This is a genomic window from Agrobacterium sp. lyk4-40-TYG-31 (assembly GCF_030209855.1).
Taxonomy (GTDB): domain Bacteria; phylum Pseudomonadota; class Alphaproteobacteria; order Rhizobiales; family Rhizobiaceae; genus Agrobacterium; species Agrobacterium vaccinii.
The window spans coordinates 230,687-288,357 of the sequence record NZ_JARVRE010000002.1 but is presented as its reverse complement, the minus strand read 5'-3'; the positions used below and the strand labels follow the sequence as shown (position 1 = coordinate 288,357).

General features: G+C 58.4%; 51 protein-coding genes (2 of these 51 running past the window's edge). 14 read left to right on the top strand and 37 right to left on the bottom strand.

What is annotated here, in order from left to right; all coding sequences use genetic code 11:
• Window positions 1-635, top strand: the 3' portion of a protein-coding gene (locus QRN55_RS02055) for a GntR family transcriptional regulator (protein ID WP_233123746.1). The gene continues 133 nt to the left of window position 1, outside the view; the window shows 635 of its 768 coding nt (coding positions 134-768); the start codon falls outside the window, past its left edge; the stop codon is at window positions 633-635.
• Here QRN55_RS02055 and QRN55_RS02050 read toward each other — a convergent pair.
• The 15 genes from QRN55_RS02050 to QRN55_RS01980 form a co-directional block, all read right to left on the bottom strand.
• Window positions 621-2,039 (bottom strand): MmgE/PrpD family protein, encoded by a 1,419-nt coding sequence (locus tag QRN55_RS02050; protein WP_284774387.1) that lies wholly within the window; start codon window positions 2,037-2,039, stop codon window positions 621-623. The genes QRN55_RS02055 and QRN55_RS02050 overlap by 15 nt on opposite strands.
• Window positions 2,039-2,815, bottom strand: a complete 777-nt coding sequence (locus QRN55_RS02045; protein WP_284774385.1) for an aspartate/glutamate racemase family protein — start codon at window positions 2,813-2,815, stop codon at window positions 2,039-2,041. Before QRN55_RS02045 ends, QRN55_RS02050 begins: the two co-directional genes overlap by 1 nt.
• Entirely contained in the window at window positions 2,812-3,585 is a 774-nt protein-coding gene (locus QRN55_RS02040) for an aspartate/glutamate racemase family protein (RefSeq protein WP_284774382.1), read from the bottom strand. Before QRN55_RS02040 ends, QRN55_RS02045 begins: the two co-directional genes overlap by 4 nt.
• Window positions 3,586-3,603: 18 nt before the next feature.
• Window positions 3,604-5,004: an FAD-dependent oxidoreductase gene (locus QRN55_RS02035; protein ID WP_284774380.1), complete on the bottom strand. Its 1,401-nt coding sequence runs from the start codon at window positions 5,002-5,004 to the stop codon at window positions 3,604-3,606.
• 16 nt (window positions 5,005-5,020) lie between these two features.
• A complete protein-coding gene (locus tag QRN55_RS02030; RefSeq protein ID WP_284774378.1) occupies window positions 5,021-5,914 on the bottom strand; it encodes an isocitrate lyase/PEP mutase family protein in 894 nt (297 codons plus the stop codon).
• A 56-nt stretch (window positions 5,915-5,970) separates the two neighbouring features.
• Window positions 5,971-6,672 (bottom strand): ABC transporter ATP-binding protein, encoded by a 702-nt coding sequence (locus QRN55_RS02025; protein ID WP_233123752.1) that lies wholly within the window; start codon window positions 6,670-6,672, stop codon window positions 5,971-5,973.
• On the bottom strand, window positions 6,665-7,405 hold the full coding sequence (locus QRN55_RS02020; RefSeq protein ID WP_103659653.1) for an ABC transporter ATP-binding protein: 741 nt from the start codon (window positions 7,403-7,405) through the stop codon (window positions 6,665-6,667). Before QRN55_RS02020 ends, QRN55_RS02025 begins: the two co-directional genes overlap by 8 nt.
• Complete coding sequence (locus QRN55_RS02015) at window positions 7,398-8,375, bottom strand: branched-chain amino acid ABC transporter permease (protein WP_284774375.1); 978 nt, start codon at window positions 8,373-8,375, stop codon at window positions 7,398-7,400. The genes QRN55_RS02020 and QRN55_RS02015 overlap by 8 nt, the downstream gene beginning before the upstream one ends.
• Entirely contained in the window at window positions 8,372-9,241 is an 870-nt protein-coding gene (locus QRN55_RS02010) for a branched-chain amino acid ABC transporter permease (protein WP_284774373.1), read from the bottom strand. The genes QRN55_RS02015 and QRN55_RS02010 overlap by 4 nt, the downstream gene beginning before the upstream one ends.
• Before the next feature lie 69 nt (window positions 9,242-9,310).
• On the bottom strand, window positions 9,311-10,528 hold the full coding sequence (locus tag QRN55_RS02005; protein WP_284774371.1) for an ABC transporter substrate-binding protein: 1,218 nt from the start codon (window positions 10,526-10,528) through the stop codon (window positions 9,311-9,313).
• A 55-nt stretch (window positions 10,529-10,583) separates the two neighbouring features.
• Complete coding sequence (gene leuD / locus QRN55_RS02000; RefSeq protein ID WP_284774369.1) at window positions 10,584-11,201, bottom strand: 3-isopropylmalate dehydratase small subunit; 618 nt, start codon at window positions 11,199-11,201, stop codon at window positions 10,584-10,586.
• Between the two features lie 7 nt (window positions 11,202-11,208).
• Window positions 11,209-12,615 carry a 3-isopropylmalate dehydratase large subunit gene (gene leuC, locus QRN55_RS01995; protein WP_284774367.1) on the bottom strand — a complete coding sequence of 469 codons (1,407 nt, stop codon included), beginning with the start codon at window positions 12,613-12,615 and terminating at the stop codon, window positions 11,209-11,211.
• A 37-nt stretch (window positions 12,616-12,652) separates the two neighbouring features.
• Window positions 12,653-13,576, bottom strand: coding sequence for a polysaccharide deacetylase family protein (locus QRN55_RS01990; RefSeq protein WP_111839454.1), 924 nt, complete (start codon window positions 13,574-13,576; stop codon window positions 12,653-12,655).
• Window positions 13,576-14,523: a polysaccharide deacetylase family protein gene (locus QRN55_RS01985; RefSeq protein ID WP_284774365.1), complete on the bottom strand. Its 948-nt coding sequence runs from the start codon at window positions 14,521-14,523 to the stop codon at window positions 13,576-13,578. Before QRN55_RS01985 ends, QRN55_RS01990 begins: the two co-directional genes overlap by 1 nt.
• A 1-nt stretch (window position 14,524) precedes the next feature.
• Entirely contained in the window at window positions 14,525-15,247 is a 723-nt protein-coding gene (locus QRN55_RS01980) for an isochorismatase family protein (protein WP_284774363.1), read from the bottom strand.
• Between the two features lie 188 nt (window positions 15,248-15,435).
• Here QRN55_RS01980 and QRN55_RS01975 point away from each other — a divergent pair, with 188 nt between their 5' ends.
• The gene (locus QRN55_RS01975) at window positions 15,436-16,032 is read left to right on the top strand and encodes a carboxymuconolactone decarboxylase family protein (protein WP_284774361.1); all 597 of its coding nucleotides are present in this window, start codon (window positions 15,436-15,438) and stop codon (window positions 16,030-16,032) included.
• Here the strand turns inward: QRN55_RS01975 and QRN55_RS01970 are convergent.
• From QRN55_RS01970 to QRN55_RS01930, 9 genes are all read right to left on the bottom strand, one after another.
• Entirely contained in the window at window positions 16,029-16,973 is a 945-nt protein-coding gene (locus QRN55_RS01970; RefSeq protein ID WP_284774358.1) for an isoaspartyl peptidase/L-asparaginase family protein, read from the bottom strand. The genes QRN55_RS01975 and QRN55_RS01970 overlap by 4 nt on opposite strands.
• Window positions 16,974-17,043: 70 nt before the next feature.
• Complete coding sequence (locus QRN55_RS01965; RefSeq protein ID WP_284774356.1) at window positions 17,044-18,582, bottom strand: hydantoinase/oxoprolinase N-terminal domain-containing protein; 1,539 nt, start codon at window positions 18,580-18,582, stop codon at window positions 17,044-17,046.
• Window positions 18,579-19,655, bottom strand: a complete 1,077-nt coding sequence (locus QRN55_RS01960; protein WP_284774354.1) for an S-methyl thiohydantoin desulfurase family protein — start codon at window positions 19,653-19,655, stop codon at window positions 18,579-18,581. The genes QRN55_RS01965 and QRN55_RS01960 overlap by 4 nt, the downstream gene beginning before the upstream one ends.
• A gap of 75 nt (window positions 19,656-19,730) precedes the next feature.
• Window positions 19,731-21,329 (bottom strand): ABC transporter substrate-binding protein, encoded by a 1,599-nt coding sequence (locus QRN55_RS01955; RefSeq protein WP_284774352.1) that lies wholly within the window; start codon window positions 21,327-21,329, stop codon window positions 19,731-19,733.
• 38 nt (window positions 21,330-21,367) lie between these two features.
• The gene (locus QRN55_RS01950) at window positions 21,368-22,501 is read right to left on the bottom strand and encodes an S-methyl thiohydantoin desulfurase family protein (RefSeq protein WP_284774350.1); all 1,134 of its coding nucleotides are present in this window, start codon (window positions 22,499-22,501) and stop codon (window positions 21,368-21,370) included.
• A complete protein-coding gene (locus QRN55_RS01945) occupies window positions 22,494-24,050 on the bottom strand; it encodes a hydantoinase/oxoprolinase N-terminal domain-containing protein (protein ID WP_284774348.1) in 1,557 nt (518 codons plus the stop codon). Before QRN55_RS01945 ends, QRN55_RS01950 begins: the two co-directional genes overlap by 8 nt.
• Before the next feature lie 12 nt (window positions 24,051-24,062).
• On the bottom strand, window positions 24,063-25,709 hold the full coding sequence (locus QRN55_RS01940; RefSeq protein WP_284774346.1) for an ATP-binding cassette domain-containing protein: 1,647 nt from the start codon (window positions 25,707-25,709) through the stop codon (window positions 24,063-24,065).
• 3 nt (window positions 25,710-25,712) lie between these two features.
• Complete coding sequence (locus tag QRN55_RS01935) at window positions 25,713-26,594, bottom strand: ABC transporter permease (protein WP_284774344.1); 882 nt, start codon at window positions 26,592-26,594, stop codon at window positions 25,713-25,715.
• On the bottom strand, window positions 26,594-27,622 hold the full coding sequence (locus tag QRN55_RS01930) for an ABC transporter permease (RefSeq protein ID WP_284774342.1): 1,029 nt from the start codon (window positions 27,620-27,622) through the stop codon (window positions 26,594-26,596). Before QRN55_RS01930 ends, QRN55_RS01935 begins: the two co-directional genes overlap by 1 nt.
• Before the next feature lie 135 nt (window positions 27,623-27,757).
• Between QRN55_RS01930 and QRN55_RS01925 the strand changes: the two genes are divergently transcribed.
• On the top strand, window positions 27,758-30,112 hold the full coding sequence (locus QRN55_RS01925) for a helix-turn-helix transcriptional regulator (RefSeq protein ID WP_284774747.1): 2,355 nt from the start codon (window positions 27,758-27,760) through the stop codon (window positions 30,110-30,112).
• A 559-nt stretch (window positions 30,113-30,671) separates the two neighbouring features.
• Here QRN55_RS01925 and QRN55_RS01920 read toward each other — a convergent pair.
• The 10 genes from QRN55_RS01920 to QRN55_RS01875 all read right to left on the bottom strand — a co-directional run bounded on the left by QRN55_RS01920 (window position 30,672) and on the right by QRN55_RS01875 (window position 42,497).
• Window positions 30,672-31,367: an ROK family protein gene (locus QRN55_RS01920; RefSeq protein ID WP_284774340.1), complete on the bottom strand. Its 696-nt coding sequence runs from the start codon at window positions 31,365-31,367 to the stop codon at window positions 30,672-30,674.
• Between the two features lie 99 nt (window positions 31,368-31,466).
• Window positions 31,467-32,471: a phosphogluconate dehydrogenase (NAD(+)-dependent, decarboxylating) gene (gene gnd / locus QRN55_RS01915; protein ID WP_284774338.1), complete on the bottom strand. Its 1,005-nt coding sequence runs from the start codon at window positions 32,469-32,471 to the stop codon at window positions 31,467-31,469.
• A gap of 37 nt (window positions 32,472-32,508) precedes the next feature.
• Entirely contained in the window at window positions 32,509-34,902 is a 2,394-nt protein-coding gene (locus tag QRN55_RS01910) for a glucan 1,4-alpha-glucosidase (RefSeq protein WP_284774337.1), read from the bottom strand.
• A 381-nt stretch (window positions 34,903-35,283) separates the two neighbouring features.
• Window positions 35,284-36,195 (bottom strand): TIM barrel protein, encoded by a 912-nt coding sequence (locus QRN55_RS01905; RefSeq protein WP_284774335.1) that lies wholly within the window; start codon window positions 36,193-36,195, stop codon window positions 35,284-35,286.
• Between the two features lie 14 nt (window positions 36,196-36,209).
• Entirely contained in the window at window positions 36,210-36,968 is a 759-nt protein-coding gene (locus QRN55_RS01900; RefSeq protein ID WP_284774333.1) for a glycerophosphodiester phosphodiesterase family protein, read from the bottom strand.
• Between the two features lie 12 nt (window positions 36,969-36,980).
• The gene (locus QRN55_RS01895; RefSeq protein ID WP_284774331.1) at window positions 36,981-37,862 is read right to left on the bottom strand and encodes an ABC transporter permease; all 882 of its coding nucleotides are present in this window, start codon (window positions 37,860-37,862) and stop codon (window positions 36,981-36,983) included.
• A gap of 11 nt (window positions 37,863-37,873) precedes the next feature.
• On the bottom strand, window positions 37,874-38,800 hold the full coding sequence (locus QRN55_RS01890) for an ABC transporter permease (RefSeq protein ID WP_045229690.1): 927 nt from the start codon (window positions 38,798-38,800) through the stop codon (window positions 37,874-37,876).
• Window positions 38,801-38,810: 10 nt separating this feature from the next.
• Window positions 38,811-39,737: an ABC transporter ATP-binding protein gene (locus QRN55_RS01885; protein ID WP_502871280.1), complete on the bottom strand. Its 927-nt coding sequence runs from the start codon at window positions 39,735-39,737 to the stop codon at window positions 38,811-38,813.
• Window positions 39,738-39,793: 56 nt separating this feature from the next.
• Window positions 39,794-40,789 (bottom strand): ABC transporter ATP-binding protein, encoded by a 996-nt coding sequence (locus QRN55_RS01880; RefSeq protein ID WP_284774326.1) that lies wholly within the window; start codon window positions 40,787-40,789, stop codon window positions 39,794-39,796.
• A 73-nt stretch (window positions 40,790-40,862) separates the two neighbouring features.
• Entirely contained in the window at window positions 40,863-42,497 is a 1,635-nt protein-coding gene (locus tag QRN55_RS01875) for an ABC transporter substrate-binding protein (protein WP_284774324.1), read from the bottom strand.
• 204 nt (window positions 42,498-42,701) lie between these two features.
• On the opposite strand from QRN55_RS01875, the gene QRN55_RS01870 reads away from it, so the two are divergent.
• The 6 genes from QRN55_RS01870 to QRN55_RS01845 all read left to right on the top strand — a co-directional run bounded on the left by QRN55_RS01870 (window position 42,702) and on the right by QRN55_RS01845 (window position 48,924).
• Window positions 42,702-43,637: a sugar-binding transcriptional regulator gene (locus tag QRN55_RS01870; RefSeq protein WP_284774322.1), complete on the top strand. Its 936-nt coding sequence runs from the start codon at window positions 42,702-42,704 to the stop codon at window positions 43,635-43,637.
• 208 nt (window positions 43,638-43,845) lie between these two features.
• Entirely contained in the window at window positions 43,846-44,676 is an 831-nt protein-coding gene (locus QRN55_RS01865) for a metallophosphoesterase family protein (RefSeq protein WP_284774320.1), read from the top strand.
• Window positions 44,673-45,833, top strand: coding sequence for an ABC transporter ATP-binding protein (locus QRN55_RS01860; RefSeq protein WP_284774319.1), 1,161 nt, complete (start codon window positions 44,673-44,675; stop codon window positions 45,831-45,833). The genes QRN55_RS01865 and QRN55_RS01860 overlap by 4 nt, the downstream gene beginning before the upstream one ends.
• Complete coding sequence (locus tag QRN55_RS01855) at window positions 45,826-46,758, top strand: carbohydrate ABC transporter permease (protein ID WP_284774317.1); 933 nt, start codon at window positions 45,826-45,828, stop codon at window positions 46,756-46,758. The genes QRN55_RS01860 and QRN55_RS01855 overlap by 8 nt, the downstream gene beginning before the upstream one ends.
• Window positions 46,755-47,606 carry a carbohydrate ABC transporter permease gene (locus QRN55_RS01850; RefSeq protein WP_502871272.1) on the top strand — a complete coding sequence of 284 codons (852 nt, stop codon included), beginning with the start codon at window positions 46,755-46,757 and terminating at the stop codon, window positions 47,604-47,606. Before QRN55_RS01855 ends, QRN55_RS01850 begins: the two co-directional genes overlap by 4 nt.
• A 46-nt stretch (window positions 47,607-47,652) precedes the next feature.
• Window positions 47,653-48,924, top strand: a complete 1,272-nt coding sequence (locus tag QRN55_RS01845; protein WP_284774315.1) for an ABC transporter substrate-binding protein — start codon at window positions 47,653-47,655, stop codon at window positions 48,922-48,924.
• Window positions 48,925-49,003: 79 nt separating this feature from the next.
• Here QRN55_RS01845 and QRN55_RS01840 read toward each other — a convergent pair whose 3' ends face one another.
• Window positions 49,004-50,002 (bottom strand): substrate-binding domain-containing protein, encoded by a 999-nt coding sequence (locus QRN55_RS01840; RefSeq protein WP_284774312.1) that lies wholly within the window; start codon window positions 50,000-50,002, stop codon window positions 49,004-49,006.
• A gap of 260 nt (window positions 50,003-50,262) precedes the next feature.
• Between QRN55_RS01840 and QRN55_RS01835 the strand changes: the two genes are divergently transcribed.
• Window positions 50,263-51,252: an AraC family transcriptional regulator gene (locus tag QRN55_RS01835; protein WP_284774310.1), complete on the top strand. Its 990-nt coding sequence runs from the start codon at window positions 50,263-50,265 to the stop codon at window positions 51,250-51,252.
• Window positions 51,253-51,314: 62 nt separating this feature from the next.
• The gene (locus QRN55_RS01830; protein ID WP_284774309.1) at window positions 51,315-52,523 is read left to right on the top strand and encodes an MFS transporter; all 1,209 of its coding nucleotides are present in this window, start codon (window positions 51,315-51,317) and stop codon (window positions 52,521-52,523) included.
• Window positions 52,524-52,717: 194 nt separating this feature from the next.
• Here QRN55_RS01830 and QRN55_RS01825 read toward each other — a convergent pair whose 3' ends face one another.
• Both QRN55_RS01825 and QRN55_RS01820 read right to left on the bottom strand, forming a co-directional pair.
• Window positions 52,718-53,446, bottom strand: coding sequence for a response regulator transcription factor (locus tag QRN55_RS01825; RefSeq protein WP_284774307.1), 729 nt, complete (start codon window positions 53,444-53,446; stop codon window positions 52,718-52,720).
• Window positions 53,434-54,681 carry a GAF domain-containing sensor histidine kinase gene (locus QRN55_RS01820; RefSeq protein ID WP_284774305.1) on the bottom strand — a complete coding sequence of 416 codons (1,248 nt, stop codon included), beginning with the start codon at window positions 54,679-54,681 and terminating at the stop codon, window positions 53,434-53,436. The genes QRN55_RS01825 and QRN55_RS01820 overlap by 13 nt, the downstream gene beginning before the upstream one ends.
• Window positions 54,682-54,972: 291 nt before the next feature.
• Between QRN55_RS01820 and QRN55_RS01815 the strand changes: the two genes are divergently transcribed.
• The 3 genes from QRN55_RS01815 to QRN55_RS01805 all read left to right on the top strand — a co-directional run.
• Entirely contained in the window at window positions 54,973-55,989 is a 1,017-nt protein-coding gene (locus QRN55_RS01815; protein WP_112501343.1) for an ABC transporter substrate-binding protein, read from the top strand.
• Between the two features lie 101 nt (window positions 55,990-56,090).
• Window positions 56,091-57,554 (top strand): sugar ABC transporter ATP-binding protein, encoded by a 1,464-nt coding sequence (locus tag QRN55_RS01810; protein WP_284774303.1) that lies wholly within the window; start codon window positions 56,091-56,093, stop codon window positions 57,552-57,554.
• A protein-coding gene (locus tag QRN55_RS01805) for an ABC transporter permease (RefSeq protein WP_284774301.1) crosses the window boundary here: on the top strand, window positions 57,551-57,671 show its start. 821 nt of this gene lie beyond the right edge of the window; 121 of the gene's 942 nt are visible here — the first part of the coding sequence; its start codon is at window positions 57,551-57,553; the stop codon falls past the right edge of the window. Before QRN55_RS01810 ends, QRN55_RS01805 begins: the two co-directional genes overlap by 4 nt.

Sequence of the window (57,671 nt, the reverse complement as noted above, 5' to 3'; positions counted from 1 at the left end):
TCAGCCGCATTACCATCCGCAAAGCTATGGAGATGTTGACGGCCGAGGGGCTGGTGACGCGGACGCGCGGACGCGGAACCTATGTTACCGACCGCACTAAGGACAACAAGCTCAACCGCGTTGTCGTTTCCAACATCAACAGCCTGTTCAGCTACCTCAATGTCGTGGGAAAAAGCACCCGGTTGAAGGTCGTCAGCCTCGATCTCGGCGAAGCGCCGCCACGCATCTGCGAGCAGATGGGTGTGTCTCCAACCACCGAACTGGTGCGGGCCGTGCGTGTCCGCTCTCTCGACCGCCGTCCCTATTCGCTCTCCACCGCCTATCTCCTGCCGGAAATTGGGAACACACTGGAGCGGCAGGATCTGGCAACGACCAACATGATCGATCTCGTCCAAAAAACCGGCGCCGTCGTGGAGCAGGTCGAACAGACGCTGACCGCGACACTGGCGGACGACTACGCCGCAAAGCACCTCGAAATACCCATCGGCGCGCCGCTGATGCTGGTGAACCGGCTGTTCTTCAATGCAGAGATGAAGCCGTTTTACGCGGCGGAAATCTTCTACCGCGCCGACCGCTACGAATATCGCGTCTCGCTCAAGCGAGAGGACGGCAAAGACTTCTCACTCGGCAATTGACGTTTCACGTCGCAAGGGGCGCCTGAGCAATTGGCCCAACTCAACCACGAAATCGGCTGGGGCACCGCCTTCAATACGGTCTATCAAAGTAACCAAGAGATTGCTGTGCCCCTCTCCCCACGCAGAATCGATCAAGCGTTTTGCTTTCAGATCAACATCGGCACGTGATAATGCGCGTTCGCCATCGCCCTTTGGCACCATCACCTCTACACTTTCGACTTTCCCGTCCGAAAGGAACAGGGTCACACGCGTCGGTCGGTTGGCCGGATAAAGTGCATCAAATCGCTCGTCCGCGCAGAGGGTGATTTTTTCGATCATTTGCAGCACATCGGCATGCTCCAGTCGCTGCGTGCCGAAACCATCATGACGCAACGGGCCGAAGCATAGAGCCAGCGCGGCGGCATGGCGAAAACTGAAGCGTGCGGCCAGATCGCTTTTGGGCGATGGAGAATCGTATTGCGAAGCGGTCGAATAGACATCTATTCGGACCTCCACCAAGCGTGCGGGATCAAAGGCATCCACGCGCTCACGAAGAAGCTCGATGCAATCCAGCATCGGGCCGAGATGCGCGCAGACAGGATGCCATTTCAGATAAGCATTGGTTATTTCAGAGTGCGACCAGCGACCATCTTCGCCAATGCCTTCGACCATGACAGAGGGAGAAAAGGCTTCGCCTGCACGCGGACCGAAGAACCGTTCGAGCGTGGCAACAGAGGGCAATAGGCCTGCCTTGGCGCTGCGAGCAGCGACGATACCATTTTGGACTCCGAGCCCAACGAACAAATGGTGAGCGCCTGCGCCTTCCATGCAAGTGTCGCGGAAAGGAAAGAGCGCCACGGCTGCGGCATTGCCAATGGCAGCCTCGATCAACGAGGTGCGAGCCTGCTCATCCAAATCCTGTCCGAAAAGATAGGCCGCTGCCACTGCCGCGCCGATACAGCCGAATGTCCCGGTATCGTGAAGCAGCGGCTGCATTCCGCCCAGGGCCGAACCAACCCGTGCGCAAACCTCATATCCCGCCATGACGGCATTGAGAAATGCCGCTGACGACGCCTGCGTCTCCTCGGCAACGGCCAGCGCAGCGGGAAGCACATGGCTCATGGGATGGCCGCGTGCGCGACGATGACCATCCTGCAATTGCAACACCGTCATGGCCATGCCGTTGATGAGACCGGCGGTTCCTGCCGTGCAAGGCTCAGCGAATCCTAGACACGAGGAGCCGCCACCGGTTTCGGCAAGAGCATGCCGGGCGTCCCGGATCGATGGATGCGCCGCTCCCGCCGCCATCACCGCAATCGTGTCCAGAATGAAATTGCGGTAGGCCTCGCGTACAGCAGGAGCAGCCTCGGCGAAATGGCTTGAGGCGGCGGCTACCGCAAGGGGTCTGGCGGCGCTTTGCATCATCAGCCTTTCACCTTGCCTTCAGCTTCCGCTCCCGCCTTCATCATGGCGTGCAGCATATCCAGCCGCGGCTCGACCGGAGGCGGATAGACGTCCCTGCCGTGGGTAAGGCCGAGCGCCAGAAATGTCTCGACCAGCTTGTAGGTCAGTGGACCGGGATTGACGACGGGCACGGGCAGGTTCGCAGCGAGATATTCGCCAGCTTGGTGCATGGTCGTCGACCCAAGGCAGATGACCTCCGCGCCATCTTCGTCGATGCAGCGCATGGCAACATCGCGCATACGTGGGAAGACGCTATCCTCCTTGCCGCCCAGCAGGTTGGAGAAATCCGGCGGCTGATCGAAGCTGCGCACCGAGGCGCATTGGCGGTCGAAACCATATTCGCGGATGGCCTTGCGGTATCGCGGCAGCGCCGGTTCCCATTGTGCGAGCACCGAGAATTTGCCGCCGAGCGTGAGCGCGTAGAGCATAGAGGCCTTGCCTGCGCCAATGACGGGAATGGAGAGGACGGAGCGGAGCATGACCATGCCGCTATCCGACATCGTGTCGATGCAGACGGCATCAAAGCCTTCGTCCTGCGCCCTACATCCGGCCTCGAAAATGGCGAGGTCCATCAGGCCCCAGTCATGCGGAGACATGAAGGATGTCGGGCCGCAGGTGACGGGGCGATAGGTCAGTTCCCAATCCGCAGGCAGCGGTACATATTGCGACTGCGCCTCACGATTGCGCACGCCCTCAGCATCCAGCGCGAAGGGAACGATGACGAGAATGCGGGTCATTGGTTGCCCTCCAGATAGGCCGCACCGGCAGCGCCGATGGCGCGGATCATGTCATGCTTGGGCGACAGCGGTGTCGGCCAAGTCGCCTTGCTGTGGGTGTGGTTCAGATCGAGTGCGATGGACGCCAGCTTGTAGGTAAGAGGACCGGGATTGATGACGGGAACGCCGATGCGGGCGGAGAGCCAGGAATGTGCCTCGTGCATGGTCGTGGAGCCCAGGATCAGCACCTGCGCGCCATCCTCCTCAACGCATTTTTGGGCGGCTTCCAGCAGAAGCGGGAAGACCTCGTCTTCCTTGCCGGCCAGCAGGCTCTTATTGTCGGGCGTGACGCCAATCGAGCGCATCGAGGCACATTTATGCTCCATGCCAAGCTCGCCCAGCGTTTTGGTATAAAGCATTTTCCAGCGATCCCACATCATCAGGATCGAGAACTTGTCGCCCAGCATCTGAGCCATCAGCATGGAATGGCGACCCGGCGCGATGACAGGGATTGTCAGAACGGAACGCAGCATCGACATGCCGCTATCGGACATGGTGTCGATGCAGACGGCGTCGAAGCCCTCCTTCTCGGCATCGAGCCCGGCGTCGAGGATCGAGAAATCGGCGAGCGCCATATCGTGCTGGCTGGAATAATTCTTCGGCCCAACCCGCACCGAGCGATAGTGAAACTCGATGCCTGGCCCGAGATCGACCGCCTTCATCTGCGCTTGCCTGCGGGCAAGATCGTCCTGCCCCATGGGAAACGGTACGATGACCATGACCTTTTTCATGATGTCCTCCTCTTGTTTTCAGCTTTCGGAAGCAATCCGGGCGGCGGTGATGCCAGCCAAGCGGCCAAAGGCGGTCGCCGTCAAAAGACCATTGCCGGAGAGATAGCCGTAATTGGAATCGCCAGACACGCCACGCGCAGCCCCACCACCCGCCATAAGGTTCGGCAAAACAGTGCCATCTTCGCGCAGCACCCGCGCCTCGGCATCGATGACCAGCCCACCTTGCGTGTGGAACAGTGCGCCGTTGACCTTGACCGCATAATAAGGCGCGATCAGCACCTGATCTGGCGGAAAGCTTCGACCAAACCGATCGGGCTCGCCGGCCCTCGCGCAGCTCTCGATGGCCTCGAACTCTTCGCGGATGGCGGCAAGCGAAAGACCCGTGACGGAGGCAAGTTCTTCCAGACTGTTTGCGGTTTTGACGGCACCCAGTTTGCGGATTTCACGGTAGTCGTAAAAGCCCATCCCAGCCACATCGCCCCTGGCATCATAGATGTCCCAAGCGATGTGGTCAGGTTGCGCAGCGACTTCAGCGGCGTGTTCGGAATAGCCGCGCATCTCATTGGAAAAGCGTTGACCTTTCACATTGAGAAGAATGCCGCCCTTGGTGATGACGGCCCATGTTAACGGCAAGGCATGGGGGTGCGCGACCGACCCATGTCCCTGATAGGAGCCCATATCGGCAAGCGCGGCACCGATTGCCTGCCCCCATTTCACCGCATCGCCTGTGTTGGAGAGGTGACCACAGCACTCGGCATCGGCAATTTCAGGGATGTATTGCTGCACAAGCGCGACATCTCCTGCAAAGCCGCAAGAGGCAAGAACGAGTGTCTTGCAGCCCAGCATTTCCAGCGCGCCATCGGGACGGCGGAAGCGGACGCCCGTCACGCGGCCCGTCGCATCCACATAGAGGTCTTCGACCGAAGCATGTGTCACAATATCGATATCGGCGTTGGACACAGCAGAGAGAAGCGACTGTTCCAGATCGGCACCGGTTCGGCTTTTGGGGCCATGCATGCGGAGGCGCGAGTGGCCGGGATAGGTGAACCCCGTGACCAGTTCGAACTCCACCTTATGCGTGTCCATCAACCAGTCGATCATCGGGCCTGCGGTTTGTGCCGCGACCAGCGCTATATCGTGGGGCGTGTGGTCATGGGTCTTGGCGACGAGGTCTTGTGCGAAAAGTTCAGGACTGTCCTCAATGCCCGCTTCCTTCTGCAAGCGGGTACAGGGCGCGGGAATGAGACCTGCAGACAGGGAGGTGGAGCCGGTGGGGTTCTCGTCCCGCTCCAGCACCATGACCTCTTGCCCCGCATCATGGGCCGCTAGGGCTGCGACCAGACCGCAGGCCCCTGCCCCGACGACGACCACCGGCATCTCAAAATCGAACGTCACGCCTTCCGCAGATAGCACTGCCATGGCTCAAATCTCCTGTTCAATAGCTGGTGCGGTTTGCTTCCGGGGTGCCGTAGCGGGCCTCCAGTTCCTGAATTTCAGGCATCCGCGCCATATCGAAGAACTCCTTGAAGTTCATGACGTTGGGCGCGACCGAAGCGATTGTCTCTTCCGTCTTCAGAACCTGAAGCGTCCTGCGCGCCGCTTCGCAGGCCGAAAGCAGCAGCCAGTTGGGGTAGATGATGAGCTTGAAGCCCAGCGCCTCGATTTCCGAGCGCGTCAGGAACGGCGTCTTGCCCGAAGTCGCCATGTTGTAGAGCAGCGGAATGCCGGGGAAGCGCGGTGCGATATGCGCCAGGTCATCCGGGCCGGGGCTTTCGATGAAGATGACGTCGGCACCGGCCTCGCGGTACATTTCCGCACGGTCGAATGCGGCGTTGCGGCCATGCAGCGCCAGTGCATCCGTACGGGCGATGACAACGAAATTCTCATCGATACGCGCATCCACGGCAGCCTTGACCTTCGCTACCATGTCTTCGGCGGAAACGATCTGCTTACCTGCGAGGTGACCGCAGCGTTTCGGCAAGACCTGATCTTCCAGATGAACGGCAGCCACACCGCCGCGCTCATAGAGCTGAATGGCGCGCCGCACATTGAGCGGACCGCCAAAACCATTATCGGCATCGGCAATCAGCGGAATATCGGATGCATCGGCAATGCGGGTGGCATTATCGACCATCTCCGTCATCGTCAGCAAACCCACATCGGGATAGCCGAGGCGCGTGGCAGAGGTGCCGGCACCCGTCATATACATGGCGTCAAAACCGGCTTCGGTCACGAGGCGGGCATACATGGCATCGACCACACCGGGAGCCATGAGGGCTCGTTCGCCTGCGAGCAGCTGCCGCAGACGTTGGGTACGTGTTAGGGACATTTAATTCTCCATTTCTCCGTAAATTGGCCCCGGCTCACTCCATCCGGGGCCGCGTCTCACATTCCGAGATAGGCCTGGCGCAACTGCGGATCGGCCAGCAGGGTTGCGGCCTCTCCCTGCATAACGAAACGGCCCTGCTCGATGACATAAGCGCGCTTTGCGACACTCAGTGATTGCATGACGTTCTGCTCGACCAACAGCACGGCAACACCGTCAGCATTGATCTTGGTGATCAACCCGAACATCTCTTCGACCATGATGGGGGAAAGACCGAGCGACGGTTCATCCAGAATGAGCAGCTCCGGCTCCGACATCATGCCCCGACCGATGGCCAGCATTTGCTGTTCACCGCCCGACAACGTGCCCGCAAGCTGGTTCATTCTTTCGCGAAGCCTCGGGAAGATTTCGCAGATGCGCTCGAAATTCTGCTTTGTGTTTTTGCTGGCCCGGCGAAACGCGCCAAGTTTGAGATTTTCTCCAACCGACAGATTGGGAAAGACCTTTCGTCCTTCCGGCACATGGGCGATGCCAAGCGCCACGATGTCACGCGCATTCTTGCCTGTTATCGTCACGCCCTTGAAGGAGATGGACCCGGCGCTGGGCTTGATGAAGCCGGATATGACATTGTTGAGCGTGGTCTTACCGACACCATTCGAGCCCAGCAGCGCGACGATTTCGCCGTTCTCGACGCTCATATCGATGCCTTGCAGCACGCTCATCGAGCCGTAGCCTGCGCGGATACCCTTGATATCAAGCATGGTTTTCCTCCTGCAGCCGCGCTGCGGCACCGTGGCCGAGATAGGCTTCCACCACGGACGGGTCCTTGACGAGTTCGCGGGGTGTGCCGTGGGCAATCATCTTGCCCTGGTTGAGCACATAGGCCGTTTCCGCCAGCTGCATCACCGCCTGCATGACGTGTTCGATCATCAGGAAGGTATGCCCTTCCTCGCGGATTTTTCTGATGATGCCGACGATCTCTGTGATTTCGGAGGGGATAAGCCCTGCCATGACCTCGTCGAGCAGCAGCAATTTCGCGCCCGTTGCCAGCGCACGCGCCAACTCCAGCCGTTTGCGCCCGGCAATCGTCAGCGACGAAGCGGGGCGATCAAGCATCGCGCCCATGCCCAGCCGCTTGCCCACATCCCGCGCAACCGACATGGCTTCGCGACGGTCGTGATGGTGAAGATAGGCACCAACGGCGATATTTTCTTGAACCGTGAGCCCCGCAAAGGGCTGGACAATCTGGAAGGTGCGGATCATGCCCAGCGCGCAGATGCTGTGCGGCGCAAGGCCGGTGATGTCCTTGCCCTGAAAGCGCACCGTGCCTTCGTCGGCCTTGGTAAAACCGGCAATCATCGTAAAGCAGGTCGTCTTGCCTGCGCCGTTCGGGCCGAGAAGTCCGACAATGGAGCCTTCGGGCACATCGAGCGAAGCGTCGGTGACGGCCTTCAAGCCGCCGAAGCTTTTGGAAAGATTACGGACTTCAAGCATTGTCGTCCTCCTTCTTCTTGAATGTGCCGAGCTTGCCGGCAAGGCCAACAAGACCGTTGGGCAGGAAGCGCAGCGCGCAGATCAGCACAATCGCGTAGAGCACGAAATTCAAACCGGGCGCATTGGGCAGCAGATGTTTCGCGCCTTCACCGAGGAGATGCAGGCCGAGTGTGCCGAGCAGCGGACCCCAGATGGTTCCGGCACCGCCGATAATTGGGCCAATCAGTGCTTCGATGGAGACGGCGCTGCCATAGACCACGTTGCTGTCGATGAAGAGCCAGAGCTGGAGATAGAGAACGCCAGCCAAACCACCGAAGGCACCGGAGATGGCCATCGCCTGCACCTTGATCTTGTAGGTGTCGATGCCGAGCGCGCGGGCTGCATCCTCATTTTCCCTGACGGCGATGAGATAGGCACCGAAGCGGGAATATTTGATGAGAGCCGTCAGCGCCATGACCAAGGCCACCACGACCAGAAGAGCAGTGTAGGCAATGGTGCGATCATTGAATTGCAGGTTGGCCACGCCTGGTGCCAGCTTCAATTGCAGCCCGCTGCCGCCGCCGGAGAAATCGAAGGAAGACGCGCAGATGCGCAGCACTTCGGCAAAGGCCAGGGTGACGAGCGCGAAGTAGGAGCCCTTCAAGCCATAGCGGAACGCCAGAGCGCCAATGAAGGCACCCATGACGGCACCAGCGAGAATGCCCGCACCGAAGCCGACCCAGGCGTTGACGCCATATTGCACCTGAAGGATGGCCGAGGCATAGGCACCCGTTCCATAAAGTGCGGCGTGACCGAAGGACGACAGGCCGCCGAAACCACCTGTGATGTTCCACGAGAGGGCGACGACCGCGACGATCAGCGCATTGATGGTAAAGCCCATCCACACCGGCGATGAGGCGAAATAGACCCCGAAGAGATAGGCGAGAGCCGCCGCGATGAGGGCAATCTGCCCGATGGATTGAGGTCTCATGTCTTTGCCCTCCCAAGAAGCCCTGACGGTTTGAAGAGAAGGATGAGGATGAAGGCGAGGAAGATACCGATCTGGCCCAGGCTTTCGCCAAGGAAGAGACCGCAGAGCGACTCGATGACACCAAGCAGCAGACCGGCAACCAAGGCACCCAGCAGGCTGCCCATTCCACCCAGAACCACCGTCGTGAAGGCGACGAGGACGAAGGTGTAGCCGACCTGCGGGGTGATGTAGAAGGTGGGCAACAGCAGGCAGGCGGCCAGTGCGACACAGGCGGTGCCGATGCCGAAACAGATGGCATAGGTGTGGTTGACGTCGATGCCGACGAGTTCTGCACCGCGCTTTTCAATCGCTACAGCGCGAATGGCCGAGCCCGTGCGCGTATAGGCCATGAAGCACCAGAGCAGCGGTGAGACGGCGAGGGCTGCACCGAAAGCGATGACACGACCAAGCGGCAGATACGCACCCAACACTTCGACAGTGTCATAGGCATAAGCGATATCCGCCGTGCGCGTATTCGACGTCCAGAAGTAGAGCGCCAGATTGTCGATGATCATCGACACTGCGAGGGTGATGAGAAGAACATTCTGCTCCGAGCCGCTGCTCATCGGCGCAATCAGGAAACGCTGCAACACGTAACCGAGCGCGAAGAAGGCCGGAAGAACGAGCGGGATGGCGAGATAGGGATCGACGCCAAAATAGAAGTAGAGGAAATAGACGGCGTAGAGCGCCAGCATCAACAGGCTGCCATGCGCAAAGTTGATGATGTGGAGCACGCCGTAAATCAGGGTGAGGCCCAGCGCCACAAGCGCATAGACGGCTCCCATCATCAGGCCGCTCAACACGGCAGGTAAGATCAGACTTGACATCAGGGCTCGCCTCTCTGTCGTTTGAAGAGCGCCCCCAGGGACATCCGCGTCCATGGGGGCGAGACCGTGTCAGTTTTTGGCTGGGATCGGGAAGACCGCTTCGGCGGTGGCAAATTCCTTCGGGAAGACCAGTTCGATCTTCTCACCACGGATCTGCGTGTTCACCGGCTGCGAGTTGACATTGTCACCATTGACGAACTTCGTCGGACCATAGGGCATGATCGACTGGCCGAAGGTCGATGCGGCCAAAGCCTCGATCATCTTCTGGCGATCAGCCGAAGCGCCGCGTTCCAGAGCATCAGCAATGACCTGGATCGTGGCATAGGACACCATGACGTCGTAGGTCAGGTCCAGCTTGGCAGCGGCAACGCTGGCGGCGAGTGCCTTGGACAGATCCTTGGACGGATCGTACCAGTGATTGCAGTCCATCACATATTGCGCGACTTCCTTGTTCTCGCGAACGAACTTGATGTTGGATGCCGCGCCGCCAAGGATGGAATAGATGGCCTTGAGTTCGACGCGCTGCTGGTTCAGCGCACGCGCCATCAAGGTGTATTCGTTGATGTAGTTCGAAGGGATAAGAATATCGGCCTTCGATGCCTTGACGCGCAACGCAATGTTGGAAAAATCGCGCTGAGGTGTCGGGTGCGAGATGGTCTCGACGACTTCGATGCCCTGCTTCGGCAGTTGCTCAGCAAGAATTTTCGCCATGTTGGAGCCGAACGGACCGTCTTCATGGACGATGGCCGCCGTCTTGATGGAATTGCCAGCGCCTGCATTGAGCAGCTTGAGGTTTTCAAGCGCGACGCTGGTGCATTTGTTGACGCCCGGCGTGAAGCGGAAAACGTTGGGCAGGCCGCGCGTTACGACAGTTTCGGCGGTGCCGATAGAGAAGACCTGCGCGAGATTGTACTTTGCCGCGGCCTGCGAAGACGCAAGGCCGAGTGCGGATGCTGTTGCGCCGGTGAAGGCACAGGCATCGGCCTGGATCAGCGTATCGACAGCGGAGGCCGCAGCTTCCGGGCGGCTCTGTGCATCGACGATGACGAGCTCGATTTTCGCGCCGCCCATACTCTTGATGCCGCCTGCGGCATTGATCGCTTCTGCGGCGAACTTTGCTCCAGCAGCACTTTGAGTACCGTTATAGGCAAGATTACCCGTGAGCGGTTCGATGACGCCAACCTTCACGGTGGCGGCCTGCGCGCGCAGGATGGATGGTGCAGCCAGGCTGACCGCAAGGGCACCAGAGACTTTTAAAAGGTCGCGTCGTTCGATTTTGAATGTCATTTTTATGCTCCCAGTTTTTTTATGAGACGGCAAAAGAAACTCGCTGGTCCGCCCGTCAACGGCCCAGCCAGGAATGCGACGCCATTCGATCCGTCTCGAAGGCGGTGATCTGCTCCATGTATGTGAATGTCATCTCGATCTCGTCCAGACCGCGTAAGATGCAGTCCCGCGCGAAGGGATCGATGGTGATGGGGTGCGTGCCGAGATTACCGGGCAAGACAAGCTCGCCAGCCTCAAGATCAACCGTAACCTCCGCGTCGGGAAAGCGGGCGAGATGTTCAGCCAGCGCATCACAGTGCTCAGCGGCCAGGCGAACAGGCACGAGCCCGTTTTTCAGCGCATTGTTGAAGAAGATGTCACCGAAGCTGGGCCCGATAACAGCCCGAATGCCGTGATCCACCAGCGCATAAACCGCACCTTCGCGGGACGATCCGCAACCAAAGTTATCCTCGACAAGAAGAATGGTCGCGGCATCGGCACCCGGCTTGTTCAGCGGGAAGGCAGGGTCGATTTCCCCATGCTCGTCGCGCCTGATGTCGTGGAACAGGAACTGGCCATAGCCCTGTGCGCGGTCGGCCTTCAAAAAGCGACCAGGAATGATCTGGTCCGTGTCGCAGTTGACGCTTGGGATGGCGACTGCCGTTGATGTCTCGCGAATGAATGCTTTCATCATTGTGCCCTCACATCCTGCGCACGTCGGTCAGACAGCCGCTGATGGCAGCGGCAGCCGCCATGGCGGGGCTGACCAGATGGGTGCGCGCGCCGGGGCCCTGACGGCCGACGAAATTGCGGTTGGAGGTGGAGGCGCAGCGTTCACCGGGACCAACCACGTCACCGTTCATCGCAGCGCACATCGAACAGCCCGACTCGCGCCATTCAAAGCCTGCCTCACGGAAGGTGCGGGCAATGCCCTCGGCTTCCGCCTGCTCTTTCACCTGTGTCGATCCCGGCACGACGATGGCCGGGATCATCGCCTTGCGACCTTTGAGAATGGAGGCCGCAGCCCGCAGATCCTCGATCCGGCTGTTGGTGCAGGAGCCGATGAACACCTTATCCAGCTTCAGGCCATCCAGCGGCGTGCCGGGCGCAAGCTCCATATACTCCAGCGATTTCGTCGCCGCCTTGCGCTTGTCGGAACTATCGAAAGTCGTCGGATCGGGGACGCGCCCGTTGATCGAAACGGCATCTTCCGGGCTTGTTCCCCACGTCACCATCGGCGCAATATCCGCACCGGCCATTCTCACTTCCGTGTCGAAGAAAGCGTCTGAGTCGCTGGAAAGCGTGCGCCAATGGGCAACCGCGCCGTCCCATTCCTGCTCTGATGGCGCAAAATGTCGACCTCGCACATAGGCAAACGTCGTGTCATCCGCCGCGACCATGCCGAAGCGGGCAGCGGCCTCGATCGACATATTGCAAAGCGTTAAACGTCCCTCGATGGAGAGATCGCGAACCACCTGACCGGCGAATTCAATGGCATGACCGCCGGCCCCCGCAGCCCCGATCTTCGCAATCAGCGCCAGCATGACATCCTTTGCCGTGACACCCTGCCCCAGCACGCCGTCAATGGTGACGCGCATCGTCTTGGGGCGAGACTGCCACAACGTCTGGGTGGCCAGAACATGCGCGTTTTCGGATTGGCCGATACCGAAGGCGATGGCACCGAGCGCCCCTTGCGTCGAGGTATGGCTGTCAGAACACACGATGGTGAGACCCGGCAGCGTGATGCCCTGTTCCGGCGCCACAACATGGACGATGCCCTGCTCACGGCTCGACAGTCCGAAATGGCGCATACCGCCCCATTCCATGTTTTCATCGAAGGTGTCGATCATGTGGGCAATAGCCGGGCTTGCCGCATCGCGCGACGTTCGCCCCAGTGTCGGCACATAATGGTCGGCAACACCGAAAATCTGCTGCGGACGCCGTGGCTTCAAGCCACGCCGCTTGAGATCGGCAAAGGCATGGAAGCTGCCCTCGTGGATCATATCGCGGTCGATATAAAGCAGCGACGGCCCTGCTGGATGCCGCAATATTTCGTGCTCATCCCAGATTTTGCCCAACATTGTGCGCGGTGCGGCTGCTTGCGCCATGACCTTGTCTTCCTGTTAGTCGGCTCGACGTTCGGTTTCAGCCAGCGGCACGGAACGCCGCGCAGATGTCACCCGCGGGTGCGTTCCACACCCCCTCATGCGACAGGATGTAATCCAGTGCTTCACGCAGATATTCGACACGATACGGCATGCCAGACACCCAGCTGTGCAGCGGCAGGCTCATGACGCGACCGCCATATTGCGCGCTTTCGCGGTAGAGCACGTCGAAGCGGTCCTTGACCTGCTGCACCCACTCGGCTTCCGACTGGAAATATTCGTCGGCCACCACCCGGTCATCGGTCTCGTAAGCCATGGGCATGGCAAGCAGCGAACCGTTCTTTGTCTGCATCTCGTAGGGAAGATCGTCATTTGCCCAATCAAGGCTGTAGGCGATCCCGTTGCGCGCCAGAAGATCGGGCGTGTTGAACCCCTGCGCACGGCCCGGTGACAACCAGCCCTCGACCTTCTGTCCACTTGCTTTGCGAAGCAGGCTCAAAGCCTCGGCAATGATTGCGTTTTCCTCGTCTTCGCCAAGACCGGAGTGATGGACCTTGCCCATATCCAGACCATGCGCGATGATCTCATGCCCGCCTCTGACGACAGCTTCGATCAGTGCCGGATAACGCGAGGCAATCACGCCGTTGATGGCGAAGCTGACTTCCAGCTCTTTTTCGGCAAGCAGCTTGAGAATGCGGAAAATGCCGATGCGATTACCGTAATCGCGGTTCGTGTAATAGCGAAAATCCGGGTAAGGCATTGACAATGCGCCCGGTGCCTTGAAGGGCTTGGACGGCATGTCGAGCGGAAAATGCTGCACATGGGTAACGATGGACAGCGCAATACGCGCACCATCGGGCCAGGCAATCGGCTTACGGGTGAACAAGTCGCTCCACGCATAGCGGTCATGATCCATGCCGTAATGACGAGCGGGGTATTTGAGATAGTCTTCAGGCATAGACATCAGCGCGCTCCCTTCCCGGAATTATGGGCGACCATGGCAGCACTCATGGCGTCATAGGCACCGCTGGCGTGATAGGCGGCAGCGATTTCGCGGCCTGTCGTTTGCCAGACGCCGTCATGTCCCGCGATATATTCGATGGCTTCGGCAAAGGCGTCGATGCGATGCGGCTGGCCTACGAGATAGGGATGCAGCGGAACGCACATGACCGTGCCGCTCTCATCGCCTTCCTTGTAAAGCTGATCGAACTGCCGCTTGATGATTTCGCCGTAGTGGCGCGGCGTGACCTTCTGGCTGTTGTAAACGATGACATCGTTCATCTCGAGCGAGTACGGCATGGAAATCAACTTGCCTGTGTTGACCTTGACCGGCATTGGCTGGTCGTCATGGAACATGTCGCAGGTGTATTGAATGCCCGCTTCCGACAGAATATCCATCGTCCAGAAATTGTTGGACAGTGCGGGCGACAGCCATCCAGCCAGTTCCTGACCGGTGTGCTTGCGCACCGTATCGAAGGCATCGCGGATAACAGCGCGTTCCTGCTCGATATCGAGATTATAGACATAGCGCGTGTTGTAGATGCCGTGGGAGAAGAACTCCCAGCCACGATCCGCACAGGCCTTGATGATTTCAGGGTGGTGATCGCAGAGCGCGACATTGAGCGATACAGAGCCGCGAAAGCCCGCCTTGTCCATCGCCGCCATCATCCGCTGCCAACCGGCGCGGTTGCCGTAATCGCGATGGGAATATTGCAGAACATCCGGGTTCGGCCGCGCCCAGGGTGTACGGGTCGGGTTGTTCGGCGGGTTGTATTCGTAGAATTCGATGTTTGGCGCAATCCAGACGGCAATCTTCTTGTTGCCGGGCCAGACGATCTTCGGGCGGTTGGGCCAGGGGAGGTAATCGTAGAGCCCCAGATCCGACTTCATGGCGATGTCTTCAGCGGCCATCTCAGCGAACCTCCGGCTGATAGGCCTCGTACCAGGCAATGGCATCCGCCACCGGGATGACGTCGCCATACTTCACGGAGATATCGTAGAGATTGGCGAAATGCGGGCTCTCATGCTTGTCCGCCACACACTCCTCGGGAACGATGACCCGGTATCCGCGCGAAATCGAATCCACCACGCAGGCGCGAACGCAGCCAGATGTTGAACCACCCGTCAAAACAACCGTGTCGCACTGGTGCCAGACCATCAACGACTGAAGATTGGTCTCATGAAACGGCGACGCCATGCGCTTATTCATGACAATGTCTTTGACATGGTCGATCTGCAAACGCGGGTCGAACTCGGCCCTGCGGGAGCCGACCTTGATGTTCTGCAGGGAGTCCGGCGTGTTGGTGCGCGTGCCCCAGACACCGCAATCTTCGCCCGATTCCATGTAGGCCACATAGGTCCAGGTCACGGGCAGACCCTTGTCGCGGGCGAGATTTGACAGCGTGTTGACGTATTCGAGTTGCCGGGGGTCGGTTTCGTAAGCGGAGACGAATTCACCCAACGACGTGTAGGCACATTGCAGATCGATGTTGATCAGCATCGGCTTGCGACCGAACCCAAAACGCTTGCGCGTCGGATTTGCCTTGGCGTTTTCGTAAAGTTGGCGTGCGGTAAGCGATGACATTTCCATGACGACCTCCAGTGCATTGCGACCCTTCACACGACCGAAATACAAGTCGCTTCCTCAGCAAAGGCGCCGTTTTATTATTTCTATTGTTATCACTTTATATCATTTGTAAAGTCCCTTTTGAAAAGCGCGCCGCTCTTTTTAGAAGACGCTTTTTGTCTGAGCAGTTGCCTCGCAAATGACAGCGTCCATGCTGATTAAGTGAGCAACCAAAGCCCTTTTGACGGAGAGAAACGATGCCGCTTTCACCCTGCCCACCGATCTCCGATGCTGACTGGCCAGAAAGCATTCGTGATCTGCGCGATGGATTCGCCGGTCAGCTCAATGTCTATAGCACCATGGCGCACCACCCTGCTCTCTTGCGAAGCTGGGCGCCTCTTCGACAACATCTGGTCAAAAACAGCGCGCTGGGCGCCGACCGTTCGGAAGTTGTGATTTTGCGCACCGGCTACCGCCTCGGCTCGCATTATGAGTGGGCACACCATGTCAGCAGGGCGCGCGCTCTGGGCTTTACCGACCAACGCATAAGCGCCATCGCAGCGATGCCGGATGGTGAGGATGGCTTGATCGTCAGAGCGGTCGACGCCCTTATGGACTTGCACTGCATTCCCGCAAATTTGGAAGCCGAACTTGCTGAGACGATTGGCCGTGAAGCCGTGTTCGATCTGATCGCAACGGTTGGTTTTTACACGGTCCTCGGCGGTATTCTGATGACGTATGATACGCCTCTGGACGACAATGTCGCGTCCGAGCTCTCACTGAACCCAATATCGCCAGTGACCGGAAATGGCATAAGGGGATGCAGCCACCCCATGCAGGACGGTCAGAATTAAAGCGCGTAAACCTCTTCATGGGTCGCGACAAAGAAGCGGCCCTCCGTCGTTACCCAGCCACGAAACATGCCCGCTGTATTGTAAGGCGCCGCGATTGATCCGTCAGCGCCGACGGCCACAAGTCCTGCGCCTATATTGTGCGAACCAAGCTCTTCCATAATGACCTTGACTGAGGATTGTTCAACAGTTTCATCAAGGTATCGAATTCTGCTCGCGACCTCGTGGCCGACGGTATAACGAATGAAGAACTCGCCCTTGCCGGTTCCAGATACTGCACAAGCACCGTCACGTGCGTATGTTCCCGCGCCTGCAATCGGCGTATCTCCAATACGACCTGCAGGCTTGTTGTTGTAGCCACCCGTCGATGTTGCAGCCGCTAGATGGCCCGCGGCATCCAGCGCAACGGCACCCACGGTTCCATGCTTTTCGGATTCGCTCGCTTCCACGACCGTACCGGCTGAGGCATGTGCCTTCATAGCGGCCAGAGCGTTGACCCGCTTATCAGTGCGGAAATAACTCTGATCAACGATATTGATGCCTTCGACTCTCGCGAAATCATCGGCAGCGCTGCCGCCGAGCAGAACCGCGTCGCCCTTTTCCATGACCCTGCGGGCAGCATTCACGGGATTGCGGATGCACTTTGCCAACGTCACGGCTCCTGTTTCAAGCGTTCGACCGTCCATGATAGAGGCCTCGAGTTCGTGTTCACCATCGGTGTTGAGAGCTGCTCCGTGGCCGGCGTTGAAGTGCGGACTGTCCTCCATGACCACGACCGCCGCCTGGACAGCGTCCAGAGCTGAGCCGCCCGACTGCAAAACCGCCCAGCCAGCCAGCAGCGAGCGGTACAGATCGACGCGTGCCGCTGCCCAGTCTGCTTCACTTAGATCCTGCTTGGCCATCACGCCGCAACCGCCGTGTATCGCGAGAGCGGTTTTTGTCATTGGTTTTCCTTCCTATCAACCTCGATTGTCATACACCCCGCGCCAGCTTGCGGGATGACAGCCCCTGATCTCAGACCAGTTCGATATCCCCGATGACACGAACGCGAACGCGCCGCGCACCGCCCGACAGATAGGCTATCGGTATATCCTCAACTTCAAGCGTCTTCAGACTTCCGCGGCTTGCGCCGGAAGCGATTGCCGCTGCTTGCGCCTCGGCTTCTGCCGTTGCCAGAGCTTCGTCGCGGCTGATGCCGGAAAATACCTGATCCACCTCGCCTGAAACCTGCGCCATTGCGGCGCCAAGCGCATTGGCGACACCGGCGTTTTCGACGCGAAGCACTTCGCTCGCGCCTATTACCGTTTCCGGGATAAGAAACGCGCCGCCGCCAACAGCAATCAGGGGCACATCTTCGGCAGACGTCTTCATCTGGTCGAAGCTGTCGGTCACCATGTCGCGAATGCGGTGAAGGCTGGCTTCGACAAAAGCTGGATCAAGGCGCTTTACGCGGTCCCTGTCACCCATTTCGATCAAACCGGCAGCAACGGCAACGTCCGAGGTCGTCAAGGTATTCCCACCGAACACCAGCGCCTCGCTTAGAATACGGTAACCGACCGAGCGCGGGCCCACCTTGCCAGTACTAGGATCGATTATTGTGCCCCCGCCAAGGGCAACGGGCAAAAGATCGGGCATACGAAACAGGGTTCGTACGCCGCCGACATGCACGATATTATTGGCCTCGCGCGGAAAGCCGCCAATGAGGCAACCAATGTCGGACGTAGTACCGCCGACATCGACAACCATCGCATCGGTCAGGCTCGTCAAGAAGGCCGCGCCGCGCATGGAATTCGTCGGCCCGGATGCAAAGCTGTGAACGGGGTTGGCGGCCGCTATATCCGCCAGCGCAACCGTCCCATCGTTCTGCGTGAGGTAGAAGGGAGCCGCGATCGAGGCTTCGCGAAGAGCGTCCGAAAATGCCTGCACGGTCGTATTACCAAGTGATTGCAGCGCCGCATTCAAAAGCGCGACGTTTTCGCGCTCCAGAAGGCCGATACGGCCAAGGGTGTGTGATAACGTTATTCGGACGTCAGGAATGATGGAGCGAACGATCTCGGCAGCGGCAACCTCGCATTCCGTGGTCAGCGGTGAGAATGTCGCCGAAATCGCGACCGAGGAGATGCCAGCGTCGCGGATCTTCATCGCTGCTTCGCGGATTTCGTCAGGGATCATCGGCACGATGGGGCTGCCATCGTATTCATGACCGCCATGGACCATGAACACCAGTGGATCGACGGCTGCGCGCAGATCATCAGGCCAGTCGCACATCGGTGCAAGCGAAGAGCCACTCGGCAGTGCGATACGGATTGCCGCGACACGCTCCAGCCGGGCGCGTTCCACAACGGCATTGGTGAAGTGCGTGGTGCCTATCATCACGGCATCGAGTGGGCGACCGCTTGATCCGATCAAACCCGATACATGCGCAAGCGCCGCCTTGACGCCCGACATCACATCTTGTGTTGTCGGAACCTTAATGGAGGATAGGATTGTGGCGCCGTCGATCAGGACGGCATCCGTGTTAGTGCCGCCAACGTCAATGCCGATGCGTTTCATGGGAATACCGATTTGAATTCGAGGTCATAACCGAAGGCACGGGGCCCGACGGCGGCGATACCCGCAGGCGTAGTCAACAGTTCAGGGGCTGGGAGCGCTATGACCGTGACGCGTTGGCCATACCTGACGGATTCGGTGCCGATGGCACCACCTGACACCGTGTCTAGCAGGCACAGCAAATCCGGCGTCATGGCAACAGCCTGGTCATCGCGAAAAGCGACGGCCCATTCGTTCTGGAACGCCAGTTCCAGGCGTGATCCCTTGTCTGCATCAATACCTTCAATCGTCGTTTGACCACGTAAAAAGCCACCGGTGGTTTCGCGAACGACATCAACCACTTTGCCTCGGAACAGTTGCTTTCCGCCTTCATGGTCGAGAACCGCTTTCACCGCATCATCATGACGCGCACGTGCTTCGATGACGACACGGCCAAGTTCGGTCGCCTTGGTTACGGTGTAGTGGATGCCCCAATCCTTGACCTCGCGGCCCGTGCGCGGCGCCTTGCAGGTGGCCGCCGTCGAGCCGACTTCGGTGCAGACCTTGCGAGAGATACGCTCCATCCACTTCCACGACGCAGCGCGGGTGACGATCACCTCGTTGTCGCGAATATCGACCAGCGATAACGGGAACATCGGCAGGTTACCAATTGCAAATGAGGTCATCTGCGCTTCGGGATACGCCCGGCCCATCGCATCTGCGTTGACGACAGGGCGGTCGAGTATGGCACCCGCGAGGAAAGACGACAGTGCATTCGAGCCGCCGATCTCCACGCTCATAATGGCGCGGAACGGTTTTCCGAGATAATCCTCCATTACCTCGACAGCACGAGCGAGATGGACGGGGTCGCTCAATCTCTCTTGACCAACCAGCGGGGCACCCATCTTGGAGACGACTGCGACCATGTCGTCGTCGGCCAGATCCATCGGGTCCATGATCTGAACACGGCGGCCTTCCGCATAAAGGCGACGCAAATTAAGTGTAGAGATATAGGGGTTGCCGCCGCCACCAGTGCCCAGAATCCAGGCGCCCGTGGCGAGCGGTTCGATGTTTTCCTCGGGGAATTCCTGAAGCATGTGTCACCTATGGCAGTCGCGGGCATGCCCGGCCCGCACCCGTGCGAGCCGGAATTTTGTCACGGCGCGGCGAAATCAGTTCGCTTTGCAGTCCCAATAGAAGTTGGAGAAATTCAGATCCCAGCTCTGCATTGGAATGAAAGCATAACCTTGCAGGCACTTGTTGGCGCCGTAACGGCGGTTTGGTGCCACGGCCCAGACGTCGGGTTGCAGTTCAACGATTTTGGTCTGAAGTTCCTTGTAGGCTGCGTTCTGGGCGGCCACGTCGGTCTCGCCTCGCGCCTTGTCTATCAGCGCGTCGATCTCGGAGTTCTGCAACCATTCCATCGCCCACCACGTTCCGGCGGCCTTGGAATGATACTGGTTGTAGAACATCGCATCCGGTGAAGGATAGCTCGGCGAGACGTTCACCTGAGTGGAGGCAGGCGTCGTTTCCGGCTTGGCGGAGAGTTCAACGATGCGGTTCCAAGGCTCCGGCTTGATATCGAGCGTAATGCCGATCTGCTCCAGGTTGGCTTGCAACAGGAGCGCTACTTCCGCCTCGAAGGCAAGCGAGGCGACATAGCTGTTCACCAGCGTGATTTTCTGACCGGCATATTTCGATTTGGCGAGTTCTTCCTTGGCCTTTTCGAGGTCGAACACACCCGGCTCGATGTTGTCATTATGGGCGTCCTTGAACGCATCCGACAGCGGTCCTTTCATGTCGAAGCCTGGATAGATCACATCCTGAATGGTCTTATAGTCCGTTGCGTAGGCAATAGCGCGGCGTACATGGACATCGTCGGTGGGATAGACCTTCGTGTTGAGCTTGATAACGAAGCCACCAGCTGTCCGCGTCTGGATCAGCTTATAGCCATCCATCTTGCCAATTGCTTCATAGGTGTCGTTGCCGAGACCATGCGAGGTGAGGCCGAGTTCGCCTTTTTCAGCAAGCGCCTTAACGGTGGCATCATCGCTGGTTTGTACGAAACGGACTTCGTCGATTGGCTTGCCTTTGGTCCAGCCAAGGAAATAATCGGCATTGCGGGCAATGACCATGTCGGCGGAGCGGTTGTAGCTGACAAGTTTGTAAGGACCGGAACCGGCAGAGTGTTCGCCGACATAGGCCTCGCCCCATTTGTCTTCAGCCTTGGTATTGGCCTCGATCAGCTTCCGGTTCATGGCCATGAATATCGGCGTTACCGACATGAAGGGCGAAAACTGGCGTTCCAGCTTGAAGGCGACGGTCTTCTCATCCGGTGTGGTGATGTTTTCCGGTTTTATAAGGCCAACGACAAGGTTGGACGGGCCCTTGTTGATGCCGATCAGGCGCTGTACCGACCATGCGATATCAGAGGCTTTGACAGCGGTGCCGTCCTGAAACTTCGCATCATCGCGCAGGTGGAACGTATAGGTCAGACCGTCCTCGGACACATCCCAGGATTTCGCAAGATGCGGCACAATCTCGCCTGACGGGCTGACGGTGGTCAGGCCATCATACATGTTCACGATCGCCATATAGCCGGTGTAATCGGTTACCTTGGCCGGATCGAGAGAGCTGAAAATCTGCATCGTGTTGACGGCGATGGACACCTTTTCATCGGCAGCGGATGCCGACGCGGAATGCATCATCATGGCAAGGCTGGTGCCAAGCGCGAGCGCGGCAAGGCGAGATGTTCTGGACGTAGCTTTCATGCTGGTTCCTCTCTTAGATGCGGTAAATCCGCTTATGGTTAGGCAGCTTGACGGGCGAGTGCCGGCAGGGGTGAAAACGTCAATTCGGGGTAGCCGAAGGCCTTTGGTCCAACGACCTCGAGTGCCTGAGCGCTGCGCAACAGGTCGTGGCAGGGTATGGCCAAGACCGCGACACGTTGTCCGTAGCGCAGCAACTCAGTGGTGATGGGATAACCGGTATCCACATCGAGCAGCACGATCAGGTCCGGGACGGTAACTTCGACCTGGCCGTTGCGACGGAAGATCAGAAATTCGTTCTGGATGGCAACGCCAGCGGTCTGGCCCGCACAATCGTCAAAACCGGCCAACTCCATTTCACCAACGGCGAAACCACCGCGCAGGTGGCGTTTGAGATCTGTGATCTTGCCGTTGAAGATGCGGCGCCCTCCTTCGAGTTTGCAAACGGCAGCAATCGGGTCCTCCTGCGCTTTGCGGGCATCAATGACCGCTTGGCCGAGGGAGATGGACTTGGTGTAGCTTTTGGGAATGCCGTAGCGATTGACAAAATGCGCCTGCATCGGAGCGGTTGCCAGCATAGCACCGCCGCCCTGCGCCACCACGCAGGCGCGCGCCATACGTTCGTGCCAGACTTCGGTTACCGCGTGGCTGAAGATAACGGCATTGCCGTGCAGGTCGCACATCACCGAGGGGGTTGAGCTGTGGCCATAGATCGAAAACGTCGTCATCTGCATTTCGGGGAACGCACGCCCCATGCCGTCACAATCAAGGATCGGCAAGCCGCCAAGTGCCGCCGTCACCAGCGGATTGATGGCATTGGCGCCGCCGATTTCCTCGCAGACGATTGCGTCGATGGGTTGGCGGATCAGGTCTTCCATGGCGCGCAGGCAACGCAGACCCTCGCGCCCTTCACGCAGGCGCTCAGTTCCGACAACAGGCGCACCGATGCCACCAATCGACATGCAAAGAGCGTCCGGCTCGATCTGGTCGGTACCGAGGATTTTAAGCTCGTAACCGGCCTTCATCGCTTCCAGCGCCAGCAGCTTGCCCTGATAAGGATTGCCACCACCGCCGGTGCCGAGAATGCCCGCACCGATTTCCAGCGCGTCGAGATCCTCGACGGTGAGCTTGCGCAGATTGGCTTCATCGTATTTCAGCTTGCGCGCTTCAGCCATCATAGCCTCCCATTTCTCCAACGACCTTGACGTGAATGCGCGTGGCATTGCCGGGCAGGTAGGCCAGCGGCGTGTCCTCGCGTTCGATGACTTCCAGAGTTTCTGCTATCGCCCCGGCGGCAATCGCCTTGTCACGAGCTTCGGCTTCGGCCTCAACCAACGCGCTTTCACGCGTGCGACCGTCGATCAACGAGAAAACGCGATCTGTCTCACCGCTGATTTGCGCGATCGCTGCGCCAACGGCATTGGCAACCGCAAAATTATTCGGGCGGATGACCTGAAGGTCACCGATCGTCTCTGGCATCAGGATCGAGCCGCCGCCAACGGCGATGACGGGCACAGGCGTGGAGGAAATGCGGCTGCGCTCCACACAGGCTTCCAGCATGGCGTGAATCTTCTCGGCGGCTGCTTTGATCAAGGACGCTTCGAGACCTCCCAGCAACGCAGCGTCGCCAATATCTGCCTTGCCCGAGGCAATGGCGATATCCGTCGCTGTCAGGATTGAACCGCCGAAACACAAAGCATCCTCACGGACGCGATAACCAACCGATTTGGGACCGATGGTCACGCCCTTCTCACCCTCAACGACGAGCGAGCCGCCACCGAGGCCTATCGAGAACACGTCAGGCATGCGGAAATTCGTACGCACACCGCCGATATCGACCGTGGTCGATGCCTGCCGAGGAAACCCGTGAGAAAGCGAACCGACATCCGACGTCGTACCGCCGACATCGACCACGACGGCATCCTTGATGCCAGTCAGGAAGGCAGCACCGCGCATGGAGTTAGTGGGGCCGGATGCGAAAGTGAGAACAGGAAAGCTGCGCACGACATCGGCTGCCATCAGTGTTCCGTCGTTCTGTGTGATGTAAAAAGGCGCGGTAATACCGGCTGTTTCCAGCGCCTTGCCGAAGGCAGCGACGGTGCGGTCAGCCAGCGAGAGCAGGCTGGCATTCATGATCGCCGCACTTTCGCGCGCCAGAAGACCATGGCGCCCGATATTCTTGGACATCACAACCGGCAGACCTGGGCAATGCTGCTGTAGGATTTCCTTTGTGCGCAACTCCATCGCGTCGTTTATGCCACTGAATACGCAAGTGACTGCCGCAGCCTTGAGGCCCTTGGCGCGTATGTCGCCCGCTATACGGACGATTTCATCTTCGTCCAGCGGCGAGATCTCGCGCCCGTCGAATTCGTAACCGCCGCGAACCTGGTAACTGTGATTTCCGACGATCTCGCGAACGTCATCCGGCCAGTCGACCATCGGCGGCAGCCCGGCACCGGAGGGCAAGCCGAGGCGAATGGCCGCAACCTCCTCCATATGTCGGCGCTCAATCACTGCATTGGTAAAATGCGTCGTCCCGATCATCACAGCAGAGATGCGCGGCCGGTCGATGCCGGATGCCTCGATAACCTTTTCCAGCGCCTCGATGACGCCAGACGTCACATCTTCCGTGGTGGAGGCCTTGACGCCCGCCAGAACCGTTTTGTCTTCCAAAACGACAGCATCGGTATTCGTGCCGCCGACATCAATTCCAACGCGATACACGTCAGGCTCCTCTCAATCGGTTGTCTTGACGAGGAAGCGCATGCGCTCTTCCTCCGTCACGACAGGTTTCAGGCGCTCCTCCTCATCGCCGACGACCGGGATCGCCGCGATTAGCGCGCGGGTATAAGGGTGCTTGGGTTCGGCAAAGACCTGCGGGGTAGCACCCTCCTCGATAATTTCGCCGCGCAACATGATGGCTATGCGCGAGCAGAAATTGCGCATTAGCGACAGGTCATGGCTGATCATCAGATAGGTAAGTCCGAGTTCTTCACGCAGTTGCAGCAAGAGTTCGATCACTGTTTTCTGCACAGACACATCAAGCGCGGCTGTCGGTTCGTCCAGAATGAGAATTTTCGGTTCGGCGGCCAACGCACGGGCGATTGCCACACGCTGCTTCTGCCCACCTGAAAGTTCATGGGGATATTTGCCTAGATAGGATTGCGGCAATCTCACGAGGCCCAACAACTCACTCATGCGCGCCTCGCGGGCAGCGCCATCGAGACCGATGAATTTCAGTGGCAGGCTGAGTGTCTGCTTGACGGTTCGTTTCGGGTTGAGCGAGGTGCCAGGGTTTTGATAGACGATCTGCGTCAGGCGCTTGCCTCTGGGTGGCGCTGGCGCGTCGATAGACACCTTGCCGCTGGTCGGCTCGATGAGGTCCATTATAATCCGGGCGACCGTCGTCTTGCCTGAACCGCTCTCTCCAGCCAACCCAAAAACTTCGCCTTCGCGCAACGTCAGATTGAGGTCGCGAACGGCATGATACCCGGGACGGCGACCGTATATCTTGTTAAGTCCGCTGGCCGTCACGATAGGCGGGCGTTCGCTGCCGGGCTGATCGATGACGCGCGAGCCATAAAGCGGTGGCACGGCATCGAGCAAAGAAATCGTATAGGGCTGCCTAGGGGTCGACAGCATTTCTCTGCAAGGACCGGTCTCCACGATATCGCCATGGTGCATAACGACGACGCGATCTGCGGCCTTGCGCACGACACCGAGATTGTGCGTGATCATCAAGAGAGCCATGTTCTCCTGAATAACCAACTGATTGATGAGATTGAGGATTTCGTCCTGCGTTGTGACGTCGAGGGCTGTGCCCGGTTCGTCTGCTATCAGCAGTTTCGGCTGGTGCAGAAGCGCAAGACCGATCAGCACACGCTGGCGCATGCCGCCGGACAACTCCGACGGATAGGCATTCATGACGCGGTCGGTATCGCCTAGTTGCACCCGGCGCAGCACTGCAGCGATGCGGCTATAACGCTCAGAATGCGACGACGATTTTCCCTCACGCTTGTCGGCAAAACGCATGACATCATCGAGGTGGGTACCGATCTTGAAGACCGGGTTGAACGAAGACAACGGGTCCTGCATGATCAGCGAAAAAGCGCTGCCCTTCATGCTTTCGCGCTCGCTGCGCGAGATATCCAGAACGTTGCGGCCACTGAACGAGATGGCGCCCGAGCAAATGGAAGCGTTTTTAGGCAGGGTGCCGATGATCGCCTTGGCCGTTACCGACTTGCCGGAGCCCGTTTCGCCAATCAGCGCCACGCGTTCGCCTGCGAAAACGCTGAATGCGACATCGTTGAGGACTTGCCGCGTACGGCCATAGGTGGTGAACGAAACCGTCAGGTTCTCGACATTCAAAAGCGGCTGGCTCATCGCTTAGTTCTCCACATCGAACATATCGCGCAGGCCATCACCCAGCAGGTTGAAACCGAGGGTTACGTAGAAGACGGCAGCACCCGGGCAGACCACCTCCCACCAGAAATCCGGCATGAACTGGCGGCCATCTGCCACCATCGACCCCAGATCTGGTGTCGGTGGCTTGACGCCAAAGCCGAGGAAGCTGAGCGTCGCACCGAAAAGGATAACGAAAGCCGCATCGAGTGTCGTCTTGACAGAGATGACCGGCACGCAATTTGGCAGGATTTCACGAAAGAGAATATGCATCGGGCTTGCGCCCGCCAGTCGCGCCGCTTCGATGTAATCCTCCGACGCAATCTGCTTCGAAACGGCATAGATGAGGCGCGCATGCCAGGTCCACCACAAGAGGGTGATGGCGATCATGGCATTCATCAGCGTCGGCTCAAGCAGGTTAGAGACCGCGAGCGCCATGACAAGCGGCGGCATGGCGAGCATAACGTTGGTAAGACCAGAGATGAGCTTTTCTGTCCAGCCACCGAAATAGCCAGCCATCAAACCCAACACTGCACCCACCGGCACAGATATGCCAAGGACGCCGATCACCAGAAGAAGCGAGATACGCAGGCCGAAAATAGTCCGCGAGAAGATGTCACGACCAGCCTTGTCGGTACCGAACCAGTGCGCAGCGTCCGGCGGCAGATGACGGGCACGAAAATCCACAACTGCGCCGACATGTTTTGGATAGGGTGTCAGAAACGGGGCGAAGATCGCCAGAAAAATCACGGAAAAGATGATCAGCGCACCGATGACCGCAGCCGGATTGCGGCTGAACCGATACCACATCATGTAACCGGCGCTCAGGCCCCGATCGCTGGCATCGAGCATTTTGATATCGGCCATCAGCGGACCTCCTTGCGACGAAGGCGCGGGTCTATCATCGTGATGAGAATATCGACGATGAGGTTCGCGACGATGAAGAACAGCCCGGCGACCAGCACGACGGCGGTAACGGCGTTGAGATCCTTCTGTAAAATCGAAGTGAGGCCGTAGGATGCAAAACCACCCCAAGCAAAAATCATCTCGATGACGAAGGCGTTGCCGATCAGCGAGGCGAATTCCAACCCCATGATTGTCAGAGGTGCGATGGATGACAGCTTCAGTAGGTATTTCAAGATGATCACACGTTCCGGCACCCCAAAGCTTTTGAGTGTGAGCACATGGTCCTTGCGCTGGTTTTCGATCATCGCAGAACGGGTGATCCGGGTGATCTGACCGATACCGGCCATAGATAATGCAAAGGCTGGAAGGATGAGATGTTGCAGAGCGTTGATCGATATGTCCGGGCGACCCGTCAGCAGACCATCGAGAAGCAGTAGTCCGGTCGGGCCACCAGCCCAGTCCAGCCCGTGGTCAAGCCTGCCGATGATGGGCCAGCCTGAGAGAAAACGGGCTGCGATCAGCTGAAGGGTGATGGCGAAAAGGAAGCTGGGGATAGTGACGCCGGTCAAAGACAGCAACCGACCGACATGGTCGAGAGCACGATCTCGGTAATGAGCCATGATGACACCGAGCGGGATCGCCACCACGAACATGAAGATCACCGAGACCAGAACCAGTTCGAGCGTAGCAGGGACTGTCTGCGCAAGATCAGTGATGACAGGACGTTGCGACACTAGCGACATGCCGAGATCACCGCGCAATGCCTTGGCAATGTAATCCACATATTGAAATGCGAGCGGCTGATCGAGCCCCATCTGCAAGCGCAGGGCTTCGATCTGTTCAGATGTTGCCGCGGGCCCCAACGCCATGCGGGCAGGATCGCCCGGCACGACGCGCGCCAGCACAAATATCATGATCGAGAGAGCAACCATCACCAACACGAATGTGCCGAGCCTGGTGAGGATGGCGATCAAGGGATGTTGCTGCATCGTGGTAGTGGTCCTCGTGCGTCGCTGAATTGTCTCCAGCATTCCCGAGCAAGCACATGTCAGCAACCGGTCATAAGTATAGTTTTTTTCTGTCATGGTATAGGTTAGAAGATCGATGTGAGATATTGGATTCAGATGCCCAATTCGTTGCCACGCCCTCAGATTGTCCGAAGAATCACGACTGAAGCCAGCGCGATCATATTTCTGCGCGCACCGGCAGGAGCTGGAAAATCTGTTGTTTTGCACCTGTGCGCTAATGACATCGGAATACAGGTGTGTTCCGCACATCAGCCCCGCATGGACGATGTCAAAGATGGCGTTCTGATATGGGACGTGCCTGTTACAGCACGCTCCGCACGGCTTTCGGCACAGGTGTTGGACAATGCGCGGCGCATCGTCATAGCCTGTCGCCCTGAACAACGGATCAGCGGGTTGGCACGACGGATCATGCATGAAGGCGCCGTTACCATCTCGGCTGACGATCTGACTTTTAGGGAGGAAGAACTTGCCGGGCTCCCCGCAGCACAACGACACACATTGCTGGAGGCATATGCGGGCTGGCCAGCCTTTTTGATCATTTCAGGACAGCCTGATGACGACACCTGCACGAATTACCTGCGGGAGACGTTCCTGACGTCGCTGTCCCCTGCTCAGACAGCTAATTTATCGATATGGCTGGAAACGCCCTCTGCCGGGAGCGCTGGTGACTGGAAAACCCTCCTGCCGCCAGCCCTTACGAGCATGCCCGCACGTCACACGCATTTGCTGCGTCTTCTCCAGGCCGCTGTTCAAGAGCGTGTTTCGGTATTGATTGAGAACGGTGCGGTCATCGACTTCGCTTCGGCCATGGAACGCGCCGGACGCCCTCTTCTAGCCATGGACCTGCTCCTCGACAACGGATATGAGGAACACGCGGCACAAATTCTCGAACGCGCCCACGGACGAGAATTGATTTATCGCGGCAGCGTCAAGGCATTTCAAAACATCATCATGCGCTTCTCGCAGCCCATCATGGCGACAAACGAGACTGTGCTCTTTGCAGTGGCACGTAGTCTGTTGAAGCAGGGCGAGCTTTCACGCGTCCGGCATCTGGTGTCTCGGCACCTCGGCCACGATTATCTGGATCCGCTGAAGGTCCTTACCAGCAACTCCCGTTTCTCCTTCGCGGCCCGCACATTTCGCCTCAACCTGATGATCAGCGAAGACCTGACGCCGAACGATGCCATGATTACGCGGCTGGGTGAATTCATGGCCGATTATCCGCTCGGCGATTACGGAAAATGGTCTGGCTATTACAACGCCATACTGGAGTTCGAAATCCGGCGCCGCAACTTCCGAGAGGCGGAGGCCGCCGCTGCCCGCGCGCTTGTTTATCTACGCAAGAGAGGCGGGCAGCCGCTTCTGGAATTCTTCATTCACCTTCACCAGATTGTGCTGCGGCTGATGAGTGGTGATGCACTACTCGCGCGCTGCGCGGCAAAGGATGCGCGGGACCGGCTGGAGACCGTGCCGCACGATGCCATTCAGGAGTTCCGCATGCTTCGGCTCGCGGAAGCGTGCCTGGCCTATGAGGCTGGCCGACCGCGCGACCTCTTGGACTTCGTGCAGACCGACTTCGAGGCATTTGCCGCCGCCGAAATCTGGCCGAGCCTGATGCAGTTCGCCCTGCATTATGCCTCGCAGGTTTTGGGCGATCATTTCGCTATGACGATCCGCCCCGGCTTTCTCGACGGGCTATGGATTCATCTGTCGGAAGGACTGCAATTCCACGCGATGATGGAAATCCGCACAGCCATCGCCTACCAGAATGCCAACCGGTGGACGGATGCTGCCGCAACTCTGACCGCCGTACGAATGCCGATTGGCCGCAACTGGGTAGATAGTGCTACGGATGAATTGACCCGTCTTGGCCGGCGCGACGAAATTGCCTATGCCATGGCATGGCTGCGCGACGCCGTCCATATCGCCACACCTCGCACCTATTTGCGCCGCCAGATCGATGCACTCATCGTCAACCCCAAGGTGACCAACCGTGAGAAAGTTGCGTTGCAGTTATGGCAGAGTTACGTTTCCCATCAGCGACGCGACAATGCCAGCGCACGCGCGCAGTTGCTTTCAGCTTTGGAAACAGCCACACGACTGGGATGTCACGGTGTGCTTTCAGAAGAGCGGCTGTTTCTTTCGCCATTGCTCAACGATCAGCGCATCAGCGCTTACATCGAGACATCATCGGATGTGCGCATGGCGCTTTCCATTTTTGCAGCGTCCGTCAACTCACCACATGCAAAGGCGCTTCACGGCGGCCTTTCACAGCGACAGGCTCAGATGCTGCAACTGATCGCCGCCGGGATGGCGAACAAAAAGATCGCCAGCACGCTAAATATCTCGGAAGTGACCGTGAAATTTCATGTCGGCAACTTGTTTCGGAAACTTGGCTGCTCGCGGCGAGCCGAAGCGATCCGCGCCGCCAAGGCACTGGGATGGACATGAGGCTGGGTAATGCTCTCGGCGCCCAAATGACCACAAGCGCAAGTCGTATATACAGACAAGACCGTGGTGGGGTAGTCATCGCGGTTTTACGAGAGGTTCTTCCCGTAGAAAAGCATGATCGCTGCGAGAGTGATAATCCCGATGCCTGTTAGGCCGAGATACCTGCTTCTCGTTGTCCCTTCCCGGTGGAATATAGCTACCGCGAAGGAAAAGAGTGACCAGACGGTTGTGATAATGACCAACAGCTAGGAATACAGAAACGGACCGAGATCGTAGCCTCCACCACCGATGGACGGTGCAGGATTTATATCAACCTGCAAGCAGATCAAGGTGAGAACCGGTATCACGAGAACCGATATCCATACCCAGAACAACTTGTTTTTCATCAGCATTCACCGAGTAAGCGACGATACCGGTGAGCGGCATCGCACCTCACCGTATACGCCATACGCGATGCTGGAGGTAGCCGAATCCACAACCACGTCCCATCCTAACTGACCATCAGTTTTGACAGAACAACTGGAAAAAGACCTAGCACCCCAAAAGTCTAGATCAAAATTCAGGCGATCAGAGCCGGGTCCTTCCAAAGACGAAATCCGCCTTCGAAAGCGAGTGCGTTGTCACCACGCCGGCAATTAGGAGGCAGGGTTTCTAGTTTTTTGACGTTGCCGCCGCCGATGACGACGTAGTCAGGCTCAAGGGCTGCAGTCAGGCGCTTCACGACATCGAAGACGCGCTTGCGCCACACCGTATTGCCCTTTTTCTCGCGATAGGTTTCGCTGACATAGTGCTCATATGTCTTTCCTTTTCGATACGGCAGATGCGCGATCTCCATGGGTTGGGTCACATTTTCGACGATCATCGCAGCACCGAGCCCCGTGCCCAAACCTAGAAACAGCATTCGCCCGCCATCATAGGAGCCGATAGCTTGGATCAGCGCATCATTCACGATGCGAACTGGGCATCCGAAGGCACCGGAGTAATCGTAGCCAACCCAGCCTTCACCCAGATTGACGGGGTCGTGGAGCGGCTTGTTGTGCACGACCGGACCTGGATAACCCATGGCGATCGCGTCGTAGTGCATCCCAATCGCCATAGCTTTTACAGCAGCGACCATGCCCTGCGCCGTCATCGCCGCTCCGCTCTCGACCTTATTTTCTTCGCCGCCCGCGCTGGAACGGATTTTCACATGACTGCCACCGATATCGATCGTCAGCACGGTGCGATCTTTTTCCTTCACCATATGATCCGTCATCCTGCCCTCCATCATCGTCAAGTGGGCTCGCCCCGAACACGCGGCAGCCGTTAGATACCATGAGCAAGCCAAAGTATGGCCTGCTCAACGGCATTTGCTCTATTTCGCCTTTTCGAGATGGCCGCCAAACGCGTGGCGCATGGCAGAGAGCACCTTGCCCGAAAACTCCGCCTCGCCGCGTGAGGAAAATCGCTCGAAAAGCGCGGACGAGAGCACTGGTGCGGGAACACTTGTCTCGATGGCTGCCTGAAGGGTCCAGCGTCCCTCTCCAGAATCCGAGACGCGCCCATTATAGTGCTCGAGATGCGGGTCCTGCTTAAGCGCTTCCGCGGTCAGGTCAAGCAACCAGGAACTGATGACCGAGCCATGCCGCCAAACCTCTGTCACAGCAGGGAGATCAATATCGAACTGATAATATTGCGGGTGGGCCAGCGGTGCGGTTTCTGCATCGGCTTCGCGAGCGTGGGTTCCCGCATTCGCAGCCTTGAGGATGTTCAAACCCTCGGCATAGGCTGCCATCACGCCATACTCGATACCGTTATGAACCATCTTGACGAAGTGACCCGCGCCGGATGGACCGCAATGCAGATAACCCATAGGCGCAGTGCCGGTGGTTGGATCAGCTGCAATGCCTTGTCCCGCGCCGGGCGCAAGGGATGCAAAAATCGGATCGAGCCGCTCGACGGCTGCCTTCGGTCCGCCGATCATCAGCGAATAGCCACGCTCCAGCCCCCACACGCCACCCGAGGTGCCGGTGTCGATGAGGTCGATACCACGCGTGGCGAATTCTGCCGCGAGATCGATCGCATCGCGATAGTTGGAGTTGCCTCCATCGATGATGGCGTCGCCCTTCTCAAGTTTGGCGGCAAACTCCCGCGCGATCTTGGGTGTAATCGCGGCGGGCAGCATGAGCCAGACGGCGCGCGGCGGCGAAAGCTTTGCCACGAGGTCTTCCGGCGAGGTGGCCCCGGTGGCACCTTCCTTCACAAGCGCTGCGACGTTGTCTGGATTGACGTCGAAGACGACGCAATCGTGGCCGTGTTTAAGGAGGCGACGCACCATGTTGGCGCCCATTCGTCCGAGTCCGACCATTGCAATTTGCATTTTTACACTCCGTTTTCTTTCGACCGTTTCGGTCGCATCATTCGCCGAGGCGAACGGCAAAATTCTGGTTTTCCCAATGGCCCTCTCCCGGCCAGAAGAAGGTAAAATCTATCGTAACAGCGGCTGGCGCTTCCTGAACCGGCAAATCGGCAAAGTGCGTACCAAGGCCGGAGCTCGTCGTTTCCGTATCAGTCGTCGTCGCCCATCCATCGAGGCTCCAATGAACGATGGCCGGGACTTCAAGTTCCAGCCGGAGCGCTTTTCCTGTCGGCATCGTGGCCAGCCGGTTGTTGAAGCGCCAGATGCGTAGGAATGATGGTGTTTTTGCTCCTATGTAACGCTCTACACCCTGAGGAGGCATATCGAATACCGCACCGTCGGCCAGGGAGCGCACCAGTTTGATATGCTCGGAATGAGCCCAGACGAGTGGCATCGCGCTGCCCGATGGGCGGCCATAGAACAGTTCGCGCTCGGGAATATCAACGCTGTCCCAGACCTGTTCGGGCAACAATCCACCGTCACCTGCCGATTTTTCCAGCGTCGTTAAAAGTGCTTCGGCGACCTCGCGGCGCCCTGCTGCCAGTTCGTAATGGGCACGCTCGCCGGTCAGAAGCGGCCATGCGCGCCCCTGCCCTGTGCCATCGAACGGCCACCCATCCTCATGTTCGCCATAACCATCACCGGTATAGCGATACCAGACGGGCCCCTGAGGCAAATCGGCCTTGAGGCTATGGTCGATCGCCTTCACGGTTGCAACGATGCGTGGATCATCGGGCGCGCGCAGGCCAAAACGCACCAGCGCCAACGCGTCCGGGCTGATGACCGCGCCAGTGGGCAGGGAAGAACGGTCTGGCGTCTGGTTACGGATCGGCGTAGCGCCTGATAGGACAGCGGCACCGGTTTCATCGGGAGAAGCGATGCGCACGTAATGACCGGATATGCCGAGTTCCGCGCAAAACGTGTCATCCCCTGCAAATGTCCAATCCTCGATCTGCTCGTTCCAGCAGTCGGCAGTTTCGCGCAGATGGTTGGCGGCCACGGCATCATCCGCTGCCTCCAGAAAATCAGCGGCTGCGAGCAGCGCCGCGATCTCGACAGCCAGCGTGAAGGGGCTGTAACCGACATCCTCTTCCCAGCGATCTTCGCCGGTAACCGGCCCGTTGGCGAGAATATAGCCCGCCGCGCTGCGCACCATCGGCATAAAATCCGCCTGCCCTGCTACATCCAGATGGCCGCGGTGCCGCAGCATGTCGGCCAACAGGATGGGAAAAGCGCATTCGTCCATCTGAACGCCCGGCCAGTAGGGCTTTCCGTCCAGCCACAGGTTCTGCGGCCAGCGACCGGAGGGCTCCTGAACATCCCGCAGATAGTCGAGGATCGCAAGCGCCTCGCCGACATCACCCGCAGCCAGAAAGCCGCCCGCTGTCTCCACCAGATCGCGCGGCCAGACAAGGTGATAGCCGCCGAGATCGTCGTCGCCCTTCGAAAAACCCCAGGGTATCGACAGGCTTGCCACAACCGCGCCCGGACGATCGGCAGCACGATGCGCAGCCAGCACCGCCGTCGAGACGCGGTAGGCGTTGACACCGTCTTTCTTATCGCGATCAAGCGCCACCAGACCTTTCTGCCAACCGCGCCAGTTTGCAACGTAGACTTTGCGTGCCTTTTCGAACCCATCGTTCAGACTGGCCGTAGCAGCCTCAGCCGCTTCATATTCGGTCTGGCCAAAACCAAGCGCCAGCGTCGCCGTGCGTTGGCCGCCGGTTAAGTCTATTTCTCCAGCAAGCGCGACATTGCCGTCATCAGCACGTTGATATTGCTGGAGAATGCGTCCGTCTTTGCGCAGCTGCTGCCAGCCATCGGAGGCCCCAACAAAACCGGCACTGACGGCTTGCCACGGGCAATCTGAAATGAGCGCCAGATAGCGCGAGCGCCCGCTGGCGAAGAGAACCGTCCGCCCTTCATATTCGCCGATCCAGCCCGAATTCAGATCTCCCGAATTGACAAGATGCGGCGCAAGCAACGCCGTCAAGCGGTAGTCCGCAGCCTTTCCCTTTAGAGGGATAAACGTGACCTGCTGGAGGACACAACTAAGAGCAGGATCGCTGATCACTTGCTTTTCGATACGGTATGCCCCGTCTTTCGCGGTATTAACGATCGAAAAAGCCGGAACACCATCATCAAGGGGATGGGTCGCCGACGTGCAGTCTCGCTTCTCCTCGGAGAAATAACCATCCGGGCCGGTCACGACAAAACCGAAATCGCGCGTGCAAGCGCTGTCGACACGCGGATAATATATCTCGTTGAGTATTCCATGACTGAGCGTGAACCAAACTGGCGACGTTTTTGAAAGAGCCGTTCCAACGCCATTCTTCGCACTAGACGTCCAACGCGCCGCAACCCCAGGCGCGCCTGGCGCGCTATCGATCATCGTGCTGCGCGTAAATGCTTGGGGAGTAAACGCTTTTTGTCCCTGGTCCATAGGGGAAACCTCGGTAGTAAACGAATGGACGCTTCGCGTTGCGAAGGGAACGACCATCGTAGCTGAGCTCCACATCGCTTCGGATGTGGCTTCACATCCAAGCTAGGCTCCCGCATCTCGGCCTACAACTTACGTTTTTGTAATTTATCTGGACCTACACGTCAGCGTCGACAGGGCGCGCACGTCGAAAGCCTGAAAACCCATGCATCAGCCGACGCTTGCCGGACCTGCGATAAGGCCGGCAAGCTTTGCCCGTTGATATGGGGAAGCGCCCAGAAGACGAATCATCGTCGACATTACGCGCTTGCTTCGATTGGAAACTCTTTGAATTTAAGATGCCAGACGAATGTGGCGATCATTTTCGGCGATAAGCTTCTTTGCCCTTGCAAGGCTTTCTGGCTGTTCAGCATGATAGCGACGACCGATTTCCATCATCAGGACCGTACCGGGCAGGAATGTGAGCTCAGAGAAAATTCCCTCCCAGTCCATATCGCCCCAACCGAGCGGCATGTGGAGGTCGCCAATGCCCAGCGCTGTATTTTCCTGGAGGTGGTAAGGCTTGTAGAACGCCTGCGGACGACCGAAGCTGTCGTGAACATGCAGATGCCCGGTCACCGGTGCCATAGCGCGCAGCTCATCGCGGAAATTCAGGCCACGATAGGTGGATTCGATATAGGCATGGCTGAAATCGATCAGCGCCACGAGATTGGGATGCCCAACCGCCTTCACCGTTTCAGCGATCTGGGTCGGTGTCTGGCGGTATTGCCCAAGTTCCGTGGTGAAAATGTTCTCAAATGCAATGCGCACGCCGTAAGGTTTGCAGAATTCTGCCAGTTCATGCAGAGCCTCGCGCTCGCGGCGGTCGGCATCGGCGCGTTCAGCCAGTTGGTCTGCGCGCAGGCAGCCACCGTGCTGAACCAGAATGCGCGCGCCGATACGGTCGCAGACGACGGCCAGCGCCTTTGCCGCATCGATCTGGTAGCGGCAGGTCGCCGGGTCCATGAAGTTGGACGAGACGAGACCGTGGACGGTGTAGCGAAAGCTGAACTGTTTCGTCAAAGCGACGAGCCGTTCGGCGCGTTCCTCGATAATACGTCCCCCGGCGATAAGGTCGAGGCTGGTAAGTGCCAGCTCAACGGTATCGACGCCCATATCGGCGAGAACGCGCAATTCCTGTTCGAGGCTTGCCAGTTCTCCGTCGGTAGAGCCGGCATTGAAGCCTGTGCCAATGATATTACCCATGTTCGTCTTCCTCTTCAGGTCGGTTGCATTTCGGAGTGGATGTCGCGATGGAGCCGCAGCACAAGGTCGGGACTATCGGATGTGAGATGACCGATTTTGCGCTCCAGCCAGGGCCGGATTAGCGCCTCGTCGTTGAGCGTCCAGACGCCGAGCCGGTGGAGTGGCAGTGTCTGCGTGATGAGTGACCACTCCGCCGCCATGAGTTCATGGTGGATGGCGACGATATCAACGAGCCCGTCGACGCTGTGCAAAAAGGTTTCAAGGCCGCCCTGCTTTGCGGCCCACTCGGCGTTGACCGAGACCAGACGCGCGATATGCGGCGCAACCCGGCGGCATTCCTCCAGCACGGAAACGTCAAACGATGTGAGATGGCAGCGGCTGGCGAGGCCAAAGCGCTCGATCTCTTCAACGACCTTTTCCGTGATGGCGGGATAGGGCCGCTTCGCCTCGTCGGATTTGATCTCGACATGGAGCTGCTTGCCATCGGCTTTCGCCAGAACGGCGAGAACGTCGCCAAGCGTCGGCACGGTGTCTGCTGAACCTTCCAGATATGTCGTTTCACGGTCCTGCGGCGTTAGCGTACGGACAGGTCCGGTCATATCGGTCGTGCGGTCAAGCGTGGCGTCGTGGATGACCAACAATTCGCCAGCGTCCGTCAGGTGCACGTCGAATTCAACGGCATCGACATCCAGTGCCAGCACGTTGCGAAAGCCGGTAAGCGAGTTTTCGGGCCAGAGGTTGCGGGCGCCGCGATGGCCGACGATTTTTGTCATGGGACTGTCCTTTCAGCGAAGTGTCGGGTCGAGTTTGTCGCGCAGCCAGTCCCCGACCAGCGAGATGGAGAGCGTCGTCATCATGATGACGAAGGCCGGGGCCAACATGATCCAGGGCGCGCGGGTGAGGTATTCGCGACCGAAGCCGACCATGTTGCCGAGGCTGGTTTCCGGCGGCTGGACGCCAAGACCGAGGAAGGAGAGCCCGCTTTCCATCAAGATGATTTCCGGGAAGGTCAGTGTCATGGAGACGATGAGCGTTGCGGCGACGTTGGGCAAGATGTGGCGCATGTAGACGCGCGCGGGTGTGGCACCCAGCTGCACGACAGCCGAGGCATAGCCCTGCGCACTGGCCGAAATGGCCAGACCGCGCGCGATACGGGCATAGCGCTCCCACCCGTAAAAGCCCATCAGACCGATCAGAAGCGGCATGGAGGAGCCGAAAAAGGCGAGAACCGCCAATGACATGACGAGGAACGGTAATGCAGCCTGGAAGTCGGCCAGCATCAACACGAACTGCTCAATCACGCCTCGGAATTTGGCGGCCAGAAACCCGAGCGTCGTGCCGAACACAGCTGAAATGATCGTCGCGCCGAAGGCGATGGTGAAGGACACGCGGATGGACTGGATGAGACGCGACAGCACATCGCGGCCCAGCTCATCGGTGCCCAGAAAATGTGCCGGGTTGCCCGGCAGCGACAGGCGAGCCCGCAAATCCATGGCTGTAATACCAAACGGACGGATCGTATCTGCGAAGACGGCAACAAGAATCATCGCTGCAAGCCAGCAGATACCGAAGGTAACGGAGAAGGGAATTTTGCGCAGTTGCCGGATGAACCGGGTGAAGATGGAGGCTTCGGGTGCGGGCTGACGGGTTGTGTCTGCGATTGTCATCACTCAAATCCTCAATGGGCTGTCTGGCTGCGCAGGCGCGGGTCCAGCCAGCCGTAGAGCAGGTCCACGATCAGGTTCGACACGACCATGGTGGCGGCAATCAACAGCAGGATGCATTGCACCACGGCGAGGTCGCGGTTGGTAACCGACACCACCAGCAGGCGACCGATGCCCGGCCAGGAGAAGATCGATTCCACCACGACGGCACCCGCAATCAACGTGCCGACCATGAAGCCGACGATGGTGACGATGGGGACAGCGGCGTTGGGCAGCGCGTGCCTCCAGACGACATCCTGCCACCGCATGCCTTTGGCGGAAGCGGCGCGGATATAGGGCTGGCCCATGACCTCGATCATGGCGCTTCGCGAAAACCGGGCGAGAATGCCGATGCCGCCGATGCTCATCGTCAGTGTGGGAAGAATACCGTGCTGCCAGGTGTCGTGGCCGCCGGATGGCAGCAGCCCGAGCGTGATCGAAAAGATCAGCACCAGCAACAGGCCCATGACGAATGAGGGAATGGTGAAACCGAAGATGGCTGCCAGAATGACGCCGCGATCAACCGCGCTCTGGCGATGCAGCGCCGCATAGACGCCGGCGGGGATGCCGATCAGAACTTTCAGGAAAAGTGCGGGAATGGTCAGTTGCAGGGTGGCGGGAATGCGCTCGATGACCAGCTGCATGGCAGACGCCTTGTCGCGCATGGAAACGCCGAAATCACCCGTCAGGATGGACTTCATATAGGCGAAATATTGAACCCAGAGCGGCTGATCAAGGCCCCACTCCTTGCGGAACGCATCGACGGCCTCTTGCGGCACATCGGGACCGAGCATGATCTGGGCGGGATCACCCGACAGACGCAGCACGACGAAGGCAAAGGTCATCACCGCGATGATGGTGACGAAGGCGCGGAGAAAGCGGACGGAGACGTAACGCAGCATGGGATGTTCCTTACGCCGCAACCGGCTGATCGGCACCGGCCACCAGATGGCACGCAGCGGTGCGGCCACCCGACACCGGTCGCAATGGCGGAACGCTGGTGCGGCAGAGATCGACGGCAACAGGACAGCGCGGATGGAAAGCGCAGCCGGATGGGCGATTGGCCGGGTTTGGTGGCTCGCCTTGCAAGATGGTGCGCCCCTTCAGCATCGTGCCCGGCACCGGCACGCTGGAGACGAGCGCCTTGGTGTAGGGATGCAGCGGCGTGGCGAAGATGACGTCCGATGACGCCTCCTCGACAATACGCCCGAGATACATGACAGCGACGCGGTCTGCGATGTTGCGCACGACTTTCAGGTCATGGCTGATGAAGACCATGGCGATGTGGTTCTGTTCCTGCAAATCGCGCAGCATGTTCACAACCTGCGCCTGGATCGACACGTCGAGCGCCGAAACGGGCTCGTCGCAGACCAGAAGTTTGGGCCGCGAAGCCAAAGCGCGGGCAATGACGACGCGCTGGCGCTGGCCGCCGGACAGCTCATGCGGATAACAACCCGCCTGATCCGGTCTCAGGCCAACGGCAGACATCAGTTCGGCCACGCGGGTTGCCCGGTGCTCTTTGGGCACGAGATTATGGATGGCGAGGGGTTCGCCGATCTGTTCGGCAATGGTCAGACGCCGGTCAAGCGCAGCCAGCGGGTCCTGGTAGACCAGTTGCATCTTGGCGCGCAGCGCCCGCCATTCTGCCGTGCCAAGCTTCGGCATCGGCTGGCCCTCGAAAACCATCTCTCCCCATTGCGGCGGATCGATGCCGAGCAGCATGCGGCCAAGTGTCGATTTACCGGAACCGGATTCGCCGACGATGCCAAGCGTTTCACCCGGCATGACGGTCAGGTCGATACCATCGACGGCGCGCACCGGCGCAGATTTGCCGAACATGCCCTGGCGAACCTCATAGGTTCTGACGAGGTCTTTCGCCTGAAGAAGAGGCGCGGTCACGATACCGCCTCCAGAACTCGGGTTTCCGATGGAGACCGGACGCCAACCGGATGGTGGCAGGACAGGAGACGGTGATCATCCAGCGCGGTCAGTTCAGGCTGGCGAATACGACAATCCAGCGCGACATGGGAACAGCGCGGCGAAAACGCGCAGCCATGCGGCAGATCACGCGGGTGCGGCACGGTGCCGGGAATGGGGATCAGTCGCGAGCGCCGACCATCCAGCCGGGGAATGGCATCGAACAGACCGCGTGTATAGGGATGTCTGGGATTGCTGAAAAGTGCGGAAATCTTCCCCTGCTCCACGATGCGACCGGCATACATGACACATGCGCGTTCGCAGACCTGACTAACCGCGCCCAGATCGTGGCTGATGAAGATGGTCGCCATGCCGGTCTCTTTGCGCAACACGACCAGCAGATCGAGGATCTGCGCTTGGATGGTGGCATCGAGCGCCGTGGTCGGCTCGTCGGCCACCAGAAGGTCGGGTTCTCCGGCCAAGGCCATGGCGATCATCAGACGCTGGCATTGCCCGCCGGAAAACTCATGCGGAAAAAGGTCGAAGCGATTGCGGGCATCGGGAATGCCAACCATATCGAGAAGGCGCAGCGCCTCTTTTTTCGCAGCATCACCCATGAGGCCGCGGTGAATGGCGAGCGTCTCGGTGATCTGTCTACCGATTTTTAGAACCGGGTTGAGCGAGCTGGAGGGGTCCTGAAAGATCATCGCGATGCGTTTGCCACGGATGCCTTCCAGCACAGAACACGGCGCGCCCAGAATTTCCTTGCCATCGAGTTTGACCGAACCGGAAACCGTCGCCTTGCCCGGAAGAAGTCCCAACGCCGCAAGCCATGTGACAGACTTACCGCAACCGGATTCACCAACGAGGCCGATTGCTTCACCGGGGGCGACATCGAGATCGATACCGTGCAGAACCTGGATGCCATCGAAAGCGACCTTGAGGCCGCGCAGTTCCACGAGATTGGAAGCCATGGGAGCTCATCTCCATTTCACAAATAAACGACGCCGGTCGCAATAAGGCGACCGGCGTTAAAGGGTAACAGGATCAGGAATTCCAGTTGGCGGTGCGGAAATCCATGGCGAAGGCAGGGGCGGCCTTCCATTTCAGCGAGGACTTCATGCCGGTGAAGACGGCGTTCTGGTGCAGAACCTGATAGGCCGGGTCTTCGCGCTCGCAAATCTCCAGCATGCGGGTAATGGCCTTCTTGCGCAGAGCACGATCCGTCGAGGTTTCCATGACCACGGAGAGCGTGTTCATCTCTTCGTTGGTCCAGTCCTTCTTCTGCTGGGCTTCGCCATTGGGACCAAACTGCACCACCATAGGTGTGATCGGATCGTTGATCGTGTTAGCCGCAGACCAGTCGCGAACACCCTTGACGCCTTCCGTGTCGTGGATTTGCGCCCAGTTTTCCTTCATCTGGATTTCAACGTTGAGACCAACCTGCTTCCACATCTCGACCATGATCTGCGCCGTCGCAGTCTGGTTGGTGTAGTAGTTGTTGAGCAGGCGGTAAGGGATCGGATCGCCCTTGTAACCCGCATCTTTCAGCAGTTTCTGAGCAAGCTCCGGGTTAAATTCGGGTACCGTCCAGCCATCCACGAACATGTCCGTGGCCTTGAAGGATTCAAATTGCAGGCCAGCGGGAACGACAGTCTGGCCAGCCCAAAGTGAGTCAACGATCGCCTGACGATCGATCGAATGTGTCATGGCGCGGCGAACCAACGGGCTTTTGAGGACGGGGTTCTGGGTGTTGAAGGTGGAGATGCGGTGATTCCAGATGGTGGAGTTCTGGACTTCGAGACCGGGCGCTGCCTGAACCGCAGCAATCTGGTCGGGTGGAAGGTCACACGCAAAATCATATTCGCCTGAGAGCAAACCGTTGACGCGGGAGGCGACTTCCGGGACTTCGACGAAACGGATTTGCTGCAAAGGTGGACGACCACCCCAATATTCATCGAAGGCAGCGAGCGTCAGCGACACGTCCGGTCTATAGTAGGCCACCATATAAGGGCCTGTAGTGACCGGCTTGCGAGCCCAATCCATATAGGTCTTGGCTTCGTCCCAAGAGCGGCGGCTGGTGATCTGACTGCCGAAGGAATAGAGGCGGCCTTCAAGCGTCACGTCCGGTGTCGCGTTGTGAAAACGAACGGTATATTTATCAACGACTTCGACACCCTTCAACGCAGGCCAGAGGCGGCGCCCAACGCCCGGCACAATGGCGGGCAACTCCTTGGCGGTCACAGGCTTGTTGTCATCTTCAAAAATCGTCTTGCCGCCTTTTGGCTCGGTATTGCCAAAGACACGTTCTTTGGAAAACGAAAATGCCACGTCTTCTGCGGTCATTTCGTCGCCATTGTGGAACTTCACGCCCTGGCGCAGTTTCAGTTCCAGCGTCTTCTCATCAATACGATGCCACTCGGTCGCAAGACCCGGCACCGGGCCTTGATCACCCATCCAGTTGCGATTGATCAGACCTTCCCACAGGTTCGGGAAGAAAATCCGCTCGCCCACATTCGATCCCTCGTACCAAACATCCAGCGTATTGTAGATGGTCATCTTCTGAACGGCGATCGTCACAGACGGACGAGCACTCTGGCTGAACGACATGCGCGGCAGGACGATGCTGCCTGCAGCAGCGGACATGAGCCCCAGCGCGTGGCGGCGATTGATGGAAAGCATGGATCACTCCTGTATGACAAAGGACGATACGGACGCGCAGACACATGCGCAGCGCCGCAGGGCACCGCGTCAGGTTCCGTTCAATGGGACTGTCGATTTCGTGTCGAACGACGGGTAAGGCTAAACCCCTTTACCGGCCTCTCGACTTCGATTACCTCTAGGTTACAAATGTTACGCTGTTGTGACATTTGAGCGGAGGAACTTATGCCTTATCAGCAGAGCATGGTGCGAGCCTCTTGGTTGTACCACGTCGAGGGACTAACCCAGGCGCAGATTGCGGAGCGTATGTTGTTGACGCGACGCAGGGTGAACGAACTTCTGGCGGCGGCTCTCGATCAGGGTGTCGTGAGGATCAGCTTCAACTCTCCGCTAACGGAAAATGTGGAGCTGGAAGCCGAATTACGGCAACGCTTTGATCTGTCGGATGCCGTCGTCGTGCCAACTCCGTCAGACAAAAGCCAGATCGCAACCGTCATCGGACGTGCCGCGGCGATGTTTCTGGAGAGATTTATTCAGGCCAGCGAACCACGCGCGCTGGGGGTCGGTTGGGGCGCGACGTTGCGGGAAACCGCCCACCACATGGCACCGGCCAATGTTCCTGATGTGAAAGTTCGCTCCATGATGGGTGGCCTGACACGCGGTTCTGAAATCAACACATTCGAGATCGTTCGAAGCTTCGCCAAAGTCATGAACGCCGAGTGTCATTATCTGGCAGCGCCGATATATGCCGACAGCCCAGATTCTCGCGACGCGATTTTAGTCCAACCCTTCTTCGACAGCTTGCTCGCAGAAGCAACTGCAGTGGATGTGTCTATCCTCAGCGTCGGTGACGTTTCACCGGAATCGTTGCAGGTGCGATATGGGCTTCCTACGGGAACAGACATCTCAGAACTTGTCGCTGCAGGTGCCGTTGGTGATCTTTTGGGTCGATATCTGGACGCCGCTGGACAGGAGGTCAATCACTCACTCAACCGGCAAGTCATTTCCCCGTCGATCGAAAGCTACCAGAATATACCGACACGCATCATCGCGTCGGGAGGCGACCACAAGAAGAAAATTCTAAAAAGCTGTCTCGTCGCCCGCCTTGCTACGACTTTGATTACAGACGCCGATAACGCCATTTATTTGCTGGAACGTTGACCGGCCACATTGCACCGGGCGCATCCAAAAGAGGACAACCTAGAAAGACCAGTCGTCCCGACTTCATGAAGGTTTTGCAACAAAACTGAAAAACGACTGACAGGAACTGTGGCTACACTGACATCATTGGCCACTAAAGACGGCGGCAACATTGGGCCGGTCGTGCTTCTAGGCATTATCCGGATCGTCTATTTACCGGAGTTGCGTCTTGAAAATTATCCACATTACAGACACCCACCTCAGCCCCAGCAAGCCGCATTTCAACGGCAACTGGGAGCCGTTGGTTCGGTGGATAGAGAGCGAAAAACCCGATCTGGTGGTGCACACCGGTGATCTCAGCGTCGACGGCGCAGACTTCGAAGACGATATTGCATTTTCCATGGACATGATGCGGCAATTGTCGATGCCGGTGCTCATCGTTCCTGGCAATCACGATGTCGGACATTTTCATGGTTCCGCCCAGCCTGTGAATGCTGAGCGACTGGAGCGCTGGCACCGCCTCGTCGGCCCGGATTACTGGGCGGAAGACACGGACACCTGGCGCATCATCGGTCTCAACAGCTTGTTGATCGGACTGGGCGGCCCGGAAGAAGAAGCACAGGAACGCTGGCTGGAAGAGACGCTTGAGGGCCGCGATGGTCGCCGTGTCGCGATCTTCACCCACAAGCCGCTTTTTGTCGATGATGCCAAAGAGCCGGAAGCCGGTTACTGGAGTGCACCGTTCGAAGCGCGCATGGGTTTGCTCGATCTCATGGCAAAACACGACGTTGCCTTGTTCGGGTCGGGTCATCTGCACTGGAGTTGGATAGGCAGCCACGAAAACACCAGCCTCGTCTGGGCGCCGCCATCTTCGTTTATTCTGGGCGAAATGGAACGCGAAATGCCGGGTGCCCGTATCATTGGCGCTGCCATTCACCATCTTGGTGAGACGGTGGAAAGCCAGTTGGTGTCGGTGGAGGGGCTGAAGCTTTATTATCTCGATGACGTCGTGGCAGAGGTCTATCCTTCCGCCGTCAAGAACAAGGAAGCCGCAGAATGAGCGTGCTTTCTCTCTCCAATATTACGAAGTCGTTTGGCGCCAACGATATTCTCAAGGGTGTCAGCCTTGAGGCTGAGCCGGGCGAGTTCATCGCGCTTGTCGGCCCTTCCGGTTGCGGCAAGAGCACGCTTCTGCGCATTGTCGCCGGTCTGGAACATGCCAATAGCGGCGAGATCAGTCTTGCCGGAAAAACGCTGTCGAACCTGACCGCCGCAGATCGCAACATCGCCATGGTTTTCCAGTCCTACGCGCTCTATCCGCATCTGACGGCTGGCCAGAACATCGCCGTGCCGCTTGCCATGCGCCGCCTTACCGCCACGCAACGTCTGCCGATCATCGGCAATCTCATGCCCGGCCAGAAAGCCATCCGCCAAGGCATTCTCACGGAAGTCGAGGCGATGGCCTCGTCTTTGAAGATCGGGCATCTGCTGGATCGCAAGCCCGGTCAGATGTCAGGCGGCCAGCGTCAGCGCGTGGCGCTTGCCCGTGCCATGGTCCGCCATCCGGCATTGTTTCTGATGGATGAGCCACTCTCCAACCTCGATGCCAACCTGCGTGTACATGCACGCGGAGAAATCGTAGAGCTGCACCGCAAGTCCGGTGTTCCCGCCCTCTACGTAACGCACGACCAGTCCGAAGCCCTGTCCATGGCCAGCCGTGTGGCGGTGATGATCGGCGGCAGGCTTTTACAGCTTGCCACCCCGCAGGTGATCTACGAGAACCCGTCACATATCGAGGTTGCCCGGTTCATTGGCCAGCCACGCATCAACCTTCTGCCGACCAAGGCGACGGCCAATGGCATGGTGCAGTTCGGTGGCATCACCATCGCCGCATCCAGCCTGTCGCATGGCGATGATGTCACCATAGGCATCCGCCCGGAATTTTTGACACTGGCATCGCAGTCCAGAGACACAATGGCAGCGACCGTTGAACGCCTCGAATTTCTGGGCTCGGAAGTCATTCTCTTTGCGCGCCTCAACGGCATGGGCGAGACGGTGGTCGTCAAGCTCACGCCATCTGATGCAACAGGTCTGGGCCCCGGCAAGCCGGTCCATCTGGCAATCCAGCCGGACAAGGCCATGCTGTTCGGCGCGGATGGCGAGCGCATCATGACGCAAGTCTCCATCGTCGGCGCGCCGGAGTTACTTCATGGCTGAGCTCACCGCATCCATCTTCACCGCCTCTGCACCCACGCAGCAACAGATTGCTGCCCGGCGCGAAAGTCGCACGGCATGGCTGCTGGCCGCCCCGGCGATCACATTGATGATGCTGTTCATCATCATCCCTACGCTGGCCGTGATCGTGCTGGGCTTTACAGATTTCGAACTCGGTTATTCCGGTTTCCGCTTTGTCGGCTTCGAGAACTACGCCGAACTCTTCAGCGACCGCACTTTCCGCAAGTCGCTGTGGAACACGGTTGTCTACACCGCCATCGTCACGCCGTTTTCCATCTTCATCGGCCTTGGCATTGCCATGCTGATCGAGGCCGAACCTCGCGCAAAGGCGTTTTTCCGCACCGTTTACTTCCTGCCCGTCGCCTCCCTTTTGGTGGCCATGGCAACGGTCTGGCAATATATGCTGCACCCGAGCATCGGCCCGGTGAACATGATGCTGGCCTTCTTCGGCATTGCCGGTCCCAATTGGCTCGGCTCCTCCAGCACGGTTCTGCCAAGTCTTGCCATCATCGGCATCTGGCAATCCGTCGGCTTCAACATGGTGCTGTTTCTGGCCGGTCTCACCGCTATCCCGCGCGATCTCTACGCAGCAGCGGAAATGGACGGCGTGCGCTCCAGCTTCGAGCGTTTTCGTCTCGTCACATGGCCGATGCTGGGGCCGACCACCCTATTTGTCGTCACGATCAGCATCATCAACTCGGTCAAGGTGTTTGAAACCGTCAAGGCCCTGACCGAAGGTGGGCCGAACAAAGCGTCCGAAGTGCTGCTTTTCACCATCTATCAGGAAGGGTTCGTCTATCTGCGCGTCGGTTATGCCTCCGCCATGACGGTGATCTTCCTCGCCATTCTGGTGGTTCTGATGTTCCTCCAATACCGCGTTCTTGACCGCAAGGTGCATTACTCATGACGCAGTCCGCCATTCTCCTACACACCATGACACTGGGCCGCGTGATCCGCCTTTCCATTCTGACATTTGGCGCGCTCATCTTCCTGTCGCCTTACATCTTCATGATTTCGACGGCTGGAAAAGCGCAGAGCGAGATATTTTCCTCGTCCCTGTCACTCATTCCGCAGACATGGAGCTACATGGCCAACTTCACCAAGGCCATGACGCGGGTGTCCATGCCGAGCTTGCTGTTGAACGGTGCCATCGTCTGCGCACTGATCCTGTTCATTCAGGTCATCGTCGCGGTTCCCTGCGCCTATGCCATGGCTAAGCTGAAGTTCAAGGCGGCCCGCGCCTTGATGATCATGGTCATGCTAGGACTTCTGGTGCCGATCCACGCCACCGCCTTGCCGCTCTACGTCGCCTTTGATCACATGTCGGTGCTCAACAGCTATATGGCGCTGGTTGCTCCGTTCTCGATCTCGGTCTTTGCGATCTTCCTCTTCCTACAATTCTTTCGCGCCATGCCGGATGATCTCATCCATGCAGCCCGTCTGGATGGCATGAGCGAGCCCGGTATCGTTGCTCGCGTCATCCTGCCCAATGCCTGGCCCGCGGTTACGGCCTTTGCAATCTTCTCGGTCGTGGCCCACTGGAACGATCTGTTCTGGCCGCTGATTGTCGTGACCAACCAGACCTATGCAACACCGCCGCTTGGGCTGCTCTATTTCCGCGCTGCGGAAGCCGGAGACGACTACGGCGCGCTGATGGCGGCAACTCTCATCATCACCCTTCCTCTCGTCATCGCCTTTCTGGCTGCACAGAAACGCTTTGTCGAAGGCATCACCATGACCGGTCTCAAAGGCTGAGCCGGACAGCATAACCACACCCCATCCCCATAACGGAGAACGTGCCATGAACCTCATCAGACACGCATTGACGGCGCTTGCCGTATCAGCTGCCTTCGCCGCCATGCCCGCCAAGGCAGAAACGGTGCTCACCGTGCATTACCCCATGCCTGGCTTTTTCAAGGATGTGATGGACAACATCTCCAAGAAGTTCATGGAAGAGAACCCGGAGATCAAAATCCAGTTCGCCAATCCTTCCGCCACTTACGAAGAAGGCATCCAGACCATCATGCGCCAGGCCGGTACGGCCGAAATGCCGGACGTGACCTTCATCGGTCTCAACCGCCTGCGCATGGTCAATGAGCGTGACATTCCCGTCGATCTCGGACCACTCGTCAAAGCCGATGGCAACATGGCCGAGCAGGGCTTTTCAGACAATATACTGAAGCTCGCCCAGGTGGACGGCAAGCAGGTTGGTCTGGCCTTCGCAACCTCCAACCCGATCATGTATTACAATGCCGATCTGGTCCGCAAAGCCGGTGGCAACCCTGATGTTCCGCCGAAGACATGGGACGAGGTGATCGCGCTCGGCGGCAAGATCAAGGCGCTCGGCGATGGCAATGAAGGCATCGATTTCCGCTGGCAGGGTGATGACTGGATGTTCTCCGCACTGCTGTTCGGCGCTGGCGGCACTATGCTGAACGCAGACGAAACCAAAGTCACATTCAACGGCGAAGCAGGTCAGAAGGCCGTTGCCGTTCTGGACAAGATGGTCAAGGAAGGCGGTCTTCCCGTTTTGACCAAGCAGGCTGGTGAGCAGGCCTTTGCTGCTGGCAAGATCGGCTTTGCGTTTCAGACAACAGGCGCGCTTCGCAACACCATCAAGAATGTTGGCGACAAGTTCGACATGCGCACCGCCCAGATCCCGCTGATCGACCCTGAAAATGGCAAGCTGCCAACGGGTGGCAACGCCGTCGTCATACTCACCAAGGATGCCGAAAAACAGAAGGCCGCGTGGACATTCGCCAAGTTTGCTGCTGGTCCTTACGGCGCATCCGTCGTCGTTCCCGGCACCGGCTACGTTCCAAACAATGAGCTGGCCGCAAAGTCCCCAGAATATCTCGGCAACTTCTACAAGGAAAATCCGCTGTTCCAGGCCGGACTTTCGCAGATGTCGCGCATGGTGCCTTGGTACGCTTTCCCCGGGACAAACGGTGTGAAGGTTACCCAGACGATCGTTGAAAACCTGTCGCGGATCGTTGAGCAGAACGCCAAGCCCGACGAGGCTCTCAACGACGCTGCCGATGAGGTGAAGAAACTTCTGCCGCGCAGATCGTAAAGAGCCCCATCAGAGACCGAAGGAGGTGACTTTTGTCACCTCTCTTTTCAGTTTATCAATCTGATCAAAGGTACTGAAATTACGAGGTTTGAGGCTGGAACCGGGCGACAGTTGCACCGGCAAACAGTTGATGCCCCACTCGGAGATGCCTTGGCGGCGCTGCATTCTGAGCAATGTCCAGCAACAGTGCAGCTGCTGCGGTTCCCATATCGGCATCGGGCATTCGTATAGTGGTCAAAGGCCGTTCCAGCAAACGTCCGATCGAGATGCCATCGAAACCGCAGACGGAGATGTCATCTGGTACCGATAGCCCGTGCCGTCTGAGTGCTGCGATGACGCCAAGCGCCAGAAGATCGTTGGATGCGATGATGGCACTCGGCCTGATATTCTCCACCACATCGAAGAGATCCAGGTTTTCGTATCCATCCAGAAAATCAATCTGCATCGCCTCAAGCGGCTCATGACCGTTGTCTGCAAGCGCCTGGCAATATCCCTCATAACGCAGCCGCGCCCTGTCCGAGGATGTAAAACGGCCTGAGACAAACAGGATGCGGTCGTGCCCCTTCCCCGTCAAGAAATTGACCAGTTCATAACTCGCCTGAAAATTATCGACCGTCACCGCAGCTGGAAATCGCGGCATCGGCATGTTGTTGAGAAGGACTGTCGGGGGCAATGCCGCCGAAAGCACATCGCTGCACCGCGGATCGCAGAGCGTCAGGATCAAACCGGTCGGGTGTTCTTCAAGCAGTGAGGCCACCGCTGTCGTTTCGATGGACGGATCGTAATTGGATTGTGCGATAAGCACACTATGCCCCGCCGCCTGCAATCGGCGCTGGATGCCAGCGAGTGAAGCGGCGAACACAGGGTTGGAAATACTGGGCACCAACACACCGACCACAGGTCGCGATTGGCGACCGTGCCCAGCCTTCGAAGTGCTATGCCGATATCCTAACTCAGCCGCGGCCCGGCGCACTTTACGCACCATCTCGGCACTGACGGGGCCTGTCCTGTTCAATACGCGACTGACGGTGCTGACAGAGCAACCCGCGCGGAAAGCGACCTGCTCAAGTGTGATCATCGATCGTTTCTTCGATATTCAACAATATGTTCTCTTTCGGTCGCCAGATCAGCGGAAGCTACCTTAGAATTCAATAGAATATGAAGTATGATTATGCCACCTCACTGAGGATTTTTCATCCGCGTGTAATTACCGGAACTGATGAGGTGCTCTGGTGAGGCACATTCTTATGCGGGCCGTCCTTAATCGCCTGGAAGCCATCCAGATATTTCAAGCCCCTTGAACTTGAAAATCAGATGATCTGCGTATAAATTGAAGAAATGCTTGACCATTCGTCCCAGAAATCATCGCCTACAGATTTGCCAATGGATGCACTCAGCGAAGTCTTGAGAGATTTTCGCTTGAGCGGGGTCAACTACGGGCGCTGTGAGCTGAGGCATCCGTGGAGCATCGCTTTTCCGCAACAGCCGTTGTTGCGCTTTCACTTTGTCAGTCAGGGCCCTTGCTGGCTTTACACGGAAGAGCAGGGTTGGGAAGCGTTGAACGAGGGCGATCTGGTCCTGTTACCGCAGGGCGTTGCGCATCGCCTTGCGAGTGCGCCGGATGTCGAGGGCGATTGCCGTACATCGTGCCAGGTAACGAAATTGGAGAGCAGTGTTTGTGAAGTTGTGCGAGAGGGAACGGGGGCCACCGCCACTCTGTTCTGCGGCTCGATGGCTTTGGGCGAGCATGCGCTTCATCCGTTGATCTCCTTGATGCCTCCCATCATCCGCGGTTGTGATGTGGCGGGTAACGATCCTCTCATCGGACCATTGCTGGCCGCCATGTCGGTCGAGGCGTCTCAGCCGCAAATGGGCAGCGCAACCGTCCTGTCGCGGATGGCAGACCTGCTGACTGCCCGGCTTATTCGCTGCTGGGTCAATTGCAGTGGCGCCTCCACCACCGGCTGGCTTGCTGCCATTCGTGATCCACATATCGGGCGCGTGCTGGCTGCCATCCATAGGGAGCCTGGCCATCACTGGACCCTGGAAAGCCTCGCCGTTGTGGCGGGTCAGTCGCGCTCGATCTTTGCCGAACGTTTCAGCGCTGTACTCGGCGAAGGCCCAGCGCGTTACATCGCGCGTTTGCGGATGGAGCTTGGTCGAGAGCTGCTATCAAGAAACGCCATGTCGGTCGCCGAAGTCGCCACCCGCTTGGGATACGAATCGGAGGCTTCGTTCGCGCGAGCCTTCAAACGCGTCACGAACATATCACCCGGCATTGTGCGCCGCACAAATTTCGGACGAATGGATATGAATTTAGGATTTTAAGACGCAGATCATCCTGCAAAGTCTGTCTATATATGTTTCCACGATGTAGGAGACACACTGCGATGACGGACACGACCTCACAGCTCAATGAGCCAATATCTGATTTTGAAGCGGTAGAAGACACCGCTTGGACAGCAGCGACTTGGCTCGCCGTTCTTTCCATGGCTGCCACTAGTTTCGCCCTGGTGTCTGCCGAATTTTTGCCAGCCGGACTTTTGACGCCCATGGCGCGCGATCTGGGCATAAGCGAGGGGACCGCCGGACAGGTCGTCACCGCCACCGCTTCTGTCGGTGCTGTCACGGCTTTGTTCAGCAACGTTCTGATCGGTAAAATGAACCGTAAGACGGTGCTGGTTGGCCTGACTGCGCTCGCGGTCGGCTCCAATATCCTTGCCGCGACTTCCAGCGAATTCTGGTTGTTGTTGGTTGGCCGCGCCGGATTGGGCATTGCGCTCAGCGGTTTCTGGGCGCTGTCCGTTGCCGTCGTTGCGAGGCTGGTCGGTACCAATGCAACAGGTCGCGGCATGGCAATCGTGACGCTGGGTGTCTCGCTGGCCACCATAGCGGCACCATCCATGGGCGCGTTGATCAGCGACTGGCTGGGTTGGCGCACCGCCATGGCATTGACAGCCGGGCTTGCCGTGATTGCAATGCTGTTGCAGGCAGTAAGTCTGCCAAGTCTGCCCGCCAGCACCAGCAACAGCCTGACCGACGTCTTCAAGCTGACGCGGCGCGGCGGCATCCAACTGGGCATGCTGGCCATCCTTCTGCTCATGACGGGACATTTCGCCGGCTCGATTTATGTCAGGCCGTTCCTTGAGCAAGTGACGCTGCTTGATACGCAGTCGATAGCGATGGCCCTGCTTGGTTTCGGTATCGCCTCGGTGATCGGCAATGTCGCTGGCGGCAGAATGGCCGATGCCAGCATCAGCATGGCGCTCTTCGTCACCGCTGCACTGATGGCACTCGCGGCGCTTATTCTGGTGATTGGGGGCGCTTATGCTGCCGTCGCATTCTTGCTCGTCGCAATCTGGGGCTTTGCCTTCGGCATGGCGCCTGTCGTGCTGCCGACCAATCTGTCCCGCAGCGCCCCGGATGATCTGGAAGCAGCCGGCAGCCTGATGGTCGTCTCTTTCCAGGTTGCCATCAGCATCGGCGCGGTTGTCGGCGGTTATGTCGTGGACACCTACGGTGCAGCGGGGCCGCTGACCCTGACGGCTATACTCGCAGCCTCGACCGCCGCTTTGGCGCTACTCCAGCCGCGCAACTGACGGCTTTATCCGGAGCTCGCAACGCACGTCGGGACGAGCTGATCTCGTCCTGACGTCTCAGCGTTTCGGGTCACTTTCACCAATAGTCACTCCGAGATCACGACTGCCTTCGCGAATCGTTGATGGAAGGATTGGCACAGATGGAGAGAGCGCTTGAGGGGCCGTCGTTTCCTGTTTCATCATGCCAAACTGTCTTACTTAGGCCCACCCGCTGTCCACATCGCCAACTCCTGCTCAGCTCGCTCCAGAGCGCTGTAGTTCAGCAGTTTACGCAAAAAGGCGACGGTGACCGCACGCGTACGCAGATTATACTGGCCATCGGGCTCGCCTTCACTGGTGCTTTGATAAACGTTGAGTTTTTCGTAAAGGCTCTGAAGGCGGTTCTGGACGCTTCGTAGCGAGAGATTGCGGCGGCGGGCTATGGTTTTGTCGGTAAGGCCGAGCGCGACGTCCATGAGGATTTCATATTCGGAATCGGTGAAGCCCCTGACGCGACCAAGGCTCTTTTCCTGCATTCCGCGCACTTCGCGGTCGATGACGCATTGCGCCTCCATGAAGATGCTGCGCAGCGCAAGGCGAAGGCGGTCGTCCGAGGCGGATTTGAGCACATATCCATAGGCGGCACCTTCCGGCACGATCCTTGAAACGCCGCGCACATAGGCCTCATCGGAATAATTCGACCAGAACAGAATGCGCGTATCAGGGCGTTCTTTCCAGATCGTGCGGGCAGCCTCGATGCCGTTACGCTCGCTCATTTGCAAATCCATGACGATATGGGCTGAGCGATTTTCCCGCGCCAGCTTCTCTCCGGCCTTGCCGTTATCAGCCTCGATGACATGATTGCACTCGGGCAATGCGGCACGCACGGCTTCGTTGAGGTAGGAGCGATGGAGGACGTCGTCTTCCACGATCAGGACTTCCATTGACCGTTTCCTTCAAGGCTATGCACACCTTCGGCAAGCGTCAGGCTGATAGAGGTACCGGGACCATTACGATTGCGCCCCATTTCAAAACGGGCGGAAATCAACCGGGCGCGGGTTTTCATGTTGCCGATGCCGAGGCCATGGCCGGAACCATGCTTGGCGCAGCCACAGCCATCATCGCTGACGACGATGCGCAAGCGGCCATCGATATGGCCGATGTGGACGTTGACGTTTTCTGGCTGGCCGTGGCGGATTGCGTTGTTCACGGCTTCCTGCACAATGCGGAATACAGATGTCGCAACGGTCTGCTCCAGCGCCTCCACCCTGCCCTCGGTTTCGTCCGTTACGGTCCACGCGATCGGCATGCCACTATCGCGGACCGAGCGATCCAGATCGTTTTCAATGGCCTGTACGACGCCAAAGAGTTGCAGCACCGAAGGTTTTGCCTCCTCGATGATCTGCCTGAGATCCTGCATGGAATGCTGGAGGCTGCGAACCAGCGGTTCCAGCATTTCTCCCGTGAGGTCGGGAAGATGGGTCATCCGCTCCATGCGGCGGGCCAGCCGTGTCAGGTCGGCAAGTGTTTGGTCATGCAGGTCCATGCCGATGCGCTGGCGCTCTGCCTCCAGCGCCTGTGTCAACTTCAGAGCGCCGAGCCGCAACCCCTCCTCGCGGGCGTGGGCTTCCGCCTCCACGATGGCAGATTGCTTGGCCTGATCCGCTGCGCGAATGGCAAAAAAGTACGGGGCCAGCAGATCGGCGACTGTCCGGGCATTATCAACGTCTTCCATCGTGTAGGCATCGGCCTCCAGCGAGGAACAGCTGAGCGCGCCGATGATGTCACCATGAACTTTCATGGGAACATGCAGACGGCTGTGCAGGCCAAGTTCGATGATGGGGCTGGAAAACGAGCCTTCGAAGTGAAACCGGGGATCGGAACAGGCATCGCCACTCAGCAGAAAATCGACCTCACCTGACAGAAGCGAACGGATGGGACTGCCGGTCAAAAGTGCTGGGGGCTGCTGGCTCCATGCGCTGTCCATGCCGCTCTCATAGGCGATGTGGTATTTCCCATCGATCAGCTTGATGCAGACATCCAGATGGTCATGCGGGATGATGTGGGTGATCTCCGTCGCGACGGCCTGGATGATCGAATTGAATTCGAGCTGACCCGCCAGAAGTCTGGAGATGCCGAGATAATGGTGAAACAGCGATGATTTCGGGGTATCGAGCATCGGCGGACGCCCTCCCAAGCGCCTGCGGCATGGCTGACTGTCGCGATTGACGTCAACACATCTATGTTGCGCCATCATGGCGCTTTCGTCTTGCGGAAACCCGCATAAATTCTGCGGGAACCCGCACCGAGTTTGCCGGGAATGGCCTATACATCAAACGGTTTCCCGTTCATGCTTATTTAGTACTGGGGAAAGGAGCCTCAGTGCAACGGGAATCTCAGCTCAACGTCGAGGAGGCGTCGCGAAGGTTTCTTTGCCCGGAGACGGGTGGGCCACTAGGGAGGAAAATCAATGGCTATCAGGAAGATGCTTCTGGCATCGGTTGCTGTCGCGTGCGCGACCTTGCCGATGACTGCACACGCCGACACATCCAGCAAGAAAATCGCGCTTTCGAACAATTACGCCGGCAACTCGTGGCGTCAGGCCATGCTGACGAGCTGGGACAAGATTACCAAGGACGCGGTCAAGGCTGGCACCGTTGCCGCTGCCGACCCGTTCACCACTGCCGAAAATCAGGCAACCGAACAGGCGGCCCAGATCCAGAACCTCATTCTGCAAGGCTATGATGCCATCGTCATCAACGCTGCTTCGCCAACCGCGCTGAATGGCGCGATCAAGGAGGCCTGCGATGCTGGTATCACCGTCGTATCTTTCGACGGCACTGTGACCGAACCGTGCGCATGGCGGATTGCCGTGGACTTCAAGGCCATGGGCGAAAGCCAGATCGATTATCTCGCGAAGAAAATGCCAAAGGGCGGCAATCTGCTTGAAATTCGTGGTCTTGCCGGTGTGTCCGTCGATGACGAGATTCATGCGGGCATTGCGGCTGGCGTCGCTAAGAACACCCAGTTCAAAATCGTCGGTTCAGTAAACGGCGACTGGGCGCAGGATGTGGCCCAGCGCGCTGTTGCCGGTATTCTGCCAAGCCTGCCGGAAGTGGCCGCCGTGGTCACGCAGGGTGGTGATGGTTACGGTGCCGCACAGGCATTTGCCGCTGCAAAACGTCCGACGCCAACCATCGTCATGGGCAACCGTGAAGATGAATTGCAGTGGTGGAAGCAGCAGAAGGATGCCAGCGGCTATGAAACCATGTCGGTTTCCATCGCGCCCGGCGTTTCTACGCTCGCCTTCTGGGTCGCACAGCAAATCCTCGACGGCAAGGACGTGAAGAAGGACCTTACGGTTCCGTTCCTGCGTATCGATCAGGCCAATCTTGAGGACAACCTCAAGAACACCCAGAAGGGCGGCGTCGCAAACGTCGAATACAGCCTGGAAGATGCGCAGAAGGTCATCGCCTCCGCAAAGTAAGCGTCAGGTTGGCTAACTCCCAAGACATCGCAGTGCCGGTCACCGGCGCTGCGATGGATGCGAAGCTGTGGCTCCGACCGCAAAAATTGGCGTAACTGCTCATGAATGAAATCATATCGAGACAGGAAGTCGTCGCGGCGCGTGGCGTGAAAGTGGTGTTCGGTGCCGTCAAAGCGCTGGATGGCGCCGATCTCGTCATTCTATCTGGCGAATGCCTCGGCCTCGTCGGTCACAATGGCGCTGGAAAATCCACCATCGTCAACGTCATCAATGGCGGGCTGACACCGCATGAAGGTTCCGTTTCCTACGGCGGGAAACCCAGTAGCTATAGTATTGCGGCGGCACGGGCCAGCGGCGTGCGGTGCGTCTTTCAGGAACTGTCGCTCTGCCCCAACCTGACGATCAACGAAAACGTCCGCATCATGCACACCGACATGAAAGGCAGCAATTGGCGCAGCCGTGCCCTGGATATGATCAGCAACAAGCTGGACGAGATATTCCCAGGCCACGGCATCGATTGCGACCTGACAATCTCGGAACTCTCCATCGCTGAACGGCAGATGGTGGAAATTGCCATCAACTTTGCGGGCGTCAACGAAGAGCCGAAGCTTGTCATTCTGGATGAACCGACATCTTCTCTGGACGCTGGCCTTGCCGAGCAACTGATGGATTATGTGCGCCGCTTCGTGCGCACCGGTGGCGCGGTTTTGTTGATCTCCCACATTCTCGGCGAAATCCTCTCCACCGCCACCCGCGTAGTCGTGATGAAGGACGGTAAGGTGGTAGCTGACCGTCCGGCAGCGGAGTTTTCCAACAAAACCCTCGTCGAAGCCATGGGCAGTGTGGTGAAGGAACAGAGCTGGAAAAGGTCACTGGAGCGCAAGGATGGCCCGACTGTCTTGTCCATGCCGCCGAGACAAGGACGGGGATTACCCTTCGAGGCCTATCGCGGCGAGATCATAGGGCTTGCAGGTCTCGGCGGCCACGGTCAGACGGAAGCCTTGCTGGACCTCTATCTCTCCCGCAACAGCAGCTGGTTTCCAGCACGCCACCAGGACATAGCTTTCGTTGCCGGTGACCGAAGCCTCAACGGCACATTTGCTCTCTGGAGCATTTTGAAAAATCTCAGCATCGCATCGCTGCGGGATTTCTCACCGGCTGGCCTCGTCAACCGCACCAAGGAGGATGAACTCGGCGCGAGCTGGAAAAAGCGCATCGAAATCCGCACCCCCGATGTCCACAACAAAATCCTCTCTCTGTCAGGCGGCAACCAGCAGAAGGTGCTGTTTGCCCGCGCATTGGCCACAACCGCCAAAACGGTTCTGATGGATGACCCCATGCGCGGTGTCGATATCGGCACCAAGCAGGAGGTCTACGAAATCCTGCGCACAGAAGCCGCCAATGGCAGAACTTTCATCTGGTACTCGACCGAAATGGACGAAATCCGTCTCTGCGACCGCGTTTACGTGTTCCGCGATGGCATCATTCAGGCCGAACTCACCGGCGACGATATCAACGAACAGGCAGTGCTTGCTGCATCTTTTTCGGGAGACGCGCACGCATGAAACTCTCCGCCAACGCCCTGCGCCTCATCATTCCGGCCGCTTCTCTTGCCGTACTGTTGATTGCCGTTTTCTACATGCAGCCCCGCGCCATGAGCTATACGGGCCTCAACCTGCTGT

What these genes read in the sequence shown, in the direction of transcription:
- QRN55_RS02050 (WP_284774387.1), bottom strand. Translation starts at nt 2,039, where the DNA reads ATGATGCAAAGCGCCGCCAGACCCCTTGCGGTAGCCGCCGCCTCAAGC.
- QRN55_RS02045 (WP_284774385.1), bottom strand. Translation starts at nt 2,815, where the DNA reads ATGACCCGCATTCTCGTCATCGTTCCCTTCGCGCTGGATGCTGAGGGC.
- QRN55_RS02040 (WP_284774382.1), bottom strand. Translation starts at nt 3,585, where the DNA reads ATGAAAAAGGTCATGGTCATCGTACCGTTTCCCATGGGGCAGGACGAT.
- QRN55_RS02035 (WP_284774380.1), bottom strand. Translation starts at nt 5,004, where the DNA reads ATGGCAGTGCTATCTGCGGAAGGCGTGACGTTCGATTTTGAGATGCCG.
- QRN55_RS02030 (WP_284774378.1), bottom strand. Translation starts at nt 5,914, where the DNA reads ATGTCCCTAACACGTACCCAACGTCTGCGGCAGCTGCTCGCAGGCGAA.
- QRN55_RS02025 (WP_233123752.1), bottom strand. Translation starts at nt 6,672, where the DNA reads ATGCTTGATATCAAGGGTATCCGCGCAGGCTACGGCTCGATGAGCGTG.
- QRN55_RS02020 (WP_103659653.1), bottom strand. Translation starts at nt 7,405, where the DNA reads ATGCTTGAAGTCCGTAATCTTTCCAAAAGCTTCGGCGGCTTGAAGGCC.
- QRN55_RS02015 (WP_284774375.1), bottom strand. Translation starts at nt 8,375, where the DNA reads ATGAGACCTCAATCCATCGGGCAGATTGCCCTCATCGCGGCGGCTCTC.
- QRN55_RS02010 (WP_284774373.1), bottom strand. Translation starts at nt 9,241, where the DNA reads ATGTCAAGTCTGATCTTACCTGCCGTGTTGAGCGGCCTGATGATGGGA.
- QRN55_RS02005 (WP_284774371.1), bottom strand. Translation starts at nt 10,528, where the DNA reads ATGACATTCAAAATCGAACGACGCGACCTTTTAAAAGTCTCTGGTGCC.
- leuD (WP_284774369.1), bottom strand. Translation starts at nt 11,201, where the DNA reads ATGATGAAAGCATTCATTCGCGAGACATCAACGGCAGTCGCCATCCCA.
- leuC (WP_284774367.1), bottom strand. Translation starts at nt 12,615, where the DNA reads ATGGCGCAAGCAGCCGCACCGCGCACAATGTTGGGCAAAATCTGGGAT.
- QRN55_RS01990 (WP_111839454.1), bottom strand. Translation starts at nt 13,576, where the DNA reads ATGTCTATGCCTGAAGACTATCTCAAATACCCCGCTCGTCATTACGGC.
- QRN55_RS01985 (WP_284774365.1), bottom strand. Translation starts at nt 14,523, where the DNA reads ATGGCCGCTGAAGACATCGCCATGAAGTCGGATCTGGGGCTCTACGAT.
- QRN55_RS01975 (WP_284774361.1), top strand. Translation starts at nt 15,436, where the DNA reads ATGCCGCTTTCACCCTGCCCACCGATCTCCGATGCTGACTGGCCAGAA.
- QRN55_RS01970 (WP_284774358.1), bottom strand. Translation starts at nt 16,973, where the DNA reads ATGACAAAAACCGCTCTCGCGATACACGGCGGTTGCGGCGTGATGGCC.
- QRN55_RS01965 (WP_284774356.1), bottom strand. Translation starts at nt 18,582, where the DNA reads ATGAAACGCATCGGCATTGACGTTGGCGGCACTAACACGGATGCCGTC.
- QRN55_RS01960 (WP_284774354.1), bottom strand. Translation starts at nt 19,655, where the DNA reads ATGCTTCAGGAATTCCCCGAGGAAAACATCGAACCGCTCGCCACGGGC.
- QRN55_RS01955 (WP_284774352.1), bottom strand. Translation starts at nt 21,329, where the DNA reads ATGAAAGCTACGTCCAGAACATCTCGCCTTGCCGCGCTCGCGCTTGGC.
- QRN55_RS01950 (WP_284774350.1), bottom strand. Translation starts at nt 22,501, where the DNA reads ATGGCTGAAGCGCGCAAGCTGAAATACGATGAAGCCAATCTGCGCAAG.
- QRN55_RS01940 (WP_284774346.1), bottom strand. Translation starts at nt 25,709, where the DNA reads ATGAGCCAGCCGCTTTTGAATGTCGAGAACCTGACGGTTTCGTTCACC.
- QRN55_RS01935 (WP_284774344.1), bottom strand. Translation starts at nt 26,594, where the DNA reads ATGGCCGATATCAAAATGCTCGATGCCAGCGATCGGGGCCTGAGCGCC.
- QRN55_RS01930 (WP_284774342.1), bottom strand. Translation starts at nt 27,622, where the DNA reads ATGCAGCAACATCCCTTGATCGCCATCCTCACCAGGCTCGGCACATTC.
- QRN55_RS01925 (WP_284774747.1), top strand. Translation starts at nt 27,758, where the DNA reads ATGCCCAATTCGTTGCCACGCCCTCAGATTGTCCGAAGAATCACGACT.
- QRN55_RS01920 (WP_284774340.1), bottom strand. Translation starts at nt 31,367, where the DNA reads ATGACGGATCATATGGTGAAGGAAAAAGATCGCACCGTGCTGACGATC.
- gnd (WP_284774338.1), bottom strand. Translation starts at nt 32,471, where the DNA reads ATGCAAATTGCAATGGTCGGACTCGGACGAATGGGCGCCAACATGGTG.
- QRN55_RS01910 (WP_284774337.1), bottom strand. Translation starts at nt 34,902, where the DNA reads ATGATCGATAGCGCGCCAGGCGCGCCTGGGGTTGCGGCGCGTTGGACG.
- QRN55_RS01905 (WP_284774335.1), bottom strand. Translation starts at nt 36,195, where the DNA reads ATGGGTAATATCATTGGCACAGGCTTCAATGCCGGCTCTACCGACGGA.
- QRN55_RS01900 (WP_284774333.1), bottom strand. Translation starts at nt 36,968, where the DNA reads ATGACAAAAATCGTCGGCCATCGCGGCGCCCGCAACCTCTGGCCCGAA.
- QRN55_RS01895 (WP_284774331.1), bottom strand. Translation starts at nt 37,862, where the DNA reads ATGACAATCGCAGACACAACCCGTCAGCCCGCACCCGAAGCCTCCATC.
- QRN55_RS01890 (WP_045229690.1), bottom strand. Translation starts at nt 38,800, where the DNA reads ATGCTGCGTTACGTCTCCGTCCGCTTTCTCCGCGCCTTCGTCACCATC.
- QRN55_RS01885 (WP_502871280.1), bottom strand. Translation starts at nt 39,737, where the DNA reads ATGTTCGGCAAATCTGCGCCGGTGCGCGCCGTCGATGGTATCGACCTG.
- QRN55_RS01880 (WP_284774326.1), bottom strand. Translation starts at nt 40,789, where the DNA reads ATGGCTTCCAATCTCGTGGAACTGCGCGGCCTCAAGGTCGCTTTCGAT.
- QRN55_RS01875 (WP_284774324.1), bottom strand. Translation starts at nt 42,497, where the DNA reads ATGCTTTCCATCAATCGCCGCCACGCGCTGGGGCTCATGTCCGCTGCT.
- QRN55_RS01870 (WP_284774322.1), top strand. Translation starts at nt 42,702, where the DNA reads ATGCCTTATCAGCAGAGCATGGTGCGAGCCTCTTGGTTGTACCACGTC.
- QRN55_RS01860 (WP_284774319.1), top strand. Translation starts at nt 44,673, where the DNA reads ATGAGCGTGCTTTCTCTCTCCAATATTACGAAGTCGTTTGGCGCCAAC.
- QRN55_RS01855 (WP_284774317.1), top strand. Translation starts at nt 45,826, where the DNA reads ATGGCTGAGCTCACCGCATCCATCTTCACCGCCTCTGCACCCACGCAG.
- QRN55_RS01850 (WP_502871272.1), top strand. Translation starts at nt 46,755, where the DNA reads ATGACGCAGTCCGCCATTCTCCTACACACCATGACACTGGGCCGCGTG.
- QRN55_RS01845 (WP_284774315.1), top strand. Translation starts at nt 47,653, where the DNA reads ATGAACCTCATCAGACACGCATTGACGGCGCTTGCCGTATCAGCTGCC.
- QRN55_RS01840 (WP_284774312.1), bottom strand. Translation starts at nt 50,002, where the DNA reads ATGATCACACTTGAGCAGGTCGCTTTCCGCGCGGGTTGCTCTGTCAGC.
- QRN55_RS01835 (WP_284774310.1), top strand. Translation starts at nt 50,263, where the DNA reads ATGCTTGACCATTCGTCCCAGAAATCATCGCCTACAGATTTGCCAATG.
- QRN55_RS01830 (WP_284774309.1), top strand. Translation starts at nt 51,315, where the DNA reads ATGACGGACACGACCTCACAGCTCAATGAGCCAATATCTGATTTTGAA.
- QRN55_RS01825 (WP_284774307.1), bottom strand. Translation starts at nt 53,446, where the DNA reads ATGGAAGTCCTGATCGTGGAAGACGACGTCCTCCATCGCTCCTACCTC.
- QRN55_RS01820 (WP_284774305.1), bottom strand. Translation starts at nt 54,681, where the DNA reads ATGCTCGATACCCCGAAATCATCGCTGTTTCACCATTATCTCGGCATC.
- QRN55_RS01815 (WP_112501343.1), top strand. Translation starts at nt 54,973, where the DNA reads ATGGCTATCAGGAAGATGCTTCTGGCATCGGTTGCTGTCGCGTGCGCG.
- QRN55_RS01810 (WP_284774303.1), top strand. Translation starts at nt 56,091, where the DNA reads ATGAATGAAATCATATCGAGACAGGAAGTCGTCGCGGCGCGTGGCGTG.